We start from the raw sequence: 57,671 nt of genomic DNA on the forward strand, positions 1-57,671 counted from the left end.
GACCGGGGAGGTCGAACGCTTTGTCACCGCGCTGGTGCTCGGCTTCGACGGGGAGGACCGGGTACAGGCCGTCAACTGCGGCCATCTGCCGCCCCGGCTGCTGCACGACGGCGTGGCCTGCCCGGTTCCGCTGCACCGCACATCCGTTCCGCTGGGCATGGCGGAGCTCAGCGCGGAGGCACGGATCGCGGAAGAGCTGGACTTCCCGCCCGGTGCCACGCTCCTGGTCTTCACCGACGGGGTCACCGAGGCCCGCGACGCATCGGGCGACTTCTATCCGCTGGACGCCCGGCTGGGCCACTGGGCCGAGCGGGGGCCGCGCGAGGTTCTGGACGCACTCCATGACGACCTGGAGGCCTTCTCCGAAGGCGTGCGGCGCGACGACATCGCCGCGCTCGCCCTGTGCCGGCCACCGGACGGCAGCCACTCCCGGCCCCTGGTGACCGGCCACGGCGCTCGCCGGGCCGCGGAGACGTTCAGCAACCGGTAGAGCGACTCAGCAACCGGTAGAGCGACAGGGCGGGGACGGACGCGAAGTCGGTCACATCCATGGCGACCGGGGGCGAGCAACAGAACACGAAGAAAGAGTGAGGAGCATCCCATGAAGGCCGTTCAGTACCGCGCCGTCGGCTCAGCACCCGAGGTCGTCACTGTGCCCGATCCGGAGCCCGGCCCCGGCCAAGTGCTGCTGAAGGTCACCGCCGCAGGCGTCTGTCACTCCGACTTCGCCGTGATGAGCCTGCCCGCGGAGCAGACCCCCTTCCCGCTTCCGCTCACCCTCGGCCATGAAGGCGTCGGCACCGTCGCCGCGCTCGGCGACGGAGTGAGCGGCCTTACGGTCGGCGAGTCCGTCGCGGTCTACGGCCCCTGGGGCTGCGGTACGTGCATCAAGTGTGCCGAGGGCAAGGAAAACTACTGCCTGCGCGCCAAGGAGCTCGGCATCGCCCCGCCCGGACTCGGTTCGCCCGGCGCCATGGCCGAGTACATGATCGTCGACGACGCCCGCCATCTGGTGCCGCTCGACGACCTCGACCCGGTCCAGGCCGTACCGCTCACCGACGCCGGCCTGACCCCGTACCACGCGATCAAGCGGTCCCTGCCCAAACTGGTGCCCGGCGCCACCGCTGTCGTCATCGGCACCGGTGGCCTCGGCCACGTCGCGATCCAACTGCTGCGCGCGATGACGGCCGTCCGGGTCATCGCCCTCGACGTCACGGAGGAAAAGCTCGCGCTGGCCCGTGCCGTCGGTGCTCACGAGACCTTGCTCTCCGACGAGCACGCCGCGGCGAAGGTCCGTGAACTGACCGGTGGTGTCGGCGCACAAGTCATCCTCGACTTCGTCGGAGCACCCCCGACCGTCGCCACGGCCGGGGCGGTGGCCGCCATCGATTCCGATGTCACGATCGTCGGCCTCGGCGGCGGTGCGCTGCCGGTCGGCTTCGGCTCCCTGCCGTACAGCACGACGGTGACCTCCCCGTACTGGGGATCGCGCTCCGAACTCATCGAGGTGCTCGACCTCGCCCGCGCCGGATCGGTTGAGGTCCACGTCGAGACCTACACGCTGGACGAGGCGCCGCTGGCATACGAGCGACTCCACTACGGCAAGATCAACGGCCGCGCGGTGATCCTCCCCAACGGCTGACCGGACCAGCCATCCCTCTCAGGACCCTGCGGGCCGTCGTCCAGTGCGACGGTCCGCAGGGTCGAACCCGCGACCGACGCGCACCGCACCGCACACCCATGAGACTGCGCGGATGGAATTCGTCGCACTGATGACGCTGACCGGACTGGTGATCGAGCTGACCGTCGTCGCTTTTCCCGATCAGCCGATGATGCGCGCAGGGCGGGCCGGTCTGCTGCCGTGGCGCGACAGCGCCCGTCAGGGCCAGGTGTCGGCGACCGGGTTCGAGCAGCTGCTCGCGAGCTTTCACCCGGCAAACCGGCGACTGGCTGGAGCTGTACGGCGGCTGCCCGGTCGCATCGGGTGGGAACGGTCCTTCGTGAGCCGGGGCAGGGGTGAAGAGACCCCGCACCGCCGGGGATAAACCGCAGGGCCCGGAGGCCAACCGCACCGCCGGGGACCAGCCGCAGGGCCCGGAGGCCAACCGCACCGCCGGGGACCAGCCGCAAGGCCCGGAGGCCAACCGCACCGCCGCCGAACATCCTGCTCAGGACCCGTCCCCGTCCTGAACGGGCGTCACCCGTCCCTCCCTCACGTGTTCCCGCAGCCGATCGAGGAAGACCCGCTGCCCCGTGACGAGCCGCTCCGCAGCCTCCTGGAGCGCGCACCAGGCGAACCGGTCGACCTCCGGGAACTCCCGCAGCACACCGGACCCTCTCGGCCACTCCATGGTGAACGTCCCGGGAACGGCCGCCGCAGCATCGAGATCCGCCTCCATCGCCCACACCGTCACGATCTTGCCGCCTGCCTGACGGGCCTCACCGAGCGCCACCCAATCACCGTCCGGTGCCGGACGGCCGAACTCCTCCTCGAACTCTCGGCGGGCAGCGGCCGAGGGCTCCTCGTCGGGGCCGTACTCACCCTTGGGGATCGACCACGCCGCGCTCTCGCGGCCCGCCCAGAACGGGCCGCCCATATGCCCGATGAGCACCTCGAAACCGGCGCCGTCGTCCGTGGCCCCGTCGTCCGTGGCCCCGTCGTCCGTGGCCCCGTTCAGCCGACGGAACAGGAGAAGACCCGCACTGCGCGTGGCGCGCTTCTGGGATGACATGCCGTCAAGTCTGTGACCTGGCAGGGCACGCCGCCGCGGACGACACCCCTTCCCGGTGATCATTGCCGTCATCGAGTCGACGCGCCCTGTTTCCCCTGAGGTTCCCGATGCCCCCTGGTGCGCGGATGCGCCTGCGGCCATGCTGTCCGCCGAAAGCGCTTTCTGCCCGAGGGCCGGGCCGCGCAACCATCGGGATTCCAGGAGGATTTGTGGTCCTTGGCATAGTCGGCACAACGAGCGGACCGCGCGGGAGGGCAGGGCGAGGGCGCGGAAGGGTCGCGCGACCGCTCGTGCTGCTCGCGACGGTGACCGCGATGACGGTCGGCGTGATCTCTCCCGCCCTCGCCGATTCGACCCCCGACCCCCGCCCACATACCTCCGCCGAAGTCCTCAGACCGGTCGCCCCACCAGCTGCGAGCAACCCGGCAGGGAAATCACGATCGGTCGCGGACGGCGACGGCATCGAGACCGCACGTACGTCGCGCCCGATCGCCCCGGGAGTACGCCTCAACTCGTACGACCGGCTCGAATCCGACAAGTGGCTGCGGGTCGACTCCCTCTCCGTCGACCTCGCCGACAGCGGCGTACACGCCGACTATCTCTCCTCCGGCAAGGTCTCCGACCGGCGCACGGTCTCCGAACTGGCCGCCGGACACGACGCGGGCCGCGGCCGGCGCACCATCGCCGCGATCAACGGCGGTTTCTTCGACATCAACCAGACCGGTGCGCCCGAGGGAATCGGCATCAAGGACGGCGTCACCGTCCAGTCACCCGCCTCGGGAGCCAGCCGGGCCGTCGGCATCGGTCCCGACAGCGCCGGCCGCATCCTGAACCTGTACTTCGAGGGGACGCTCACGCTGCCCGCCGGGCAGCAGCCGCTCGCCGCGTACAACGCTGCCAATGTGCCGGCCGGGGGAGTGGGCGCGTACACCTCCGCCTGGGGAACCGCCGACCGTGCCCTGACCGTGGACAACGCGAGGCCGGTGACCGAAGCGGTGGTGCGGGACGGCAAGGTCGTCTCCGTCTCGGACACCCCTGGATCGGGGCCCGTCCCCGACGACACCACCGTCCTGGTCGGCCGTGAAGCCGGGGCCGTCGCGCTCGGCGCCCTGAAGCCCGGAGACCCGGTGTCCCTGGCCTACCGGGCGCGCACCGACAGCGGAGCCGTGCCGCGCACCGCCGTCGGAGGACGCGAACTCCTCGTCGTCGACGGAGTCGCGCAGAACCACGAAGGCGAGGGCAACAACACCGCCGCACCCCGCACCGCCGTCGGTTTCTCCAAGGACGGCCGGACCATGCAGATCCTCACCGTCGACGGGCGGCAGGCCGACAGCGGCGGCGTCACCCTCACCGAACTCGGTCTGATGATGCGGCGCGCCGGCTCGTACAGCGCACTCAACCTGGACGGTGGCGGATCGTCGGCCCTGGTGGCGCGCGCGCCCGGCAGCGACGCGCTCCGGGTGGAGAACAGCCCCTCGGACGGCAGCGAACGCACCGTCCCCAATGGCCTCGCCCTCACCGCCCCCGACGGCAGCGGCCGGCTCAAGGGCTTCTGGGTACAGCCCCGTACGCCCGCCGGTTCCGCGCCGGGCGTCGACCCCGTCGAGGGCGGTCACCCCGACCGGGTCTTCCCCGGACTCACCCGACGGCTCACCGCGACGGGATACGACGAGACGTACGGCCCCGCGCACGGCACCCCGCACTGGCGTACCGCACGAGGTTCCGTCGGTACGGTCGACGGCAACGGGCTCTTCACCGCCCGCCGCAGCGGCACCACCGACGTACGCGCCGAACACGGATCCGCGCACGGCAGCACCTCCCTGACCGTGCTCGACAAGCTGGCCCGGATCGAGCCGACCACCCAGCGCGTGGGCCTCGCCGACGCCGAGGCCACCGGCACGTTCGGCATCGTCGGACTCGACGCCCACGGCACCAGCGCCCCCGTCGAACCGCGCGACATCGACCTCGACTACGACCACACACTCTTCGATGTCCGGGACGACGGCCGGGGCTCCTTCACCGTCACCTCACGCACCGGCGCCGGCTCCGGACAGATCGAGGCGACCGTGGCCGGGGCCACCACCGTCCTCGCCGTCAGCGTCGGCCTCACCGAACAGGCCGTCTCCTCCTTCGACGACGCCGCGTCCTGGAAATTCAGCCAGGCCCGGGCGAGCGGTTCGCTCGCTGCCACACCCGACGGCCACACCGGCACCGGACTGAAGCTCACCTACGACTTCACCCAGTCCACCGCCACCCGCGCCGCCTACGCCGCCCCGCCCCAGCCGGTCACCGTGCCCGGCCAGCCCCAGTCGTTCAAGCTGTGGATCAAGGGTGACGGCAAGGGTGCCTGGCCGACCCTGCACCTCAAGGACGCCGCAGGCTCCGACCAGTTGCTGCGAGGACCGTACGTCACCTGGACCGGCTGGCGGCAGGTCACCTTCGCCGTGCCGCCGGGAGCCGCCATGCCGCTCTCCGTGTTCCGCTTCTACCTGGCGGAGACCGCGGCCGCCAAGCAGTACACGGGTGAGATCGCCATCGACGAACTCACCGCCCAGGTGCCGCCCACCGTCGACCTTCCCGAACAGGCCGCGGCCGCTGACCCGTTGATCGACCCGGCGGCCGTGACCGAACGCAGGGACTGGCAGTTCGCGGTGATGTCCGACGCCCAGTTCGTCGCCCGCGACCCGGACAGCGCGATCGTCACCCAGGCACGGCGCACCCTGCGTGAGATCAAGGCGGCCGGCCCGGACTTCCTGGTGATCAACGGCGACCTCGTCGATGAGGGAACACCCGCGGACCTGGCCTTCGCCCGCCGGATCCTCACCGAGGAACTCGGCGACTCGCTGCCCTGGTACTACGTACCGGGCAACCATGAGGTGATGGGCGGCAGGATCGACAATTTCGTCACCGAATTCGGGCCCGCCCAGCGCACGTTCGATCACAAGGGCACCCGCTTCGTCACGCTCGACACATCCAGCCTCAGCCTGCGCGGCGGAGGCTTCGCCCAGATCGAACAGTTCCGCGCCCAGCTGGACGCGGCAGCGAAGGACAAGACCGTCGACTCGGTCATGCTGATCGAGCACGTGCCGCCGCGCGACCCGACCGTACAGAAGGGCAGCCAGCTCGGCGACCGCAAGGAGGCGGCCCTCGTCGAACAGTGGCTCGCCGACTTCCGCCGTGAGACGGGCAAGGGCGCGGCCTTCATCGGCAGCCATGTCGGGGTCTTCCACGCCTCGCACGTCGACGGAGTGCCGTATCTGATCAACGGCAACTCCGGCAAGGCACCGGCCGGGCCGACGGACGAGGGCGGCTTCACCGGCTGGTCGCTTGTCGGCGCCGACCACATCACGTCCGGCGAACAGGCCGCCGCGCGGCAGCGGCCGTGGCAGGGCGGGCCCGACTGGGTCTCCGTACAGACCCGTGCGCATGTCGACGCGCTGGAGATCGAGGCGCCCTCGGTGCTCGGCGCCGGAAGCCGGACGAGGGTCACGGCGACCGTCACTCAGGGCGCCCGCGATGTCCCGGTCGGCTTCCCGCTGGCCGCGGACTGGACCGGGTCCCCGAACGTCCACATCGGCGACCGGGGCGACGCCCGCCACCGCCACACGGCCGTCCTCGACCCGACCACCGGCACCCTCACCGCTCTCCGGCCGGGCACGATCACGCTCGCCGTGACCGTCAACGGCAGTACACAGAAGGTGCAGATCAGGATCAAGGAGGCAGGGGTCGCGTCGGCGGCCTGACGGACCGAGGGCCGGCCCGGAGGATCGACGGCCGGACAGCCCCGAGGCCGCCCCGCACCCATGAACGCCCGGTGCGCGGCGGCCTCACCGACCGCGGAATTCCGCCTGCCTACACCTTGCGGTATCCGTACGCCTCCGACGCCGCAGCATCCACCGCCGCGATGTCGCCGCCCGCCGACGCGGTGACCACGGCGGCCACCGCACCCTCGACGAACGGCGCGTCCACCAGCAGCGAGCCGTCCGGCAGTTCGTCGCCCTCCGCCAGCATCGTCTTGACCGTGAGCACCGCGCTGCCCAGATCGACCAGCAGCGCGACGCCCACACCGCCGTCCACCGACCTGGCGGCCTCGGCGATCAGCTCCGCGCTCGTGCCGAGGCCACCCGCGGGCGTACCACCGGCCGCGGCGACCGGCGCCGTCGCACCACCGGCAGCGAGGCCCCTGGCCAGCTCGGCGACGGACTCGGCCACCGGCCCGCTGTGCGAGACCAGCACGATCCCGACCTGCTTCCCGCCGCTCATGCGTCACCTCCACGCGCACCGTCGGTCTCGGCAAGCGCCGCGATCAGCAGGGCGGAGGACGTCGCCCCCGGATCCTGATGCCCGATGCTGCGCTCACCCAGGTAACTCGCCCTGCCCTTGCGGGCCTGCAGCGGTACCGTCGCCAGCGCCCCCGCCTCCGCCGCGTCCCGGGCCGCCCCGAACGACGTCACGAGCGCCTCGACGGCCGGCAGCAGCGCATCGAGCATCGTCTTGTCCCCGGCTTGTGCCCCGCCCAGCTGGGCCACGGCCGCGACGCCCACCCCGAGCGCCTCCGCCAACTGCTGCGGCGTCACGGTGGGCGCGTCGCCCAGGGCCTTGCCCGTACGCCGCAGCAGTGTCCCGTACAACGGCCCCGAAGCCCCGCCGACCGTCGAGATCAACTGCCGTCCGGCGAGCATCAGCACCGCACCCGGAGTCGGTGGTGCTTCCTTGTCCAGGGTCGCCGTCACCGCGGCGAACCCGCGCTGCATATTGCTGCCGTGATCGGCGTCCCCGATCGCGGAGTCGAGCTCGGTGAGGTGGTCCGCCTCGCGGTTCACGGAAGCCGCGGCTGCGTTCATCCAACGGTGGAAGAAGTCGGTGTCGAGCACATGATCTCCTTGTCGGGAGGGTCAACGGCCCCAGCGCAGCGCAGGCGTCTCCACCGGCGCGTCCCAGAGGCGCAGCAGCTCCTCGTCCACCTGGCAGAGCGTCACCGAACAGCCCGCCATGTCGAGCGAGGTCACATAGTTCCCCACGAGCGTACGAGCCGCAACGACACCCCGCTCGGACAGCACCCGCTGCACCTCGGCATTGAACCCGTACAGCTCCAGCAGTGGCGTCGCACCCATCCCGTTGACCAGCACGATCACCGGTGTGCTCGGCCGCAGGTCCTCCAACACCGCGTCCACCGCGAAGTCCGCGATCTCCCGCGATGTCATCATCGGACGCCGCTCCCGCCCCGGCTCGCCATGAATCCCGATCCCCAGCTCCAGCTCGCCCGGTGGCAGATCGAATGTGGGAGTCCCCTTGGCGGGCGTGGTGACGGCGCTGAGCGCCACCCCGAAACTCCGCGAGGCCTCGTTCACCCGCCGGGCGATGGCCTCCACCCGCTCCAGCGGCGCCCCCTCGTCGGCCGCCGCCCCGGCGATCTTCTCGACGAACAGGGTCGCGCCCGTGCCCCGCCGCCCCGCCGTGAACAGACTGTCGGTCACCGCCACGTCGTCATTGACGAGCACTTGGGTGACCTGCACGCCCTCGTCCTCGGCGAGCTCGGCGGCCATTTCGAAATTCAGCACGTCACCGGTGTAGTTCTTGACGACGAACAACACCCCTGCTCCACTGTCGACCGCGGCGGCGGCCCGGACCATCTGATCCGGCACGGGCGAGGTGAACACCTCCCCCGGACAGGCCGCGGACAGCATCCCGGGCCCGACGAACCCCGCATGCAAGGGTTCGTGCCCTGACCCGCCCCCGGAGACGAGCGCCACCTTCCCGGCCACCGGCGCGTCACGCCGTACAACGACACGATTCTCGACATCCACGGTCAGCTCCGGGTGAGCGGCGGCCATACCGCGCAGTGCGTCCGCGACAACGGTTTCCGGGACATTGATGAGCATCTTCAACGGTATCTCCTACGAGGCGTACGGCCAGGTCCCTCAGCAGGGTTTTGCCTGGTCAGCAGGGCAGGTTCGGAGTTGTGGCCCATGGCGGTGTCCGGCGGGTCCGGTGTCGACTGTTCTGACTGGCCATCAAATGCGCTCCGACCCGGTCGTGGTTGGTGCGATGACGACACCAGTATCGACAGACATGTGTCATCGGGGAAGCGACGCGTCGAACGGAACGAGCAGATCCATCGGCGCTCCACTCCACCTTGTTGTCAGCAAGCAGCTTGCTCGCCCGCTGCCCGCACACGGACCCGTTGCCGGCAGCACCCGCACCCGGGTCGCCGAGCTGCTCGCCCATCACGACGACCGGCTGCGCAAAACCCTTGCCGCACGCGGGGATGGCACGCACGACTCCTTCACAGTGGCGCACCGGCTCTTGCGGGCCCGCCGGGAGGTGTCGTTCGGCGAACTCGGTGCCTTCAGCCAGATGCTCGCGGTCAACGAGACGCCCAAGGTGACCGATGCCGCCCCGACCACCGGTCTGCGGCATTGGTGTCGGCCTTCCTGCGCCCGGTACTGCCCGTCCGCTGCTGCAACGGATGCCGGAAATCCGCTGTCGCGGCCCTGCCGGGACGAGTATCGAGGCGCTTGGTCCTAGGGTGCGAGCCATGGCAGAAAGTGCAGCTCACCGGGATGGTGCGGGGTGGGATGCTCACTCTGCCTCCGGCCACGACACCCCCGACCCGCGCCGATGGCGGGCGCTCGCGGTGTGTCTGATCGCGGGGTTCATGACCCTGCTGGACGTATCCATCGTCAATGTCGCCCTGCCGTCGATCCGGGAAGGACTCCGGACCCCGGAGTCCGACCTGCAATGGGTCCTCTCCGGATACGCGCTGGCCTTCGGTCTGTTCCTGATCCCCGCGGGACGGCTCGGAGACGCGCGGGGACGCCGCGAGGTGTTCATGACCGGACTTGCCCTGTTCACCCTGGCGTCAGCAGCCTGCGGAGCCGCTCAGTCCAGCCTCTGGTTGGTGATCGCCCGCCTGGCCCAGGGCCTCGCCGGAGCCATGATCTCGCCACAGATCTCCGCGTTGATCCAGCAGATGTTCTCCGGCCAGGAGCGCGGCCGGGCCTTCGGCATGTTCGGCACCGTGGTCGCCATCTCCACCGCTGTCGGCCCGCTCTCCGGTGGGCTGCTGATCCAGGCGGCCGGGTCCCAGGAGGGCTGGCGCTGGGTGTTCTACGTCAATCTGCCGCTCGGTGCCGTCTGTCTCCTGCTCGCCCGCCGCCTGCTCCCGGACACTCCCTCGGCCGGTCGGGTGTGCCTGCGCGATCTCGACCCCCTCGGCGTCCTGCTGCTCGGCGCGGGTGTACTGGCTCTGCTGCTGCCCTTCGTCCAGTCGCAGCAGTGGCCCGGCAACCGGAAGTGGCTGCTGCTCGCGGTGGCCGTGGCGCTGCTCGCCGTCTTCGTCGGCTGGGAATCCCGGTGCGGCAGGCGTGGCACGCAACCGGTCGTCGACCTGTCGCTCTTCCGGGTCCGCTCCTACTGGCTGGGCTGTCTGCTGACCTTGCTGTACTTCGCCGGATTCACCTCGATCTTCTTCGTCACCACGCTCTACCTGCAGAGCGGACTGCACTACTCCGCTCTGCAGGCGGGACTCGCCATCACACCCTTCGCGCTGGGCGCGGCCGTCGCGGCAAGCCCCGGTGGCCGAATGGTCGGCCGCTTCGGACGTCCCCTCGTCGTGGCCGGGCTGACCACGGTGGCCGTGGGGCTGGCGGCCACCGCGCTCGCCGTACAACTGGTGCCCGGACGGGGCGCGGGGTGGGCGATGGTGGCACCTCTGCTCCTGGCCGGTCTGGGCAGCGGCCTGGTCATCGCCCCGAATCAGACGTTGACCCTCTCCGAAGTACCGGTCGCCACCGCGGGAAGCGCCGGCGGAACCCTCCAGACCGGCCAGCGTGTCGGGTCGGCGATCGGGATCGCGGCGGTCGGCTCGATGTTCTTCGCCCAATTGGGCGGCGACGGCTGGGCCACCGCGTACGACCACGGTCTCGTCGTCGCGGTCGCCTTCGTCCTGGCCGCTCTGCTCGTCGGGCTGGCGGATGTGCGCGGGGAGCGTCGCAGCAGGAGCCGTGCGCAACGGGCCGTCCGCAGTCCATCCGTAGGGAGAACGTCATGAGGGAGAGTGAGATGAGTGGTGCTGCCGGCACGGAGCCCGACGGCAACGCGGCGTACGGGCACAAGCCCTTCAAACGGTCCAAAAGCCATTTCGTCGATCGCATCACCGCCGACGGCCAGGACGGCTGGCCCGTCGAGGCCGGCCGCTACCGGCTGGTCGTCAGCCGGGCCTGCCCGTGGGCGAGCCGCGCACTCGTGTCCCGGCGGCTCCTCGGGCTGGAGGGAGCCCTCTCGCTGGCCGTCGCCGATCCGATCCAGGACGACCGCAGCTGGCGCTTCACCCTGGACGAAGGCGGACGGGATCCCGTGCTCGGCATCAGATACCTCAGCGAGGCGTACAACGCGAGGGAGCGGGACCACCCCGGCGGGGTCAGCGTGCCCGCGATCGTCGACGTACCCAGCGGCAGGCTCGTCACCAACGACTTCCAGCAGATCACGCTGGACCTCGCGACCGAGTGGACCGCGCTGCACCGGCAGGGCGCCCCCGACCTGTATCCCGAGGCCCTGCGTGCCGAGATCGACGAGGTCATGCAGGGCATCTACCGTGATATCAACAATGGCGTGTACCGCGCGGGCTTCGCGGCGCAGCAGTCCGAATACGAAACCGCCTACCAGGACGTGTTCCGCCGCCTGGACCTGGTGTCCGAGCGTCTCGCGGACCGGCGCTATCTCGTCGGTGAAACCCTCACCGAAGCCGATATCAGGCTGTTCACCACACTGGTGCGCTTCGACGCCGTCTACCACGGACACTTCAAGTGCAACCGCTCGAAGCTGGCCGAGGACCGTGTTCTGTGGGCGTACGCCAGAGACCTGTACCAGACCCCCGGTTTCGGCGACACGGTCGATTTCCGCCACATCAAGCAGCACTACTACCGGGTCCACACCGGCATCAACCCCACTGGCATCGTGCCCGTCGGCCCGGATCTGTCGGGCTGGCTGACCCCGCACCACCGGGAAGAGCTGGACGGACGTCCCTTCGGCGACGGCACCCCGCCGGGGCCGGTGCCGCCCGGGGAGGAAGTCTCCCCGTCGGGGCGTCCTGGAACGCGGCGCCCGTGACGGCTCCTGCCGAAGCAGGGGGCAGGGCCCTGTCGAGTCGGCAACGCTCAGGAGATATCTTGATGTCAAGCAATGTTGCATACGTGGAGCGGAGCACAGGGTGACTGACTCGACCATCATCTATACACACACCGACGAGGCCCCGGCCCTGGCGACGTATTCGTTCTTGCCCGTGGTCCAGGCCTACGCCTCGACGGCCGGGGTCAATGTCGAGAGCCGTGACATCTCTCTGGCCGGGCGGATCATCGCCGGCTTCCCCGAGCGTCTCGAGGAGAGCCAGCGCATCGACGACGCGCTCGCCGAGCTCGGTGCACTCGCCAAGAGGCCCGAGGCCAATATCATCAAGCTGCCGAACATCTCGGCTTCGATCCCGCAGCTGAAGGCTGCCATTGCCGAGCTGCAGGCACAGGGCTACGCGCTGCCGGATTACCCGGACGACCCGCAGACCGATGAGGACAAGGACGTCCGCGCGCGCTACGACAAGGTCAAGGGCAGCGCGGTGAACCCCGTGCTGCGCGAGGGCAACTCCGACCGCCGCGCCCCCGCCTCGGTCAAGAACTACGCCAAGACGCACCCGCACCGCATGGGCGCATGGTCGGCCGATTCGAAGACGAATGTCGCCACCATGGGCGTCGACGACTTCCGCTCCACCGAGAAGTCCACGGTCATCGCCGAGGCCGGATCGCTGCGCATCGAGCTCGCGGGTGACGACGGCAGCACCACCGTTCTGCGTGAGTCGGTGCCGGTGCTCGCGGGCGAGGTTGTCGACGCGGCGGTCATGCGCGTCGCGGCCCTGCGCGAGTTCTTCACCGCGCAGGTCGCCCGGGCCAAGGCCGAGGGCGTGCTGTTCTCCGTCCACCTCAAGGCCACGATGATGAAGGTCTCCGACCCGATCATCTTCGGCCACGTGGTCCGCGCCTTCTTCCCGAACACCTTCGCCAAGTACGGCGACGTGCTCGCCGCGGCCGGTCTCTCCCCGAACGACGGCCTGGGCGCCATCCTCAAGGGCCTGGACTCGGTGCCGCACCTGGGCGCAGAGATCAAGGCGTCCTTCGAGGCCGAGCTCGCCGAAGGTCCCGCGCTGGCCATGGTCGACTCCGACAAGGGCATCACCAACCTGCACGTACCGAGCGATGTCATCGTCGATGCCTCCATGCCGGCCATGATCCGCACCTCCGGTCACATGTGGGGCCCGGACGGCCAGGAGGCCGACACCCTCGCGGTGCTCCCGGACAGCAGCTACGCGGGCGTCTACCAGGTCGTCATCGACGACTGCCGCGCCAACGGAGCCTTCGACCCGTCGACCATGGGCTCGGTGCCGAACGTCGGCCTGATGGCGCAGAAGGCCGAGGAATACGGCAGCCACGACAAGACCTTCGAGATCCCCACCACCGGTACGGTGCGGGTCGTCGACGGCAGTGGCAACGTCGTGCTGGAGCAGGCCGTGGGCGCGGGCGACATCTTCCGCATGTGCCAGGCCAAGGACCTGCCGATCCAGGACTGGGTCAAGCTCGCCGTCACCCGGGCCCGCGCCACCGGTGTCCCGGCCGTGTTCTGGCTCGACGAGGACCGCGCCCACGACGCGCAGCTGATCGCCAAGGTCAAGACGTACCTCGCCGACCACGACACCGACGGCCTGCAGATCGAGATCATGTCGCCGGTGAAGGCGACCGCGTTCTCGCTGGAGCGCATCCGCCGCGGCGAGGACACCATCTCGGTCACGGGCAACGTGCTGCGTGACTACCTGACCGACCTGTTCCCCATCCTCGAGCTGGGCACGAGCGCGAAGATGCTCTCCATCGTCCCGCTCATGAACGGCGGCGGACTGTTCGAGACCGGCGCCGGCGGCTCCGCGCCCAAGCACGTCCAGCAGCTCGTCAAGGAGAACTACCTGCGCTGGGACAGCCTGGGCGAGTTCTTCGCGCTCGCGGCCAGCTTCGAGCACCTGGCGGCGACCACGGGCAACGCGCGTGCCCAGGTCCTTGCTGACACCCTCGACCGCGCGACCGGTACCTTCCTCAACGAGGACAAGTCGCCGAGCCGCAAGCTGGGCGGCATTGACAACCGCGGCAGCCACTTCTACCTGTCCCTCTACTGGGCCCAGGAGCTGGCGCAGCAGACCGACGACGCTCAGCTCGCGCAGGCGTTCGCCGGGCTCGCGAAGACGCTGACGGAGCAGGAGCAGACCATCGTCGACGAGCTCAACGCGGTGCAGGGTTCGCCGGTCGACATCGGCGGCTACTACCAGCCCGACCCGGCCAAGGCCTCGGCCGTCATGCGTCCGTCGGCGACGTTCACGCAGGCCATCGCCGGCATCGGCTGACGAAGGAGTCACGGAAGGAGGGGGCGTCGCATCGAGGCGCCTCCTCGCCCCTCCCGCCCCGGCCGGCACCACGCCCGGCCGGGGCGGTTCCGTGTGCTGGTCCGGCACCCAAGGTGCTCGGTCCACGCCGGAGGTTCTCCGCGCAATCGCGTACACGGAGCCGTCGCGCCGGTAGGTTCGAACGAACCGGATCAACTGTTCCTCGAGGGGGAGAGACCGTGCTGACAGGCAGGAAAGCTGTGGTCACCGGAGGATCGCGGGGCATCGGCCGCGCGATCGTCGAGCGCCTGTGCCGCGACGGGGCACATGTGGTCTTCAACTACGCCACCAGCGACGACGCGGCCGAAGAGGTCGTTCGCACGGTGCAGGACAACGGGGGCAAGGCCTGGGCCGTCCGTCTCGATCTCGCTGACCCGGACGGGCCGGAGTAACTGATGGAAGCCGCCGAGGCGCAGCTGGGCGGTCTGGACATCCTGGTGAACAACGCCGCACTGTGCCCCGCCCCGTCCCTCATCGCGGACATCGACCCGGCGGTGTTCGACAAGGTGATGACGGTCAACACCAGAGCGGTCTTCATGACGATCCGTCATGCGGCCCGGCGGATGAGCGACGGCGGCCGCATCGTGAACATCTCCACGGCGAACACCGTGCGGCCGGGCCCCGGCATCTCTGCGTACGCCGCCGGCAAGGGCGCGGTCGAGCAGCTCACCGCCGTTGCCGCCCACGAACTCGGAGCCCGCGGGATCACGGTGAACACCGTCTCGCCCGGCGCGACCGACACCGAGACGCTGCGCGGAGCCAACAAGCCGGAGGCGCTCGAGGCAGCCGTCGGCATGACCCCCCTGCGCCGACTGGGGGAACCCGCGGATGTGGCCGATGTGGTCGCCTTCCTGGCAGGCCACGACGGCCGGTGGATCACAGGCCAGAATGTGCGTGCGACGGGCGGACTGGCCTGAGGGACGGCCTGGGCGCCCGCGTTCGGTCGCCGACCCGAGCGTACACCGGCATTGTCGGTAACAACGTTGACCGGTGGGGGAGTTCGGGCCGAGCCGGAACGCCATGACGAGTGGATGGCGTGAACCGGTGTGTGGTCACTGCCGATGTAGTACACGCGAATTGCGCTGCCGTACTCCGGACCCTGGCACCGCCCGTCACCGATGCGGAAGTACGCACCGGCATCACCCTTGTGCGAACGGGCAGGGGCCCGTGCCCGAGGACGCCCTGACGAGTGAATGTCACGCGACGGCGGGCGCAGGGCCGCACAGAGTGGCACCGCGGCTGATTTGCTGCACCTGGAATCTGGCGTGACGCGCGCGGGACCGGCCTGTCTGCCGGCCCGGTGGAGGCAGCGCCCCTGCCGGGTGCTCAGTCCACCCGCGAATGACAATCGAAGGAGCGTCCCAGTGACGACGGGCACAGCAGGGGCAGCCGAGGAAGAAGCGGCGTACGCGAACGAGATCCCGGTCCATGCCAAGGAACCGGGAAACGTCGTCGTCAAATGGCTGACGACCACCGACCACAAGACGATCGGCACGCTGTACCTGGTCACATCGTTCGCCTTCTTCATCGTCGGCGGTGTGCTGGCCCTGGTCATGCGCGCCGAGCTGGCCCGTCCCGGAATCCAGATCCTTTCGAGCGAGCAGTTCAACCAGGCGTTCACGATCCACGGCACGATCATGCTGCTGATGTTCGCGACGCCGCTGTTCGCCGGATTCGCGAACTGGATCATGCCGCTGCAGATCGGCGCGCCCGATGTGGCGTTCCCGCGGCTGAACATGTTCGCGTACTGGCTGTACCTCTTCGGCTCGATCATCGTGGTGGCCGGCTTCCTCACCCCGCAGGGCGCGGCCGACTTCGGCTGGTTCGCCTACTCACCGCTGACCGACGCGGTCCGCTCGCCGGGTATCGGCAGCGACATGTGGATCATGGGTCTGGTCTTCTCCGGCTTCGGTACGATCCTCGGTTCGGTCAACTTCATCACCACGATCATCGGCCTGCGCGCCCCCGGCATGACGATGTTCCGCATGCCGATCTTCGTGTGGAACGTGCTGCTGACCGCTGTGCTGGTCCTGCTGGCCTTCCCGGTCCTTGCGGCGGCCCTGCTGGTGCTGGAGGCCGACCGGAAGTTCGGTGCGCACGTCTTCGACGCGGCCAATGGCGGCGCATTGCTCTGGCAGCACCTCTTCTGGTTCTTCGGCCACCCGGAGGTGTACATCATCGCTCTGCCGTTCTTCGGGATCGTCAGTGAAATCATTCCGGTCTTCAGCCGCAAGCCGATCTTCGGCTACATCGGTCTGATCAGCGCGACGATCGCGATCGCGGGTCTCTCGGTGACCGTGTGGGCGCACCACATGTACGTCACCGGCGGTGTGCTGTTGCCGTTCTTCTCGTTCATGACCTTCCTCATCGCGGTGCCGACCGGTGTGAAGTTCTTCAACTGGATCGGCACGATGTGGAAGGGGTCGTTGTCCTTCGAGACACCGATGCTCTGGTCTATCGGCTTCCTGGTCACCTTCCTCTTCGGTGGTCTGACCGGTGTCATCCTGGCGTCGCCCCCGCTTGACTTCCACGTCTCGGACTCGTACTTCGTCGTCGCCCACTTCCACTACGTCGTCTTCGGGACCGTGGTCTTCGCGATGTTCGCCGGATTCCACTTCTGGTGGCCGAAGTTCACCGGCAAGATCTTGGACGAGCGGCTCGGCAAGATCACCTTCTGGACGCTGTTCGTGGGCTTCCACGGCACGTTCCTGGTGCAGCACTGGCTGGGTGCCGAGGGAATGCCGCGTCGATACGCCGACTACCTCGCCGTCGACGGGTTCACCGCGCTGAACACGATCTCGACGATCTCCTCGTTCCTGCTCGGTCTGTCGCTGCTGCCGTTCCTCTACAACGTGTGGAAGACCGCCAAGTACGGCAGGACCGTCGGGGTCGACGACCCGTGGGGCTACGGCCGTTCGCTGGAGTGGGCGACCTCCTGCCCGCCGCCGCGACACAACTTCCTCACCCTGCCGCGGATCCGATCCGAGTCCCCGGCGTTCGACCTGCACCACCCGTCGGTGCGCGCCCTGGACGAAGCCATCAAACGTGCCGACACCGGGACCACGTGGACCCCGGGGGACAAGCAGGCGTGAGCGCGGCGGCCCGGGGAGAGGAGGAGCGTATGGACCCCGACAAGGACAGCGCCCGCGGCCTGGCACAGCTGGAGGGCTACCTCCTGTGGAACGCCGAGGTCGAGGAGGCCCGTCGACAGGCCGGCCGCTTCACCGACGAGCTGCCCTGGCTGACCACGGCACAGCGCGAGGACGTGGCACGGGCCTACACCGCTGACCGGGTCGCCGCGTCGCGGGCCATGCTCCGCCGTATCTCCGCCCGTGCCACCGAGCTGCGCGGCGAATACGACGCCCGCTACCGCAGGCTCAAGGCACGCTGTGTGGCCGCCGGTGTTGTGCTCGTCGGCGCGGTCGGCGGCACCTGCACGGCGGTCACCCTCCTGACCCGTTGACCCGGTGGTGTCGTTTGTCCGCCGTCCCCAGCAGGCGAAGTCGGATGCGGCTCGTAAAAATGAGAGATGACGGGCGCGTACGACGGGGCAGGCGAACGGACGACCGTGCAGGCCCGAGAAGGGACGGACACCGTGGCACGACCCAGGATTCTCGTTGTCGGCGCCGGATTCGCCGGGGTGGAGTGCGTACGCCGTCTGGAACGTGGGCTCATCCCGGGCGAGGCGGAGATCGCGCTGGTCGCCCCGTTCTCGTACCAGCTCTACCTGCCCCTGCTGCCCCAGGTGGCGGCGGGTGTGCTCACCCCCCAGTCGGTCGCGGTGTCACTGCGCCGCAGTCGCAAGCACCGCACCCGGATCATCCCGGGACGGGCTGTCGGAGTGGACCCCAAGGCGAAGATCTGCGTCATTCGCAAGATCACCGACGAGCTCGTCTACGAGCCCTACGACCACATCGTGCTCAGCCCCGGCAGTGTCACCCGTACCTTCGACATCCCCGGCCTGGTCGACAACGCCCGGGGCATGAAGACGCTCGCCGAGGCGGCGTACGTACGTGACCACGTGATCGCTCAGCTCGATCTCGCGGACGCCAGCCACGACGAGAACGAGCGGGCCTCGCGCCTGCAGTTCGTGGTGGTCGGCGGTGGATACGCGGGGACCGAGACGGCTGCCTGTCTGCAGCGCCTCACCACCAACGCGGTCGGGCACTACCCGCGGCTCGACCCGAAGCTGATCAAGTGGCATCTCATCGATATCGCCCCGAAGCTGATGCCTGAACTGGGCGACAAGCTCGGCCGGAGCGCCCTGGAGGTGCTCCGCGCACGCGGCATCGAGGTGTCACTCGGCGTCTCGATCGCCGAAGCCGGCCCGGAGAAGGTCATTTTCACCGACGGCCGGGTGGTGCCCTGCCGCACGCTGATCTGGACGGCGGGAGTCACCGCGAGTCCGCTGGTCTCCACCTTCGACGCGGAGACGGTGCGCGGCCGGCTGGCGGTGACGCCCGAGATGAGCCTGCCGGGCTTCGACGGCATCTTCGCGCTCGGTGACGCCGCGGCCGTACCGGACCTGAGCAAGGGCGACGGGGCGGTCTGCCCGCCCACCGCGCAGCACGCCATGCGCCAGGGTCGCAGGCTCGCCGACAACCTCATCGCCACGCTGCGGCACCAGCCGCTGAGGCCGTACGTCCACAAGGATCTCGGTCTTGTCGTGGACCTCGGAGGCAAGGACGCGGTTTCCAAGCCGATCGGCATCGAAATGCATGGAATCGCCGCACAGGCCGTCGCCCGTGGATACCACTGGTCGGCGCTGCGGACCAATGTGGCCAAGGCGCGCGTCATGACCAACTGGTTGCTCAACGCCATCGCGGGCGACGACTTCGTACGCACCGGCTTCCAGGCCCGGAATCCGGCCAAGCTGCGCGACTTCGAGTACACGAATTCCTATCTCACACCGGCGCAGGTCCGCGAGCACACCGCCTCGCTGCACACCGGCACCTGACTTTGCGGGCGACGACCTGCCACCGGATCGCCCCGGCGCTCAGGGTACGGGGCAGGGGCCGCCGAATCGGCAGACCCTGCCCCACTCCTCCGGACCGGCCGCCTCAGCTCTTGCCCTCGTGTCCGGCCGTCAGCGCGGGATCCCGCTCCACCACCGGGCCCAGGATGTCGTCCATGCCCTTCAGCAACTCCGCGTCGAGCGTCACGCCCGCCGCCCCGACGTTCTCCGTCACCTGCTCGGGCCGGGAGGCGCCGATGATCGCGGCGGAGACATTGGGGTTCTGCAGCACCCAGGCGACCGCGAGCTGGGCAAGACTCAGACCGGCCTGGTCGGCGAGCGGGCGCAGCCGCTGGACACGCTCCAGCACGTCGTCGCGGAGCCAGCCGGCGACCATGCTCGCGCCGCCCTTGTCGTCCGTCGCCCGAGAGCCGGCCGGGAGCGGCGCACCGGGCTTGTACTTGCCCGTGAGGGCGCCCTGGGCGATCGGCGACCAGACGATCTGACCGATGCCCAGCTCCTCGGACGCGGGCACTACTTCGCTTTCGATGACCCGCCACAGCGCCGAGTACTGCGGCTGGTTGGAGATCAACGGCACCTGCAGTTCGCGGGCCAGCCCGTGTGCGGCGCGGAGCTGGTCGGCCGTCCATTCGGAAACGCCGATGTAGAGGGCCTTGCCGGAGCGGACGACGTCGGCGAACGCCTCCATGGTCTCTTCCAGCGGGGTCGAGTGGTCGTAGCGGTGCGCCTGGTACAGGTCCACGTAATCCGTCTGGAGACGGCGCAGCGAGTTGTCGATGGACTCCATGATGTGCTTGCGTCCGAGCCCCTGGTCGTTGTGTCCGGGACCGGTCGGGAAGTAGACCTTGGTGAATACCTCGAGACCTTCGCGGCGCTCGTTCTTGAGCGCACGGCCCAGGACGGCTTCGGCCCGCGTCTCGGCATAGACGTCCGCCGTGTCGAAGGTGGTGATCCCGGCATCGAGGGCGGCGCGGATACAGGCGGTTGCCGTGTCCTCCTCCACCTGGGAGCCGTGGGTGAGCCAATTTCCGTAAGCGATCTCACTGATGGTCAGACCGCTGCGGCCGAGTCGGCGGAATTCCATGTGCCTGCTCTTCCTGTGCTGGTGAGGGACGGATTGTGCAAGGGCGGTCCATGCTATTGCGCTGTCTCGCCCCCCGCTCGGGCAAACTCAGGTATCGGGAACGGTGCAGTGGACCGTACGGGGAAGGCCGTGTTGTCCCGGGTGTGCCGGATCCGGTTCAGCAGCGTTTCGAGTGCGGTCTGCGGGTCCCTGGAGTGCAGTGCGCGCCGCAGTCCGCGTACGGCCTTCAACTCGGCTGCCGAGTCCGCCGGCCCGCCGCGTCACGGACCTCCGCCGCCGACGCCGTGCCCCAAAACGCCCCCAGGATCTGCTCGGCCGCCAGTGTTGCCGTCAACTCGCCGTCCCGTACCCGCTGTTCCAGCCCCGGAGCGAGTGAGCGCACCTCCGGATGGCCGCGCAGACTCTCCAGCAGCTCGTCGCGCACCATCGTCCACGTCCAGTCGACCTGCTGGTCTCGCCGCTTCGCGGCGAGCCGGCCGGTCGATTCGAGTAGCGCACGGTGCTGCTCCAGCCGCTCCCACAGCGTGTCGAGACCGGTCGACTCACGGGCGCTGGTGGTGAGGACCGGAGGCGTCCAGGCCGCGTCGACCGGGTGCATCAGCCGCAGTGCGCCCGCCAGTTCGCGCGCGGCCGCGCGTGCGTCGCGTTCGTGCGGGCCGTCCGCCTTGTTGACCGCGATCGCGTCCGCCAGCTCCAGGACACCCTTCTTGATGCCCTGAAGCTGATCGCCGGTCCGGGCCAGCGTCAGCAGCAGAAACGTGTCGACCATATTGGCCACCGCGGTCTCCGACTGGCCGACGCCGACCGTCTCCACCAGCACCACGTCGTATCCCGCGGCCTCCATCACCACGATGGACTCCCGGGTCGCCTTGGCCACCCCGCCGAGCGTCCCCGCGGTGGGGGAGGGGCGTACGAACGCCGCGGGATCCACCGCCAGACGCTCCATCCTCGTCTTGTCGCCCAGGATGGAGCCCCCCGTCCGGCTGGAGGACGGGTCGACGGCCAGCACCGCGACCCGGTGACCGAGCCCGGAGAGCATCGTGCCGAGGGCATCGATGAAGGTGGACTTTCCGACCCCCGGCACACCGCTGATGCCGATGCGCCGGGCTTTTCCGGAGTGCGGCAGCAGTTCGCGCAGCAACCGCTGGGCGAGCGTGCGGTGATCGGGACGGGTGGACTCGACGAGAGTGATCGCGCGCGCGATGTGCGCCCGCTTCCCGTCGAGCACCCCCTTCACATAGCTGTCGATGTCGATCTTCGCTGGCATCGGTTCAGCGGCTCACAGCTCGTGGCCGAGCGCGGCACCGAGCCGCGTCACCAGGTCGTACGCGGCATCCGGAATCACCGTGCCGGGCGGGAACACCGCCGTCGCACCCGCCTCGTGCAGCGCCTCGACGTCCTGCGGCGGAATCACCCCGCCCACCACGATCATGATGTCGTCGCGGCCCTCGGCGGCCAGCTCCTCGCGGAGCGCCGGTACGAGCGTGAGGTGTCCGGCGGCCAGCGAGGAGACGCCCACGATGTGCACGTCCGCCTCCACCGCCTGCCGTGCCACCTCGGCCGGCGTCTGGAACAGCGGGCCGACGTCGACGTCGAAGCCCAGGTCGGCGAAGGCCGTCGAGATCACCTTCTGGCCGCGGTCGTGGCCGTCCTGCCCCATCTTGGCGACCAGGATGCGCGGACGGCGTCCCTCGGCCTCCTCGAACTGGTCCACCAGCGCCCGGGTCCGGTCCACGGAAGGGGATTCACCTGCCTCATTGCGGTACACACCGGAGATCGTACGGACCTGGCCCGCATGCCTCCCGTACACCTTCTCCAGGGCGTCCGAGATCTCGCCCACGGTTGCCATCGCGCGTGCCGCGTCGACGGCGAGTGCCAGCAGATTTCCTTCGAGGCCGGGGCCGGGGGCCCGCTCGGCCGCCGCCGTCAGCGCCCGCAGAGCGACCCGGCAGGCCGACTCGTCACGCTCCTCGCGCAGCCGGCGCAGCTTCTCGATCTGCTGGGTGCGCACCGAGGAGTTGTCGACCTTGAGCACATCGATCTGCTCGTCGGTCTCCACCCGGTACTTGTTGACGCCGATCACCGGCTGGCGCCCGGAGTCGATCCGCGCCTGGGTACGGGCCGCGGCCTCCTCCACCCGGAGCTTCGGGATGCCCGCGTCGATGGCCTGCGCCATGCCGCCCGCCGCCTCGACCTCCTCGATATGCTGCCAGGCCCGGCGCGCCAGGTCGTACGTCAGCCGCTCCACGTACGCGCTGCCGCCCCACGGGTCGATGACCCGGCCGGTGCCCGACTCCTGCTGGAGCAGCAGCTGGGTGTTCCGGGCGATCCGCGCCGAGAAGTCCGTCGGCAGGGCGAGGGCCTCGTCGAGCGCGTTGGTGTGCAGCGACTGGGTGTGCCCCTGGGTCGCGGCCATCGCCTCCACACAGGTCCGGGTGACGTTGTTGAAGACGTCCTGCGCGGTCAGCGACCACCCCGATGTCTGCGAATGAGTGCGCAGCGACAGCGACTTGGCGTTCTTCGGCTCGAACTCCTTGACCAGCTTCGCCCAGAGCAGCCGGGCCGCCCGCAGCTTCGCGATCTCCATGAAGAAGTTCATGCCGATCGCCCAGAAGAACGACAGCCGCGGCGCGAACGCGTCCACGTCCAGTCCGGCGTCCCGCCCGGCCCGCAGATACTCCACCCCGTCCGCGAGGGTGTACGCCAGCTCCAGATCGGCGGTCGCCCCCGCCTCCTGGATGTGATAGCCGGAGATGGAGATCGAGTTGTAGCGCGGCATCTTCTGCGAGGTGTACGCGAAGATGTCGGAGATGATCCGCATCGAGGGCTTCGGCGGATAGATGTACGTGTTGCGGACCATGAACTCCTTCAGAATGTCGTTCTGAATGGTTCCGGCCAGCTTTTCGGGCCCGACGCCCTGTTCCTCGGCGGCCACGATGTACAGCGCGAGTACGGGGAGCACCGCGCCGTTCATCGTCATCGACACCGACATCCGGTCCAGCGGGATGCCGTCGAAGAGCTGCCGCATGTCGTAGATCGAGTCGATCGCCACGCCCGCCATGCCGACGTCGCCGGTCACCCGCGGGTGGTCGCTGTCGTAGCCGCGGTGGGTCGGCAGGTCGAAGGCGACGGAGAGGCCCTTCTGCCCGGCCGCGAGGTTGCGGCGGTAGAAGGCGTTGGACTCCTCGGCGGTGGAGAACCCGGCGTACTGCCGGATCGTCCAGGGCTGGTTGACGTACATCGTCGGATACGGGCCCCGAAGATACGGGGCCATGCCCGGATACGTACCGAGGAAGTCGAGTCCCTCCAGGTCGCGCCCGGTGTACAGCGGCTTGACCGCGATGCCTTCCGGGGTCTCCCACAGCAGATCGTCGTCGGAACTTCCGGAGGACTCCTTCACCGAGGCGCGCCACTGGTCCTCGGACACCTCGGCAGCGCCGCCCGGTCCGAGCTCGATGTCGGAGAAGTCAGGGATACGCATTACGCCACACCCATACGGTCGAGAAGGGAAGAGAGCACGGTCACCACATCGGAGCCCGCGAAGACGTACTCGTCGACACCGGTGTAATCGCCGGGTCGGCCCGCGAGGAACACCCGCTGGGCACCGGCCGAGCCCAGTACCTCGGCGACCGCCCCGGCCTGCTCGGCATACAGGGTGTCGCTGGAGCAGAGGCACGCCACGGTGGCTCCGCTGGCCCTGAAGGCCTCGGCGGCCGTTGCCGCGTCGACCGTGACCGGGTCGTGGACCGGTTCGATCCCGCCCGCCTGGAACAGGTTCGAGGCGAAGGATGCCCGCGCGGTGTGCGCCGCGGCCGGGCCGAGCGCGGCGAGGAACACCCGTGGACGCTGCCCCGTCGCCGCCAGATGGGCGTCCGACCGGGAGCGCAGCGCCTCGAACGCCTCGTCACGGCGGACCCTGGGCAGACCGCCCGATCCCGTGGCGGACACCTCGGCGGGGGCCGCCTCACGCTCCACCTCGCGCTCCGCCAGCTGCGGGAACTCGCTGACCCCGGTGACCGGCTCCTTGCGCCGCGCCAGATCCCTGCTGCGCGCCGCCCAGGTGGCCGCGACACGCTCGCCGATCATTCCCGAGCGCAGGGCGGCCGCCTGCCCGCCCGACCGCTCGATCTCCTGGAAAAACGCCCAGGCGGCGTCGGCGAGTTCGGCGGTGAGCCGCTCCACGTACCAGGAACCACCCGCCGGGTCGATCACCCGGGCCAGATGCGACTCCTCCAGCAGGATCGTCGACGTATTACGGGCGATGCGCCGGGCGAACGCATCCGGCAGACCCAGGGCGTGATCGAACGGCAGTACGGTGACGGAGTCGGCCCCGCCGACACCCGCGCCCAGACATGCCAGCGTCGTCCGCAGCATGTTCACCCAGGGGTCGCGCCGCGTCATCATCACCGAGGACGTCACCGCGTGCTGGCGCTGCGCCCCGGCGTCGGCGGCCCCGCACACCTCGGCCACCCGGGCCCACAGCCGCCGTGCGGCCCGCAGCTTGGCGATGGTCAGGAACTGATCGGCCGTCGCCGCGTACCGGAACTCCAACTGAGCACAGGCCGCTTCGACGGAGAGCCCGGCCTCCGTCAACGCCCGAAGATAGGCGACGCCGGTCGCCAGCGAGGCGCCCAGCTCCTCGGCGGCCGAACCGCCGGCCTCGTGGTACGGCAGGGCGTCGACCGTCAGCGCCCGCAGTCCGGGATACTCCCGCGCACACCGCTGGGCCCAGCGGACCGCCGCCGTCAGGTCGGGTTTGGCGCCACTGCGGGCAGCCTGTCCGAGCGGGTCACCGCCGAGGTTGCCGCGCGCGGTCTGCGCGCCGACGCCCCGCTCCGCGAAGAGCCGCAGCAACTCCGTCGCCGCGGCGTCGAGTTCGCTGCCCGCGTCGAGCACCACGGGAGCCAGATCGAGATAGACGCCGTCCAGCGCCCCCGCCAGAGCGGATACCGGAACGCCACCGGTACCGCCCACGGTCAGCCACAGCGAGGTGACACCGTTCTCCAGATCGGCGAGTACCGCCTCATTGAGGCGTGCGGGATCCGACAGGGTGTGCCGCTGCCGAACGCCCCAGCCGCCCGACGTGTTGCCCTCGGCCTTGCCGCCGCGGGTGAAGGGGGCGAAGCCCGGATATCCGGCATCGGGCGCGCTGTCGCGCGAGGTATAGAGGGGGCGGGTGATGAGCCCGTCCTCCACTGTGGTGGACAGTGCTTCCTCGGCGGCCGAACCCGCAACATCCTTGCCCGACTTGCGCAGCACGCCTTCGACAAGGCTTTGCCACTGCTCATGGGCGGGGTGAGGGAATTCGGCGGCCAACGAAAGCCCGTCGGCAGGCAGGACCGTCATGCCCAGATGCTAGGTCAGGTCTCAGACGAGCAGCAGGGTCTCCGTCTGTGACCTTGCCCTCTCCGCACGCGCTTGATCCTTCACGCACGGTCGCGTAATCGACGTGGATCCAGGCCTTCGCGCTTCCTCCGGCGCATCTGGCATTTGCTCCATGGATCGCCTGGAAGGTTTGCAGATACTGCGTCGATACGAATATCTTGTCGCACATGCAGTCCTATACCATCGGGCAGGCGGCGCGTCTGCTGGGAGTCAGCCCCGACACGGCACGCCGCTGGGCGGACGCAGGAAGGGTCGCGACCCACCGAGACGAAGGCGGCCGCAGGCTCATCGACGGCCGTGATCTGGCCGCGTTCTCCATCGAGATCGGCCAGGGCGGGGGAGCCGAGGACGAGACCTCGTACACCTCGGCCCGCAACGCCTTCCCGGGCATCGTCACCGGAGTGAAGCTCGGCGATGTCGCCGCCCAGGTCGAGATCCAGGCAGGCCCGCACCGGCTGGTGTCGCTCCTCACCCGGGAAGCCGTGGAAGAACTCGGACTGGAGGTCGGCATGCAGGCCACCGCCCGCGTGAAGTCCACCAACGTGCACATCGACCGCGTCTGATCGCGCATCGTCTACGGCGCGCATCAACTCCAAGGAGCCCCGGCACCATGACGACCACCCTCAGCACACGCCGCGCCGCCGCTGCGATGATGACCGCCGCACTGCTGGTTCTGCTCGCCGCGTGCGGTAGCGGTGACGACAACAAGAAGGACTCCACAGGAAAGCCCGCAGCGTCGTCCGGTGCCCCCGGGGGCCAGCTGACGGTGCTGGCCGCGTCCTCGCTCACCGATGTGTTCAAGACCGCGGGTGCCGCGTACGAGAAGGAACACCCGGGTACGAGGGTGACGTTCTCCTTCGCCGGATCCCAGGAACTCGCCGCCCAGGTGAAGCAGGGCGCACCTGCAGACGTCCTGGTCACCGCAGACACGAAGACCATGGACGGTCTGAAGTCCGACACCGGCACTCCCACCGTCATCGCCAGGAACCGTCTCGTCATCGCCACCGGGGAGGGCAACCCGGAGAAGATCGCGAATTTGAAGGACCTGACCGACCCCGAGCTCAAGGTGGTCCTGGCCGCCCCCGAGGTTCCGGTCGGCCGCTACAGCCAGCAGGTCCTCGACGCCCAGAACCTCGATGTCGAGCCGGTCTCCCAGGAGCCCAACGTCCGCGCCGCGCTCACCAAGGTCGAGCTGGGCGAGGCCGACGCAGGCATCGTCTACAAGACGGACGCAGCCACAGTGACCGACAAGGTCGACGCCGTCGACATCCCCGACGCGCAGAACGCCGTCGCCTCCTACCCGGCGGCTACGCTGCGGCAGTCCGAGAACGCCGAGGCCGCCACGGCGTTCGTGAAGTGGCTGAGCACCCCCGAGGCGCAGAAGGTCTTTCAGGCAGCGGGCTTCCAGCAGCCTTGACCGGCGTGCCGTACGTACCGCACAGGGGCTGCCCGGGCCGGGGGGGGACGGGACAGCCCGCGCGGCTGAGACAGTCCTGCACGTACCGACCCATCCCGGGAACCTCCGATGAGAGCCCTCCGTAGCCGTGTGTCCGGCGCGCGCACCCCCGTAGCCCTGGCGCTCCCCGCGCTGCTCGCCGTCGCGTTCCTGTCGATCCCGCTGATCGGCATCCTGGCCCGTACCTCCTGGGCCGACCTGGGCACCCATCTGACCAGCCCGGGTGTCACAGAGGCGCTCAGGCTGTCCATGGTCGTCTCCTTCTGGGCCCTGGGCCTCTCGCTTCTGCTCGGGGTGCCCCTGGCCTGGCTGCTGGCCCGGGTCGACTTCCCGGGCAAGGTGCTCGTCCGCTCACTGGTCCTCCTGCCGATGGTGCTGCCGCCCACCGTCGGAGGCGTGGCGCTCCTCCTGGGCTACGGCCGCCGGGGGCTGCTCGGCCCCTGGTTGGAGGACACCTTCGGGATCACTCTGCCGTTCCACACCTCGGGCGCGGTGGTCGCGGCGACCTTTGTCGCGATGCCGTTCCTCGTCATCAGTCTCGAAGGAGCACTGACCGGCCTGCGCCCCTCGTACGAGGAGACCGCGGCCTCCCTGGGGGCCTCACCGGCCCGGGTGTTCTTCACAGTCACCCTCCCGATGGTCGCCCCCGGTCTCGCCGCCGGGGCCGCACTGACCTGGGCGCGGGCGCTCGGCGAGTTCGGTGCGACCATCACCTTCGCGGGCAACCTGCCGGGCACCACCCAGACGCTGCCCCTCCAGGTCTACCTGCTCCTCCAGGACTCCCCGGAGGCCGCGACCTCGGTCTCGCTCCTGCTGCTCGCCATCGCCATGGCCGTACTCATCGCTCTGCGCGGGCGCTGGATGGGAGCGCCGCGTGACCGCCCACGCGGACCCGTTCCCGCCGCGGACGGCCCGGACGGTACGGACACGGCAGGCCTTCCGGCCACCCGGCCGGGCCGCGAAACGCCCCCGGCTCCGCAGGAACGCCGCTCGATGTACGCCGAGGTCACCGGCTTCAACCAGCTGACCCTCGACGCGCCGTCCGGCACCACGATCGCCGTCGTCGGACCCAATGGCGCGGGCAAGACGACCCTTCTGCGCGCCCTCCTCGGCCTGACCCCGCGCGCCCGGGCCCGGCTGCGCCTCGGCGACACCGACGTCACCGCATTGCCCCCGCACCGCCGCCAGGTCGCCTGGGTGCCGCAGAACGGTGCGCTCTTCCCGCATCTGAGTGCACTGGCGAACACGGCATACGGGCTCCGCGCCCACGGCGCCACCCGGGCCGAGGCCCGCCGCGAGGCGCAGCAGTGGCTCGACCGGCTGGGCGTCGGCCATCTCGCCCACCGCAGGCCCGCCCAGCTCTCCGGGGGCCAGGCCCAACGGGTGGCCCTGGCCAGGGCGCTCGCCGCCCGCCCCTGGCTGCTATTGCTCGATGAACCGCTCGCCGCCCTCGACCAGACCACCCGCGCCCATGTCCGGCACACCCTGCGCACCCACCTCGCCGGGTTCGGCGGTGTCTGTCTGATCGTTACCCACGACCCCGTCGAAGCGGTTTCACTGGCCGACCGGGTACTCGTACTCGACGAGGGCCGCACCCTCCAGTACGCGGCACCGGCCGAGGTGACCCGGCATCCGCGCTCGCCCTGGGTCGCCCGGATGCTCGGCCGCAACGCCTGGCCCGGCACCGCCGCATCCGACGGCACCCTCACCCTCGCCGACGGCGGCCGGCTGGTCGTCGCGGACTCCCTTGCCGAGGGGGCGGACGCCCTCGCGATCATTGCGCCGGAAGCGGTGTCCGTGCACCACGACAGGCCCGGGGGAAGCCCCCGCAACGTCTGGCCCGGAACCGTCCGCGAACTCACAGCCGTGGGCAGTCGGCTCCGGGTGTTGATCGTCTCCGACGAGGTACCGGACCTTATCGCCGAGATCACCCCCGAAGCGGCGACGGAACTGGGTCTCGTGGAGGGAACGGCCGTGTGGACCAGCGTCAAGGCAACCGAGGTCACCGTCGTATCACTGTGACCGAATCACCTCTGCGTCAATAGATTGCGGATGATTCGCCATAATGCAGCGTCAAATGAGCGAAGTTACGCTGCCGGCCTTCCATTCATAAGGAGAGCACGCCCGTGTGCGCTGAACGGCGGACGCGGCCGCCTCTGCGAAGTTCGCCGAACGCGATGCCCAGAAAGCGGCCGAACAGGAGATGCGGCAGTACGCCGTCCAGCAGCAGGTGCCCGCCGCGCCGCCCGTGGACGATCTCATCAGCGGGCTGGAGCGGCTGGTCGAGCTGAGAAGCAGGGCATCCTGACCGATGCCGAGTTCGAGGCGCGGAAGGCGAAGATCCTGGCGGACTGACCCGGGCCGGACTGCGGCGGGGAATCGTGCGGCCGGAAATTCGACGACCGTCGGCCCCGCCCATGCGCCAACAGCTGTTCCTCTCAAGCGAGATGTCCGGGAAACATGGCACGTTAAATGCGCCGTGCCCCTGACCTGGAGGGAAGCCATCGCGTTTTCACATTTCCTTTATCTCTTTACGGTGTTCTCGATCGGCGCCCCTCCGGCGTTTTACTTTGTCGATCTCCCGACCGCGTGCGACGTTTGATCCGGTCAAGTCGAATCAATTCGGATACGTGTCGGGAAAAGGGGAGTTCATCGTGCAGACCGCCAGGGCCGTCCCGGCATCCACCGTCATCAATCTGCGCGACCTGGGCGGCATCGCTCTGGGACCTGACCGCCGGGTCCGGCCGGGCATCGTGCTGCGCTCCGGTCAGCTCAGTGGGCTGGATGCGGCGCAGGACGTGGCGGTGGCCGCGCTCGGCATCCGTACCGTCGTCGATCTGCGGAACGCCGACGAGCGCGCGGCGGCCCCCGACCGGCTGCCGCCCGGTGCCCGGCTGTTCGTCGCCGATGTGCTCGGCGACAATCCGGGCGTGGCACCCGCCCGGCTGCGCGCGCTGCTCGCCGACCCGGTCGCGGCGGAGCAGCTGTTGGGGAGCGGGAAGGCCGAGGACATGTTCGCCGAGACCTACCGGCAGATGGTGCTCTCGCCGGGTGCCGCCGCCGCATACCGGGCCTTCGTCGAGACGGCTGCCGACGACCGCGCCCGCCCGGTGCTCTTCCACTGCACGGCCGGAAAGGACCGCACCGGCTGGGCCGCCGCGCTGCTCCTGATGCTGGTCGGTGCGTCACGGGATGTGGTGCGGGCGGAGTTCCTCGCGGTGAACCCGGTGGTACGGGTCGCCTACGCCCCGTACGTACAGGGCTTTCTCGACGCGGGCGGTGACCCGGAGATCGCGTCGGCGATCACCGAGGTCCGCCCCCGTTACCTCGACATGGCGCTGGATGCCATGGACGAGAGGTGGGGCGGGCTCGACGGGTATGTGCGCGATGGCCTGAGGATTCCGGAGGCCGCGGTGGAGCGGCTGCGCACCGGGCTCGTGGTGTCCGCCTGAGAGCCTGTCGGGTGAGCTCCGACCGGGCGGCCACGCCGAGGCCGCGCTGAGGGGGAGGAGGGCGGGGTGAAGGCGGCGGCGGACCGTGCGGCCGGTGGGCTGCAGATATCCGACGGCGGCTGCACGCCGGACCTCGAAACACCCACGGTCCGAGCCGGGGCCCGCACCGAGCGTTCACTGTCCGGGTGGCGGCGTCGGAGAAGGGTGCCGACGACCATCAGGAGAGCGGGTCCAGGCCCCCGGCGGGCACGCACACTGAGTCGGGTGCAGGTGGTGGGGTGCGAGCCCGCGGTGCTGCGCCGACGCCCGTTGCGAGGTGGCCGACGCGGGCATGGGGTGCTCCCATGACCCTGGGTATCGTGAAGGGGTCGCACTATAAAACCTCCGAGAGGGGTGTACGTTGACCGAGCGCAAGCCTGCGGGCGTCAGCTTCGAATCATGGGTCGACAAGCAGATCCGCGAGTCCGAGCAGCGCGGCGACTTCTCGCAGTTGCCGGGATTCGGCAAGCCGCTCGACGGTCTGGACGCCCCCTACGACGAGACCTGGTGGATCAAGCAGAAGATGCAGCGGGAGGGGGTGTCGGTGCTCCCGCCGACACTGGCGCTGCGAAAGGAGGCGGAGGACGTCCGCGGCGCCGTGTCCGGGGCGCGGACGGAGGCCGAGGTGCGGCGCATGCTGAGCGAGGTCAACGAGAAGATCCGGGCAGCCATCAGGCGGCCGCCGCCTGGGCCCCTGCTGAATCTCAAGCCGTTCGACATCGACGCCGTGGTCGAGGAGTGGCGCGCGGCGCACCGGCCCTCGTAGCCCTCCGGGGCCATCGGGTTCGCAAGCAGGTGCCCTGCAGCCGGATGCGTAATACTCCCTCTATGGAATCGAGCATTACGCGTCCGGGTAGCGGGGCACGCCGCGAGACGGTACGGATCAGGCGGGCGACGGCACGGGACGCCAAACGGCTCACCCGGTTGGTCAGGACCTCCCGCGCCTATGAGGGGCCCTACGCCGCCATGGTTGCCGGATACCGGGTCGGGCCCGACTACGTCGAGACCCACCAGGTCTTCGCGGCCGTCGAGGCCGACACCGACCGCCTCCTCGGTTTCTACTCGCTGATCCTCGTCCCGTCGGAACTCGACCTCATGTTCGTCGCCGACGATGTGCAGGGACTCGGGATCGGGCGGCTGCTCATCGGGCATCTGCGCGACGAGGCGGAGCGCGCAGGACTTACCGGCGTCCGCATAGTCTCGCATCCACCCGCCGAGGGCTTCTACCGGAGTGTGGGTGCCCGGCGGACCGGCACCCTTGCGGCCAACCCGCCCGCGGTGATGTGGGACCGGCCCGAATTGGAACTGCCGGTCGCCCGACCCTGGTAGGGGGGTCCGGCCGGACCCCGTGCGCGAAACCCGGCCGAACCCCCTTTCACGCACGTCGTATTACGAGGGGTAGCCGCCGTACGGGCGGGGGGGGGTCCGGCCGGACCCCGTGCGCGAAACCCGGCCGAACCCCCCTTTCACGCACGTCGTATTACGAGGGGTAGCCGCCGTACGGGCGCGTGATGATCTCCATGGCGTGACCGGCGGGATCGAGGAAGTAGAGACCCCGGCCGCCGTCGTTGTGGTTGATCTCGCCCGGATGCTTCTGATGCGGATCGGCGTAGTACGTGATCCCGAGCTCCTTGATACGGGCGTACGCCGTGTCGAACTCCGCCTCCGAGACGAGGAAGGCGTAGTGCTGCATGGCGATCGATGCCTCGGGAATGGTCGCGAAGTCCAGCGTGACCCCGTTCGCGGTGGCGACCGCGATGAACGGGCCCCATTCCGCACCGACTTCCAGACCCAGTATGTCCGCCAGGAACTCGGCGGATTCCCGGTTGTCCCGGGCGTGAATGATGGTGTGATTCAACTCGACTGACACTGTGGAATGCCTCCAACGGGCATCTCACGGGCACCTCCACGCCTCACCCGGCCGGTGACCGACGCGCGATGCCGTACTGAAGATCCTAGGCGGGGTCGTGCCGATCGTCGAGAAGGGCTGAGGCTCGACGTGAGGTCTACGGTGGGGAAGGGGGAACAGCGGCGCACTCCGCGTATCCGGACGGAGGCTCACGGTGACCTCGACCTCTCGATTTCCCGGCGGCCGGGGCGGCGGCACGGGCCGGAACGAAACGCCCGAGGAACGGGCGGACCGGCAGTGGGCCGAACTGCTCCAGGAGCTGCGGGTGGCCCAGACGGGCGTCCAGATCCTGTTCGGTTTCCTGCTCGCCGTCGTCTTCCAGCCGCGCTTTGCCGAGCTGTCGGACACCGACCGCACCATCTATGTGGTCACCGTGATGCTGGGCTCCGCCACCGTGGCCGCCCTGATCGGGCCCGTGTCGTACCACCGACTGCTCACCGGGCGACGGCTCAAACCGCAGACGGTCGCCTGGGCGTCACGGCTGACCGTGCTCGGGCTGGTCCTGCTGCTGTGCACCATGTGTTCCGCGCTGCTGCTCATCCTGCGGGTGGCCCTGCACAATTCCCTCGCCCTGTGGCTGGTCGGCGGCATGGCGTTGTGGTTCCTGGTCTGCTGGTTCGTGTTCCCGGCCTGGGCGCTGACCCGCTCCTTGTCCGAAGACGAGAAGTGACCGCCGTACGGGATGGTCGGTTCAGCCGGCATCGCCCGCGGCGGGGCCCCGGACGTTCGTGACCGTGAAGAGCCCGCCGTCCGGGTCCACCAGGGTCGCCTCGCTGCCCTGCCCCAGCTGACGCTGCTCGACCAGGCTGCCGCCGTTCTGCCGTGCCGCCTCGACCGTGGTCGCCACATCGGCGACGGGGAAGTGGACCTGCCAGTGCGGGCGGACCAGGGGATCGGGTGCCGCCTCCACCGCGCCGGAGCTGATCCGGGCGAGCTGACGCCCGTCGCAGTCGACGATGACCTCGTCCTTCTCGTACGACACCTCACAGCTCCCGGGACGCCCACTCGCCCAGTCGAGCACCCCGCCGTAGAAGATCGCGGCATCGAAGGCGTTCCTGGTGTGCAGTCGCAGCCAGGCATGCGAGCGGTTGTCCGGTGCGGGGGGTGAGGTCGCCGGCTCGGTCCGTTCCCAGATACCGAACACCGCACCGTCGAGGTCCGCCGCCAGTGCCCCGCGCCCCTTGCCGAGCGCGAGCGGCCCCACCGCGACCGTTCCGCTGCGCTCACGGATGCGTGAGGCCGCCACGTCGGCGTCGGGGACGGCGAAGTAGGGGGTCCACGCCACGGACACCTGGTAGGCGGTCGCCACCGCGCCGATGCCTGCGACCGGCACATCCCCGCGGCGTGCGACGGAGAACTCCTGCCCCAGCTTGCCCGGCCGGAAGGTCCAGCCCAGAACGGCGGCGTAGAACCCCTGCGCCGATTCCAGGTCGCGGGTCATGAGATTGACCCAGCAGGGCGCTGCGGATCCGGTCAGCGGCGCCGGCATCGACGCCGCCCCAGGATGGCTTCCGGTCATGGTCCTACTGCCTTCATCGGTTCTGCGGCCCGCGTGTGCCGACGGCCCCTCACCAGCCTCACCGCGGGTGGTCGCTCCCGCAACACGCGCCGCCGCCGCGCGCCTCGCCGCGGGGTGCAGCAAGGCAGCAGTCCACCCGCCCCCGAGTAGGTCAGTCGCGCTGCTCGTCGCTGTCACGACGGATGGTTTCGCTCCCGTGGTCACCGAGCTCATAGGGGGACAGGCCCCGGCCATCGGGCGGGAAGCTGTCGTAGCCGTGGACATCGCGCTGCTCGATATGGCTCCGGTGGTCCGGCCGCAGCGGCTGCTCCTCGGGCCGGGGCGGAGGCAGCTCCTGGGCCCGGCGCCGCTGGCCCAGCCAGAAGGCACCGATCAGCACGCCCACCAGCGCCACCCCGACAATGCCCATCACCGCCCCGGTCGCGCCCCGGCCGACGGCGAGGGAGAGGGCCAGTGAACTGAGGTCTCCGTTCGATACGTCCATGCCTCCCAGATACCCCGAGGCGGAGGCATCACTCGGTAATCCACTATGAATTCATGTTTTAAGTGGATATGAACCTAAAAATGTTTCGGTCTCATGGGTTGATCAACGACGTCCTCCGATGCCTGGCCCCATCCACCTGTCGACGGCTTCGTGTCGCCGTCACCCAGCCGCGGGGCGAGCCTGAAGGAGATCCTCGAATCGCTGGAGGAAACCGATGGGAGTGCCGAATCCGCTCAGCCGGTGGCCGGTCCACCGACCGCTGACCGGCGGTGATCCGCTGCGCAGAGGGCGTGCCGCGATATCACCGACGACCGAAGGCCTCAGGCCCCGCACCGCCACGTCCGGCCGGGTCGTACCGTCTGTCTGCGACCCGCAGCCCCTCGACCTGGAGGCCGCCATGGGCATGGCCGCCGACCGGGGCTCGCCGCCTCGGCCTGCACACGCTCGGGATCTTCGAGGCAGGCATCGCCTCTGCCGAGGGCCCGTCCACACCATCGCTCCCCAATACGGGGACGTCACCCACAACGCCGAGCGGAGGGAACCGCGGTGAACAGCATCAAGGAGAAGCGGACGGAGGAGAGCCCGCACGGCCAGGACGTCTCGGTGGTCATCAGCGGCTGCGATACGGCCGACGCGCGGATGGTCTTCGACGCGCTGCGGGCCGCTTTCACCACCGACCGGGCCTCGGTCGACATACCGAAGAAACTCGCCAAGAGGCGCCCCACCGCATGGGTGGCGACCGTCGATGTCACCGAGGAGAGAGTGGTCTCGGGATCGGTCGCACTCGGCGCGCCCGTGTCGATCGATGTGCAGGGCGGTTACTGGGCGGTCGAACGGCTCCGACGGAGCCTGGCGCACGCCTTCGACGTACGGGTCGTCGGGACGGTCTCCGGAGACCAGGAGGAAGAGGTGCGCCTTTGCCTGAAGAGCCGAGGGAGCCGAGAAAGCCGATAGGGCGGGAGAGCCGATAGGCCGGTAGACCGACAGCCCACGGCCCGGCGACGGATCAATGGAGCAGGAAGCGATCGCATATCTGGTAGAAAGCGGACAAAAGTTCACCCCTGAAAGGTGCGAGTGAGTGGACCCCTCTCGCGGGCGGGACGACGCTGTGCGACAGCCGGGAGCAACCGGTGACCGTTCCACCCTGACCCTGCACATCAACGGAGCCGAGCAGACCCTGACGCTCGATCACCGCACCACGGTCCTGGACGCCCTGCGCGAACACCTCGACCTCACCGGCGCGAAGAAGGGCTGCGATCACGGACAGTGCGGGGCCTGCACCGTCATCGTCGACGGGCGGCGCGCCAACAGTTGCCTGCTGCTCGCCGTCGCCCACGACGGTGCCCGCATCACCACCGTCGAGGGCCTCGCCGACGGCGACCGGCTTCACCCCGTCCAGGAAGCCTTCCTGGACCGCGACGCCCTGCAGTGCGGCTACTGCACACCCGGCCAGATCTGCTCGGCCGTCGGCATGCTCGGTGAGGCGGCGGACGGCTTCCCGTCCCATGTCACCGCGCGCACCGCATCCGTATCCACCCCGGCGCCGCTCGACGCCCCCGAGATCCGCGAGCGGATGAGCGGCAACCTGTGCCGCTGCGGCGCCTACCCCCGCATCGTCGAGGCGATCGAGGACGTGGCGCCGTGAAACCCTTCGCCTACCTCCGCGCCCGGTCCACTGCCGAAGCGGTCCGTGAGAGCTCGGCCCACCCCGGCGCCGGATTCCTCGGCGGCGGCACCAACCTCGTCGACCTGATGAAGCTCGGTGTGGAAACCCCCGACCTGCTCATCGACATCAGCCGACTGCCCCTGGACCGGGTGGTCGACACCGACGACGGCGGACTGCGCATCGGCGCGACCGTACGCAACAGCGATCTGGCCGCCCATCCAGCCGTACGCGCCCGCTACCCCGTCCTGTCGCAGGCACTGCTGTCCGGCGCGTCAGGGCAGCTCCGCAACACGGCCACCACCGGCGGCAACCTGCTGCAGCGCACCCGGTGCCCCTACTTCCAGGACACCTCCAAACCCTGCAACAAGCGGGAACCAGGCACCGGCTGCCCCGCCCTCGAGGGCGCTCACCGCGATCTCGCCGTACTCGGTCACTCCGAGCACTGCGTCGCCACCCACCCGTCCGACATGGCCGTCGCCCTGTCCGCCCTCGACGCCACGGTCCAACTGCACGGGCCGGATGGCGAACGGACCGTATCCGCCGCCGAATTCCACCGGCTGCCGGGCGACACCCCCCACCGGGACACCGAGATCCGGCCGGGCGAGCTCATCACCGAGGTGGTGCTGCCGCCGCGCCCGGACGGCACAGGGTCCCTCTACCGCAAGGCGCGCGACCGCGCCTCGTTCGCGTTCGCCCTCGCGTCCGTCGCCGCGGTACTGAGCGTCCGCGACGGACGGATCGAGCACGCGGCGCTGGCCTTCGGCGGGCTCGCCCACCGGCCCTGGCGCGCGCACGCCGCAGAAGACGTGCTCCGGGGCGCACCGGCCACCGACGAGACCTTCGCGCGGGCCGTGGACGCCGAACTCGCCGCGGCCCGGCCGTTGCGCGACAACGCGTTCAAAGTGGGCCTGGCCCGAAATCTGGCTGTCGACGCACTGGCCGAACTCGCCGCCGACAGCTGAGCACGCGCAGAAAACGCCGACCCGCAGACGTGAGGACCCCGTCATGAGCCAGGCCCCTCCACCCCTGGGCACCCCCGTCGTCCGCCGCGAGGGCCGGGACAAGGTCACGGGCACCGCCCGCTACGCCGCCGAGCACACCCCGCCGGGCTGTCTGTACGGCTGGCCCGTCCCCGCCACGATCGCCCGTGGTCGCGTCAGCGCAATCCACGTCGACGAGGCACTGGCCGCGCCGGGCGTGCATGCCGTCCTCAGCCACGACAACGCCCCGCGGCTGAAGCAGACCGACGACCCGATCCTCGCAGTCCTGCAGGACGACCGGGTTCCGCACCGCGGCCGGTACGTCGCGCTCGTGGTGGCCGACACGCTCGACCACGCCCGCGCCGGGGCCGAGGCGCTGCAGATCGCGTACGAAACCGTCGAGCACGATGTCCTCCTGTCCGAGGACCACCCCGGCCTGTACACCCCAAAGACCGTCAACGGCGACTACCCGGCCGTCCGCGAACGAGGCGACGCCGACCGGGCCTTCGCCATGGCGCCCGTACAGGTCGACGCCATCTACACCATCGGCGCCCTGCACAACCACCCCATGGAGCCGCACGCCTCCACCGCACAGTGGACTCAAGACGGGCGACTGACCGTCCACGACTCCAGCCAGGGCTCCACCAAGGTCCGCGAAAGCCTCGCCACCGCCTTCGGACTCCGGCAGCAGCAGGTCACCGTGTTCTCCGAACACGTCGGCGGCGGCTTCGGCTCCAAGGGCACCCCGCGCCCGCAGGCCGTCCTGGCCGCCATGGCCGCGCGCCACACCGGGCACCCCGTCAAGGTCGTCCTGCCCCGACGCCAGCTGGCTGCCGCGGTCGGCCACCGCGCCCCCACCGTGCAGCACCTCCGGCTCGGCGCCGAACTCGACGGCACCCTCACCTCGGTCACCCATGAGGTCATCACCCACACCTCCACCCTCAAGGAGTTCGTGGAGCAGGCAGCCGTAGCGACTCGCATCATGTACGGGTCGGCTCATAGCCGTACCACCCACCGGGTGACCGCCCTGGATGTGCCGAGCCCTTCCTGGATGCGCGCACCGGGCGAGGCCCCGGGCATGTACGCGCTGGAATCCGCCATGGACGAACTTGCCGCGGCACTCGGCATCGATCCCGTCGAACTGCGGCTGCGCAACGATCCGGTGAACGAACCCGACTCGGGCCGTGCGTTCAGCAGCCGAGGCCTCGCCGCCTGTCTGGAGGAGGGCGCCGCACGCTTCGGCTGGTACGACCGCGATCCGCGCCCCGCGATCCGCGAAGAGGGGCCGCTGCTGCTCGGCACGGGCGTCGCCTCCGCCACGTACCCCGTGTACCTCGCCGCCTCCAGCGCCTCGGCGCACGCGGAACCCGACGGCTCGTACCGCATCCAGGTCAACGCCACCGACATCGGCACGGGCGCCCGCACCGTCCTCGCGCAGATCGCGGCCGCCGTACTGGACACCCCGGTGGAGAACGTCCGGATCGACATCGGCAGCAGTGATCTGCCTGCCGCCCCACTGGCCGGCGGATCCTCGGGCACGGCCTCCTGGGGCTGGTCCGTGCACAAGGCGTCCACCGCCCTCCTGCGGCAGTTGCGCGAGCGCACCGGTCCCCTTCCCGCCGAGGGGCTGACGGTCTTCGCGGACACCGAGCAGGAGACCTCCGGGGAGTCTCCGTACGCACGGCATGCGTTCGGTGCGCACTTCGCCGAGGTCGCCGTCCACTCCCGTACCGGAGAAGTGCGGATGCGGCGGATGCTCGGCGTCTTCGCCGCCGGGCACATCCTCAACTCCCGTACCGCCCGTTCCCAGTTCATCGGCGGCATGACCATGGGAATCGGCATGGCCCTGACCGAGGCCAGCACCATGGATCCCGTATACGGCGACTTCACCGAGTGCGATCTCGCCTCCTACCATGTGCCGGTCTGCGCCGACGTGCCGGAGATCGAGGCGCGCTGGATCGACGAGGACGACCCGCATCTCAACCCGATGGGCAGCAAGGGCATCGGTGAGATCGGCATCGTCGGCGCTGCGGCAGCAGTCGGCAACGCCGTCCGGCATGCCACCGGCGTCCGGTTGCGCAGTCTCCCTATCACCCCCGACACGCTGTTGCCATATCTACTCTGACCTGGGCGGACCTTTCCTGTACGGCAAGTCCGCCGGCCCTTGTGTTGCGCAACCGGCTCTGCCGGGTCACCCTGTGGAGTGACCCAGAAGTGACATCTGCTCACTCTTCGTATTCGGGGGTCGTTGGTTCAATGGGGCGAAGGAAGTGGGCCTCGATGTGAGGAGCCTCGACGATGACCGTTCAACTCGACCGGCACTACCTGGTCGAAATCCAGGTTTCGGCAGAGCGTGTTTCCCAACTGCGGCGGATCATCGCCGCGCACCTCCGCCACTGGAGCCTCGAACTTCATATCCGGCCGGTGTGCCAGGGGGTGGAGGAACTGCTGACCAATGTCCACCGGCATGTCGGTGACGACAACAACTGTGTCGTCGAAATCCGCTGGTCCGGGCGGCATCTCACGGTCTCCGTCGCCGACAACGGCTCGGAGATGCCGCGGCTGCTCAGCACCGGCGGCGGTGGTCTCAGCCGTGTCATGGCCCTGAGCGACAGTTGGGGGACCTGCCGTACCGCCGAAGGCAAAGTCGTCTGGTTCACCCGGTACGCGAAGGAGCCGCACACCGTCGACCTGGAGCCGCCGGCGCCGCTGCCCGGTGTGCGGGAATTCCGCCGTATGCCCGCGGCCGTTCCCGTCACGGTCCCCGAAGCCGCGGCGGCATCCGACGCCGAACCCGCTCTCGTCTGAGACGGGTCACCAGGACCGGTACTGCCGACTTCCCTGCCTGCTGAAACGCTCCCGGCGCGGACGGCGTGCACACCGCATGCATGGTCCGCGCCGGTCGGGTATCCGCCCGGCAGGGCCCGCGTTGCGGCACGGCGCACGGCGCGGCACGGTCGAAGTACCGAGGCAAGGAGAGCACAGCCATGCCCATCGCGACGGTCAACCCCGCGAACGGCGAGACCCTCAGAACGTTCGACGCACTGGGAGCGGCGGAGATCGAGCAGCGGCTCGACGCCGCCGACACCGCGTTCCGGCAGTACCGGATCACCGGGTTCGACGAGCGGGCCCGGCTGCTGAACACGGCCGCCGGTCTTCTCGACGAGGACCAGCAGGACATTGCGTACACCATGACCATAGAAATGGGCAAACCCGTCACGGCGGCCCGCGCGGAGGCCGCCAAGTGCGCGAAGGCGATGCGCTGGTACGCGGCCCACGCCGAGGAACTCCTCGCGGACGAGCATCCGCCGACGGCCGATGTGCAGGACTCCGGGGCCTCCCGGGCCTATGTCCGCTACCGCCCGCTGGGCGCCGTCCTCGCCGTGATGCCGTGGAACTTCCCACTCTGGCAGGTCGTACGGTTCGCCGCCCCCGCGCTGATGGCCGGAAACGTCGGCCTGCTCAAGCACGCGTCGAACGTCCCGCAGACCGCGATGTACCTGGAGGGTCTGTTCCGCCGGGCGGGATACCCGGCGGGATGCTTCCAGACCCTGCTCGTGGGATCCGGAGCGGTCGAGTCGATCCTGCGTGACCGCCGGGTCGCCGCCGTCACTCTCACCGGCAGTGAGCCGGCCGGGCGCTCGGTCGCGTCGATCGCGGGCGACGAGGTGAAGCACACCGTCCTGGAACTGGGCGGCAGCGACCCGTATCTCGTCCTGCCGTCGGCGGACGTCGCCAGGGCCGCCCGTACCGCCGTGACCGCCCGGGTGCAGAACAACGGCCAGTCCTGCATCGCCGCCAAACGGTTCATCGTTCACACGGAGGTGTACGAGGAGTTCGCCGAGCGGTTCACCGCGGGCATGCGCGATCTGACGGTCGGCGACCCGCTGCTGGAATCCACCGACGTCGGCCCCCTTTCCAGCGAACAGGGCCGTGCCGACCTGGAGGAACTGGTGGACGACGCGGTACGGCAGGGCGCGGGAGTGCTGTGCGGAGGCGGTCGGCCCGACGGACTGGCCCCGGAGCTGGGGCGGGGCTGGTTCTACGCCCCCACCGTCCTCACCGGGATCACACCCGCCATGCGCATCCACCGCGAGGAGACCTTCGGCCCCGTCGCCACGCTCTACCGCGTCGATGGGCTCGACGAAGCCGTGGCGCTCGCCAACGACAGCCCCTTCGGTCTCAGCTCCAACGTATGGACCCGCGACGCCGACGAGGCCCGTCGCTGTGTACGCGATCTGGAGGCGGGTGGTGTCTTCTTCAACGGCATGACGGCGTCCCATCCGGCGCTGCCCTTCGGCGGCGTGAAGCGCTCCGGCTACGGACGTGAACTCGCCGGGCACGGCATCCGCGAATTCTGCAACGCGACCACGGTCTGGTACGGCCCCTGATGCCCCTCCAGGCAGACCTTGCCCCGTCGTGCCGCCCAGCACGCACGCTCGCGGCGTTGGCCACAAGCCCTGTAGCTCCTTCCCTGAGCTTCGACTTCGTTCGAGCAGGGGAGACCCCATCCAAGGACTTCCGGCCGCCTTGCGCTCGCACGCACTGGACGACGCTCCTTCCGGGCACACACTGCCGGGCACGGCACCAGCCCGTCGGCGCCACGGCCTAGGAGACACACATGACTCACGCCGCCCACCCGGCTGCGACGCCGGGCCCCTCCGACGAAGAGATCGCAGCACTCGACGCGCACTGGCGGGCCGCCAACTATCTGGCGGTCGGCCAGATCTATCTGATGGCCAACCCGCTCCTGACCCAGCCGCTCGCCCGGGAGCACATCAAGCCGCGCCTGCTCGGCCACTGGGGTACTTCACCCGGACTGAACCTGGTCCACACCCATCTCAACCGCGTCATCAAGTCCCGCGGCATCCAGGGCCTGTGCGTCTGGGGCCCCGGCCACGGCGGACCCGCCGTCCTGGCCAACTCCTGGCTGGAGGGCAGCTATTCGGAGACGTACCCGGACGTCAGCCGTGACGCCCGGGGGATGGGGCTGCTGTTCAAACAGTTCTCCTTCCCCGGCGGGGTGCCCAGCCATGTGGCACCGCAGACTCCCGGCTCCATCCACGAGGGCGGTGAACTCGGTTACGCCCTCGCCCACGCCTACGGCGCCGCCCTCGACCACCCGGACCTGCTCGTCACCTGCGTCGTCGGAGACGGCGAGGCCGAGACCGGACCGCTCGCCGCGTCCTGGCATTCCAACAAATTCCTCGACCCGGTGCACGACGGGGCAGTCCTGCCGATCCTCCACCTCAACGGCTACAAGATCGCCAACCCGACAGTGCTCGCCCGTCTCCCCGAACCGGAACTCGACGCCCTGCTGCGCGGCTACGGGCACGACCCCCTGTACGTCGGCGGGGACGCCCCCCTCACCGTCCACCGGGCGATGGCCGCCGCGATGGACCGGGCCGTCGACCGCATCCGGGAACTTCAGGCCGCCGCCCGCACCGGCGGCGACACAGAGCGCCCGCACTGGCCGATGATCGTGCTGCGCACCCCCAAGGGCTGGACCGGTCCGGTCGAGGTCGACGGCGTGCCCGTCGAAGGCACCTGGCGCGCCCACCAGGTCCCGCTGCCCGGCGTCCGGGAAAGCCCCGACCACCTGCGCCTGCTGGAGGCGTGGATGCGCTCCTACCGGCCGGAGGAACTCTTCGATGCCCAGGGGCGCCCCACCGCCCAGGTGCTCGACTGTGTGCCCGAGGGCGCCGCCCGGCTCGGCGCGACCCCGTACGCCAACGGCGGTCTGCTCCTGCGTGATCTGCCGGTCCCTCCGCTGGAGGACCACGCCGTCGAGGTCGACAAGCCCGGCACCGCGCTGCACGAGCCGACCCGGGTGCTCGGCGGGCTGCTCGAGGCCGTCATGGCCGCCTCCGCCGAACGCAGGGACTTCCGGATCGTGGGCCCCGACGAAACCGCGTCGAACCGGCTCGACGCCCTCTACGAATCCACCGGCAAGGCATGGCAGGAGCAGATCCTGCCGACCGACGAGCACCTCGCGCGCGACGGACGCGTCATGGAGGTGCTCTCCGAGCATCTGTGCCAGGGCTGGCTGGAGGGATACCTCCTCACCGGCCGGCACGGTCTCTTCTCCTGCTACGAGGCGTTCGCCCACATCGTCGCCTCGATGGTCAACCAGCACATCAAATGGCTCAGGACCTCCCGCCGGCTGGCCTGGCGCCGCCCCGTCGCCTCGCTCAACTACCTGCTCACCTCGCACGTCTGGCGCCAGGACCACAACGGGTTCTCCCACCAGGACCCCGGCTTCGTCGACCACATCCTCAACAAGAGCCCCGAAGTCGTACGGGTCTATCTCCCGCCGGACGCCAACACCCTGCTCTCCATCGCCGACCACGCGCTGCGCAGCCGCGACTACGTCAACGTGATCGTGGCGGGCAAACAGCCGAGCTTCGACTGGCTCACCCTGGACGAGGCCCGTGCGCACTGCGCCCGCGGAGCCGGTGTCTGGGGGTGGGCGGGCACGGAGGACGGCAGCCGCGAACCCGACGTGGTGCTCGCCTGTGCCGGTGACGTACCCACGCTGGAGACTCTGGCCGCAGCCGATCTGCTGCGCAGACATCTGCCGGATCTGGCGGTACGAGTGGTCAATGTGGTCGACATGACGCGGCTGCTGCCCCACGAGGAGCACCCGCACGGAATGCCGGATTCGGAGTACGACGCGGTGTTCACCAGGAACACCCCGGTGATCTTCGCTTATCACGGATACCCGTGGCTGATCCACCGGCTGGCCTACCGGCGGGTCGGCCACGCTCAGATGCATGTGCGGGGCTACAAGGAGGAGGGCACCACCACCACGCCCTTCGACATGGTGGTCCGCAATGACCTGGACCGCTACCGGCTGGTCATGGATGTCATCGACCGGGTGCCCGGCCTCGGAGTCCGTGCCGTGGCGGTACGCCAGGCGATGGCGGATGTGCGCACCCGCCACCACGCCTGGATCCGTGAACACGGCACGGACCTGCCCGAGGTGGCCGACTGGACCTGGAGCGGCTGACGCCGCCCAGGCCCCTGCGACGTGGACTCAGCGGCCGACCGCTCGCGCCAGCTGGGCCTTCGTCATGTGTGACCGTCCATGGATGTTCTTCTTCTTCGCCTCTTCGTAGAGCTGGTCGCGAGTCGGCCCCTCGGCTCCGCTGCGCGAGCGCAGCCCACCGCGCCGCGAGGACGACATGTCCTCGATGGAGGTACGGCTCGCGGTTCTCGACTCGCCGGCACGGGCCCGCTCCTTGTTGACCGTACGGGCCGCGATCTCCTCGGCCCGGTCCTCGCTGACCCCGCGCTCCTGCGCGCTCTCCTTGATGTGTTCGTACTGTCGTTCCCGTTTGGCGTTGAATCCGCGTGGCATGGCGCGCTCACTCCTCTCCCTGGGACGTGCCCCGACCGGGCCCGGGCACGGTCGGGGCCCTCTCCAGTGTCCCAGCGGCCCCCGGGGCCCGCATGCCTGCCGCGTACCCGATGCGGTGTACGGCGTGTGGTCGGCCCGTTCAGTAGCGCAGGGTCGCCGCGATCCGTCCATGCTCCGCGAGCGAGTCGTCCGTGAGGAAGACGACATCGGTGCCGCTGTCCAGGGCCGCCTCGACGAGCTCGTCGACGATGTCCTCACGGACCGAGCCGTCCGTGAGGTCCGCTGCTTCGCCGCTCACCGGTTCGAGGTGCTCGTCCGTCACCCGTACCGTCTGCTGGAAGTGCTCCTCCACCGCGACCAGTCCGGCGCGGCCCTCCCGTACCGCGGCCCACACCTCGTCGAGACCACCGGCGAAGGCACGGCGTCCGCGTGCTTCGTCCAGCTTCCCGTCGACCTCCGCCGCGAACCGCCGCTGCCGCTCGTCGAGCGCAGGCCGCAGTTCGTTGAGCAGGCTGCTCGGGGTGGTGTCGGCCGGTGCGCCCTTGGCGACCCGGCCCACGGCCGATTTGGCGCTCTCCCCGACCTCGTCCAGCAGGGCGAGCGCGGGGGCGAGGCCGACCAGATACAGCGGACGCGGGTCGGCGGCCAGCACCGCGCGCAGCTTCTCGTCGACCATGCGCAGGAAGTTGCGCGTCTCCTCGTCGCTGAAGGTGCTCGGGGTGTCGCCGATCCGCTCCTCGCGCTGCGGGTTGGGCGCCTCCCGCGGAGCCGTCAGCGGGAACCCGCCGGTCCGCTCCTCGTACAGGACGTCCGCCGTGCCGCTCCACAGGGCGGCGTGCTCGGCCGACACGGTGAGCGCCCAGAACGGCTGGGCCTGGGCCTTCGCGGCGACCAGGTTGCGGGTCAGATAGGTGTCGCTGAGCACCACCCGGTTGGGCGCGGTACGGGGAAGCTGCCAGATCTGGTGCTCGTCGGCGGTGACGAGGACGACCAGGGCGTCCAGGGCCCGGCGGGGGTCCACCTCGGTGACCGCCCGGTCGAGCTGTTCCTTGACGGCGATCCGGGCCTCGCGGCTGACCGCAGGGTCCGCTTCCAGTCGGCTGACGGCCTCGGCCACCAGGTTCCGCAGCCGAACGGCGTCCTGGGCATTGTCCGGAGCGCGGCGGTGCGTCGGCATGGTCAGGGACAGGGCCGGATAGGGCTTGGCCGCCCGCAGTTCCCGCAACAGGCCGGCGGTCAGGGCATCCGTATCCATCGTTCTCTCCCAGGGGCTGCATCCGCTCCCGAGTGAAGCGGGTGAACTCGACGAGTCAATTCATACCGTTTGATCATAATATGGGCGAGTTGTTCGTTATCGGTCTCAGGAACCGGGCGACCCGGCCTTCCTGCACTGGCTCCGCCCCACCCCTCCATTTCCCGTATCTCCCTTACGCCCTTCCGAGCAGACGGAGCGTCCGTGAATCCGACCCGCCCCTTGCGGCACGCCCCCGGCGGCCGCGCAGTCCGTAAGCTGCCCCCCGTCGCGCTGGCCGCGCTGATCATCGCCGGCACCGCCGCCTGCGGCGGCTCCGACACCTCCTCGGAGGGCACGGCCATGAGCATCCGCACGCTGTCCCCGGAACCGGCCATGACCCGGTCCGCGAGCGCCAGTCCGCATACCCAGCAGGAATTCGCGGCCTCGGTCTCCGCCGCTGCCGAGCGCAGCCGCCAACAGGCCGCCCAGCAGCTCGAAGGTGTCCAGGGGCGGGGCGACGCGGTGGGGGACGTCTCGGTGACGGGGCTGCCGGTCGTGAAGTCCGAGCAGTTCCGCAGCGCCCTCGTCCGGGTCACCAACCGCACGGACAAGGCCGCCTTCTATGCCGTCAAGGTGGAGTTCGTCGACTCGGCCGAGAAGGTCCTCGACTCCGTGGTGCTCGGCTTCGCGGACGTCCCGGCCGGCCGGGAGGTCAGCCAGCACGCCAACAGCCGCAAGGCGGCCGGCGTCAAGACGTTTCCCCGGATCGCCCAGGCCGAGCGCACCTGACGGCCGGGCCCGGTGAGCGCCGCCGAAGCCGTCACCGATGCGCTGCGCGAACCGTGCACGCGGTGCGCCGAGCTGAGGGGCGGTCAACTCGCCGACCACATCCCGCAACTGACGCCGGCCGACGCGCTGGGCGAGTCGCGTCCGCGCGAGACGGGGTCCGTTGTGCCGGCCCTGAGGCAGGTGACCGACATCGACACGGTCGCCCGCGCGATGCTGCGCAGTGGAATCGGTCGGCTCGCGGAAAGCGGACTGCGTGCCGCCGTGGCCGACCCGGTGGACCGCCTCGCCCTGCTCCCCGGCATCGGGGAGCAGGGCGAGGCGGCCCTTCGGCCTTCGCCTCCTGTGAGGAGGCCGTGGCCTGGTGCGCGAGCGGTCCGTTCGGCTGAAACGGGGAAGGAGCTTGTTCGGGCCGGTCCGTCTACCAGATGGATTCAACCCATTCCGGGTGGTCGATAAACGGGTTCCGGTTGTGCTGGTACTGGTCGAATATGACGTCGTTGCGCCGCTTCTCGAAGCTGTCCGGCGGGTCCTCCTGGCTCCAGGCCTTCAGTACCGAGAGGCGGCCCATGTACGGTGCGGAGCCGTTGGACACCCTGTCATTGGGTTCGAGGTCGGCGAATGCGTCGTCGCCCTCGTAGCGCACCGCCATGTAGAGGATCATGCGGGCCACATCGCCCTTGACCGCGTCGCGCGGCTCGAAGGAGTTGCTGTCGGTGTAGTTGCCCGGTGCGCCGCTGACCGCGCTGCCGCCGTTGTCGAAGTCCTTGTTGCCGCGGATGGAGTTGACGGTGACATCCTCCGGGCGCAGGTGGTGGATGTCGGTGCCGGGGCCCGTGGCGGTGCCGAAATCGCCGTGGGACTTGGCCCAGACGTGCTCACGGTTCCACTGGCCGACCGAGCCGCCGTTGTCGCTCTTGGGCTCGGAACGCCCGGCGTAGAGGAGGATCACGTTCGAGGGGTTGGCGGGGTCCTCGTCGGTGTTCTTGAGGGCCTCCCAGACCTGGCTGTAGGAGAGCTTGGTCTGGCTGCTGATGATCGTGTGCAGGGCGTTCTTGAGCGAGGTGCCGGTCTTGCCGAGCGCGTCCTCGTAGTACGTGTCGTCGAGAGCCCGGAGCGGTGTCGCGGCGGCCGGCGCGGCCTGGGGTGTGGCGGCCGGTGCGGTGGCCGCGGTGCCGGCGAGCACCGCGAACGCGGCAAGGGTCGCCAGCAGGGGGCGCCGGTAATGAAGGTGACGACGGGACATGTGGGGTGTCCTCTCCGAAAATGCGGGCGCCACGACGCCGTCACATGGTGAGGGTCGGCACCGCGGCGGTTGTGTGGTAAGTGGTCAGCGGGAGCCTTCCACACGCACCGTGACCGTGGTGTGAACGCTGTGTACCTATCATGTGCAGGTCAAGTGAGGGCTCGTCCGTGACCCCCGGAGAGGATCGGGGAGGCATCGGATGCGGCGGGCCGGGCGCGGGGCGAGAATGACCGAAAGGACGAGGAGGCGGCATGAGCGACGAGCCCGAATCCGTACCCGCATCTCGGGGAGTGACTCCCGACAGCCTCTTGCACACCGGCGGCAGCGACAATCCGTCGGCAGAGGACCTGGTGCTCGCCTCCGGGCGGGACCTGACTCCGAAGAATCTTCAGTGGGCGGAGCGCAGGATCGCCCGGGAGGGGCGGTCGGCGATCGACAAGGCGCTGCCGTAGGCCGCGGCCCGGCGGGCCGGGTGGTGCGGGAAGTGTGTGGGCGCTTCCCGCGGCTCGGTTAGCCTGGGTGCACAATGAACCGTTTGACGACGTCAGGGGCCGGGTACGACCTTGCCCGCTTCCCCGAGGACCCGCGCGACCCGTTCCGGGCCTGGGACGCTGCCGATGAGTATCTGCTGCGGCGGCTGGAGGGGACCGAGGAGTCGGAGCCGGTCGACCTGGCGGGCGCCGTGGTCGTGGTGGGCGACCGCTGGGGCGCCCTGAGTACCGTGCTGGCCGGACACCGCCCCGTACAGATCACCGACTCCTACCTGGCGCAGCGCGCGACCCTGGCGAATCTGGAGCGCAACGGCGTGGATGCGGATGCCGTACGCCTCCTGTCGGCCAGGGACGCACCACCGGATCGCGTCGACGTCCTGCTGGTACGTGTTCCGAAGAGCCTCGCGCTCCTGGAGGACCAGCTGCACCGGCTCGCGCCGGCCGTCCACGCGGGCACCGTCGTCATCGGCACCGGCATGGTCAAGGAGATCCACACCTCCACCCTCAAACTCTTCGAGCGGATCATCGGCCCGACCCGCACCTCCCTCGCGGTCAAGAAGGCCCGGCTCATCTTCTGTACTCCGGACCCGGCCCTGGTCCGTACGGCCAGCCCCTGGCCGTACCGCTACAAACTGCCCGAGGGCGTCGGCCCGGCCTCCGGCCGGACGGTCATCAACCACGCCGGGATCTTCTGCGCCGAGCGCCTCGACATCGGCACCCGCTTCTTCCTCGGCCATCTCCCCGTGCGCAGCGGCCCCGACCGGGTCGTCGACCTCGGCTGCGGAAACGGTGTCGTCGGACTGTCGGCGGCGCTCGCCAACCCCGAGGCGGCGGTCACCTTCATCGACGAGTCGTACCAGGCGGTCGCCTCCGCCGAGGAGACCTTCCGGGCCAATACCGGCCCGGACGCCAAGGCCGAGTTCGTGATCGGCGACGGCCTGGCACAGCTGCCGCCCGCCAGTGTGGACCTGGTGCTCAACAACCCGCCGTTCCACTCCCACCAGGCCACCACCGACGCGACGGCCCGCACCATGTTCCACGGGGCGCGCGCCGCACTGCGGCCGGGCGGCGAGCTGTGGGTCGTAGGCAACCGGCACCTCGGCTACCACACCCAGTTGCGCCGGACCTTCGGCAACTGCACCACGGTCGCGGGCGACCCGAAGTTCGTCGTCCTGCGCGCCGTCAAGCGCTGACGCCCGCGGGGACGTCCTGGCCCTTCCAGATTCTTGCAACACGTTCTACTGTGTGCGCCGCCGCACACGGGCGACGCGACCGCGAGACTCCTGGAGGGGCCGTGCACCTCGAATACACGCCTGAACAGCAGCAGTTGCGCGCCGAGCTGCGTACATACTTCGCCGGACTGGTCCCGGACAACGCCTACGCGCGCTATGCCGACCCCGCGGCCCAGAAGAACTTCTACCGTGAGACGATCCGACGCCTGGGCACCGACAGCTGGCTCGGCGTCGGCTGGCCGACGAAGTACGGCGGACGCGGCCTGTCCCCGATGGAACAGTTCATCTTCTTCGACGAGGCTGCCCAGGCAGGCGTACCGCTGCCGCTGATGGCCCTCAACACGGTCGGCCCGACGATCATGCAGTTCGGCACCGAGGAACAGAAGGCCTACTTCCTGCCGAAGATCCTCGCCGGTGAGATCGACTTCGCGATCGGATACAGCGAACCCGATGCGGGCACCGATCTCGCCGCGCTCAAGACCCGCGCCGTGCGCGACGGCGACGACTACATCGTGAACGGGCAGAAGATCTGGACCACCAACGGCGACACCGCCGACTGGGTCTGGCTCGCCGCCCGCACCGACCCGGACGCCCCACCCCACAAGGGCATCACCATGCTCCTCGTCCCGACGAGCGACCCCGGGTACTCCTGCACCGTCATCAACACCCTCGCCTCGCACGACACCACCGCCAGCTACTACGAGAACATCCGCGTCCCCGCCTCCCGCCGCGTCGGTGACGAGAACAAGGGCTGGCGGCTGATCACCAACCAGCTCAATCATGAACGCGTCACCCTCGCCGCCCACGGCACCATGGCCATCCGCGCCCTCCACAACGTCCAGCGCTGGGCGGCGGACACCAGGCTCACCGACGGCCGCCGCGTCATCGACCTCGGCTGGGTCCGCGCACTCCTCGCCCGCACCCACACCAGGCTCGACGCGATGAAGCTCCTCAACTGGCAGATGGTGTCCGCCGTCCAGAACGCAACCCTCACCCCGCAGGACGCCTCCGCGGTCAAGGTCTACGGCTCCGAGGCGCGCCGCGACGCCTACGCCTGGCTGATGGAGGCCGTCGGCTCGGCGGGACCGCTCAAGGAAGGGTCGGCGGGTGCGATACTGCACGGCGAACTCGAACGCGGATACCGGTCCGCCGTCATCTTCACCTTCGGCGGCGGCAACAATGAGATCCAGCGGGAAATCATCTCGTGGATCGGGCTGGGGATGCCGCGCGTACGGCGGTGAACCGGCCTGATTCCAGCCAGTCATCGGTCGTCGTGCAGACAGCGGGAGGTACGAGCGACATGGTGGACGCCGACCCGGGGCTCTTCGGGCCCGAATCCGTCACCTGGCAGATGCATGGCGATCCGATGATGTGGGTCGCCGGAGTGCGTGCGCTCTACCTCCAGGCGCTGCACCCGCGCGCCGTACGCGGCGTCATGCAGAATTCCGACTTCCGCAAGGACGCCTGGGGGCGGCTGATGCGTACGGCCGGCTTCGTCGGAACGATCACCTACGGCACCACCGAAGCGGCCGAGAAGGCGGGCGCCCGGGTCCGTAGGATTCACCGGCTGCTCAAGGTCACAGACCCGGCGACCGGGGAGACGTACGGTGTCGACGAACCCGAGCTGCTGCTGTGGGTGCACTGCGCCGAGGTCGACTCCTACCTCCAGGTCGAACGCCGCTCAGGCTTCCCGCTCACCGACGCCCAGGCCGACCGCTACATCGACGAACACCGCCACAGCGCCCGTCTCGTCGGCCTCGACCCCGCCGATGTACCGGCCACCACGGCCCAGCTCGCCTCCTACTTCGAACGGGTGCGGCCGCAACTCGAAGCCTCCCCGGAGGCGTTGGACGTCTACGACTTCCTGCGCCGTCCCCCCGTGCATCCGCTGCTCGTACCGGCGCGCGCACTGCTGTGGCGGCGCGTTGCGGCACTCGCCTACCAGTCATTGCCCCCGTTCGCCCATGAGCTCTACGACAGACCTGTGCGGCCCGTGCGCACCGTCGACCGCCGCCTGCGCACCGCCGGAGCCGCACTGCGCTGCATTCCCTCCCGGCTCCGCTGGCAACTCCCGCCCGGTCACATTCTGAAAGCGATGGCCCGACTCGGTCCCGGCAGCCGCCCCACCCCGTACAAACTCCGCAGCCAGGCCGCCATACTGGACGGGCCGGGGAGGGCACAGAAGTAGGCGAGCCGACGGGGGCGACAGCAGGCGATGGCGGACACCAGGCTGATTCAGAGCCGGTACCGACTGCTCGATCTGATCGGGCGCGGAGGCATGGGCGAGGTGTGGCGAGCCCGCGACGAGTCGCTCGGCCGCCACGTGGCCGTCAAATGCCTCAAGCCGATGGGGTCCCAGCACGACCAGTCCTTCACCCGCATCCTGCGCGAACGGTTCCGCCGCGAGGCCCGCGTCGCCGCCGCGCTCCAGCACCGAGGCGTCACCGTCGTCCATGACTTCGGCGAGCACGAGGGCGTGCTCTATCTGGTGATGGAGCTCCTCGACGGCCGAAACCTCAGCCAGCTCCTGGAGGACAACAAACAGCATCCGCTGCCGGTGCCCGAGATCGTCGACATCGCCGAACAGGTTGCCGACGCCCTCGGCTACACCCACCAGCAGGGCATTGTGCACCGAGACCTCAAGCCCGCCAACATCATGCGGCTGGCCGACGGAACGGTGAAGATCTGCGATTTCGGCATCGCCCGGCTCGGCCACGACATCGGCTTCACCTCTCGCCTCACCGGTACGGGCATCGCCATGGGCACCCCGCACTACATGTCGCCCGAGCAGATCAGCGGCGGCCATGTCGACCACCGGAGCGACCTCTACTCACTGGGCTGCGTCCTGTACGAGATCGCCACCGGAGCACCGCCGTTCGACCTCGACGACGCCTGGGCCGTCCTCGTCGGACACCGCGACACCCAGCCCGAGCCCTTGCGTACCCACCGGGCCGAACTCCCCGGATTCTTCGACCGCGTCGTTCTGGAACTGCTGGCCAAGACCCCGGAGGAGCGGCCCGTCGATGCAGGCGACCTGCGGCAGCGGATCGCCGTCGGCCGGACCGGTGAGCAGCCGCAGCTCGCCCCGCCCGTACCCGTCGTGCGCCCCGGACAGCAGCTGCCGGCCTGGACGCGCGGCATGACCACCGGACACAAGGCGTCCGGCGCCCACCTCGGGCTCGCCCCGCCCGACTACTCCGCGGGCCTCACCGGCGAGTGGACCACCGGAACCGACATGCGTGGCCTCACCGGAGAGCTGCCACCGCCCAGGGCCGAGCGGCCGACCCCGTCGCCGGAACTGCTGTCCATCCTCGCCAACCGGCACAGCGCAGGACTCAACCTGGGCAGGCTCGGCCACTGGGAGGAGGCCGGCGAAGTACACCGCGCGGTCGCCGCCGAACGCGAGCACGCTCTCGGCCCCGACCACCCGGACACCCTCTCCAGCCGGTACGAGGTGGGCTTCACCCTCAGCCGCACCGGGCGCGCGTCCGACGCCCTGCGGGAGTTCGGCCGCGTCGCCCAAGGCCGTGAGCGCACGCTGGGCCCCGACCATCCGGAGACCCTCGCGGCCCGCCAGGAGATGGCGTACGTCCTGGACGGGCTCGGCCGGCACTTCGAGGCCCATCAGGTGTACGCGGCGGTCCTCGCCTCCCGGGAGCGGGCCATGGGCCCCGACCACCCCGACACCCTGCGCTGCCGCCACAACCTCGCCTTCAACCTCAGCAGGCTCGGCCGCCTGGAGGACTCCTGCCGGATGGCCAGGGAGGTGGCGTCGGCCCGCACCCGCCTGCTCGGCGCCGACCACCCCGACACCCTGGTCACGCTCTACGAAGTGGCGTACACACTCGGCCGACTGGGGCGCTGGACGGAGGCCCTGCAGACCTACCGGGAAGTCGCCCAGGCCCGGTCGAGGTCGCTCGGCGCCGACCACCCCGACACGCTCTCCGCCCGCTACGAGGTCGGTATCAGCCTCGGCCGCCTGGGCCGCAGCGCCGAGGCCCTGGAGCTGTACCGTGCCCTCGTCGACGACCGGACCAGGACAAGCGGCCCCGCCGACCCCGAGACACTCCGCGCCCGCCACGGCCTCGGCGTCAACCTGGGGCGCCTCGCCCGCTGGGAGGAGGCACTCACCGAAGCACGCGACGTGAGCGCGGCCCGCGAACGCGTTCTGGGCCCCGACCACCCCGACACCCTCGTCAGCCACCGTGAGTTCGCCGTCGGCCTCGGCTGGCTCGGCCGCTGGGCCGAGGCCCTCACCGTCTACCGTCACGTCGCCGGGGCCCGCGAGCGCGTACTCGGCGCCGACCACCCCGACACCCTCGCCGCCCGCAACGACGAGGCGCACTGCCTGGAGCAGCTCGGCCGGGGGCAGGAGGCCGTCGAACTGTACCGCAGGGTCGCGGCACTGCGCCGCGAGCGGGACGTGCCACCGTACCGACCGGGCACCACCCCCTCTGGTCAGGGGTGATCGTCGAGCAATTGTCAAAACCTGTGGGTCGAGTCGTTGGCGTTGTGGCTGAGCGTGGTGGTGATGGCGAGGGCCATCGGGCTTGGAAACCAGTTGCGCTGTTACAAGTGACCGGTTGAAGATGGCGGCATGGGTGCGCAGCAGGTGACCTTTCGGAAGATGACGCCGGCGGAGTATCGCGCGGCGACTGAGCATCGTGAAGCCGAGTCGGCTCGTGTGCTCAGCAAGTTCATGTCGGAAGAGCTGGCGCGAGAACGGGTCAGGCACGGCACGGCCAAGTTCCTCCCTGACGGCCCCGACACAGCCGGTCATCAGCTCGTGATGGCGGAGAACGGATCAGGCGAGGTGGTGGGGAACGCGTGGATCGGTCCGGATCCGGGCCAGGCGTCGGGCACCGCTAGCTCCGCGTGGCTGTACGACATCAACGTCTTCGAGCCGTTCCGACGCCGTGGATACGGATCCGCCATCCTCGCGGCCGCCGAGGAGCTCGTCGCTCGCGAGGGCAAGACAGCGCTTGCCTTGAATGTCGTCGGAGGCAACGAGGCGGCCATCGCAATGTATCGCCACAGCGGCTACGAAGTGTCGTCGATGTCCATGCGTAAGAACCTGTAAGGGCAAGAACGGGTGGGCGGCATCCATCAGGCGACCAATCATCTTGCTGATTAGCGGTAGGCCCAGGTGCCGGGACAGGGTGCGGGCCCAGGGTTGTCTTCCGCACGTCGGGCAGCCCGTTAGCCAGAACAGCGAGGGCTCCGGCTATTGCTCGGCCGGGTAGTCGAAGAACTCCAGCAGGACGTCCTGATCGTCGGTGATCTTCTTGACGGCCTTGGGAAACTTCGCGCCGTAGAGCTTGGCGAAGGTCTGAATGGCCCGCTCGGCGTGCTCGCGGTCCTCGGCTAGGACGCCGTGTCGACGGCGTGGCGCGTGTGGTTCTCCTACGCAGGGCCGCAGGACGAGGACCCGTTGGAGGTGCTGGAGCGGAAATGGGATCTGAAATGACCACCAGCACTGAATAGCTGCCCGTGATCGGCGTGGTGGCCCTGCCCAGCTGCGGCAGGTGCCGAAGCCATCTTCGATCAGCGATTGAAGGCCATGGCAGCCCGGGACCTGACCGACTGATCGACCGCGCGCGCGACGGCGCCCGCCCCCAGCTCGGAGGCGGGCGCCGTCGCATGCGGTCAGCGGATTCCGGGGCCTCAATCGAATGCGGCGGCGGTGACCGCTCTCACCTCCGCCGGCTGATCCAAGCGGCGCCTGGCACGCGACGAGAACGGCGAGTCGTGCATCGAGGCGAAGACACCGCTCGACCTCGAACAGGATCTGCGGCTGCCCGGCGGCCGCATCTTCCACCGGGACCTCGCCTTCCCCTACGCCACCGAATCCACCGGCCGGTGGGGTGTGGAGACGGCACGCCAATGTGCTGCTGTGCGGTGCGGGCGCCGTACGCGGCGGTGGGGTCAGCGGGGGCCCGGCCACAACGCCGCGATGGCGGCGCTGGGCCGGTGACCCTCGTGCACTAGCGTCCGAACACGCCGCGCAGCGCGTTGTGTTTGCGCGGCAGGTCGTACTCCGCGCCGCCCTCGTGCCCGTTGTACGTGAACACCTCGATCTCGGCCGGACCCGCATAGCGGTGGTACGCGGCGAACACCGTGGACGACGGGCAGATCTTGTCCATCAGACCGACCGAGAACCACGCCGGGGCGGTCGCCCGCGCCGCGAAGTTGACTCCGTCGAAGTAGGACAGGGTCTCCATCGCCTCGTCGATCCGGAAGCGGTGCCCGGACAGCCAGCGGGCGATCTCCGCGTACGGTCCGGCGTCCGTGATCTGCGAGGCACGGCGGTAGTGGCAGAGGAACGGCACATCGGCGACGGCCGCCGCGATGTCGTCCCGCAGCCCGGCGACGGCCACGGCGAGCCCGCCGCCCTGGCTGCCCCCGAGCACCGCCACCCGCGCAGCGTCCACCGCCGCATGGGCCTTCGCCGCGTCCACCGCCCGCACCGCGTCCGTGATCAGCCGCCGGTAGTAGTGGCGGTACGGGTCCTCGATGCCGCGGGTCAGGAACCCCGGGGAGGACGAGCCGTGTCCGTCCGGGCCGATGTCCGGGGTGTCCGCGGTGTTCTTGCCGCCGCCGCCCTGGCCCCGGTTGTCCATGATCAGATGCGCGTACCCGAGTGCGCTCCAGGTCAGCCAGGAGTACGGAATGCCCCGGCCGCCGTTGTAGCCGATGTACTGCACCACGGCGGGCAACGGGCCCGAGCGCACCTTCGGCAGCAGCAGCCACGCCTTGACCGGCTGCCCGCCCCAGCCCCGGAACGTCACGTCGAACACATCGACCGTCGCGAAACCGGCGTCGTACGGGACGAAGTCGGCGTCCAGGGGGTGGCGGGCCGTCTCGGAGAGCGTCTTCTCCCAGAAGGCGTCGAAGTCGGCCGGCTCCTCCGGCTCCGGCCGGTAGTCGCGCAGCCGGTCCAGGGACATGTCGAACAGCAAGGGTCTAGCTCCTCTTCAGGGTGAGGTTGAGGGTTGCACCGTGGCGTCCAGTGGTGTCGGCGGTGATCCGGATGCCCTTGCCAGTGGGTGCGGCGCCGACACCCGGATCGGCGGAGACGACGCGCAGACCGCGCTGCGCCAGGTCAAGGACGACCGAGGTCCGCAGCTGTGTCGGGTCGGAAAGCGACACCTTCACTGTCCTTCCCTCCGGTCGTACGAGCACCGAGGCGGGACCGTCCGAGGTCAGGTCCTGTGCGGTGCCCGCGGTCCAGAAGTTCGCGGCGACCAGACCATCTGCGCAGCGGCGTACCGCATGCACAGCGCTGGAGCGGGCGATCGGCTTCACCGGAGGCGCGGCCGACCAGCGCTTCGTACGCTCGGCGGAGGCGGCCGGGGCCTGCAGCCAGAAGTAGCCGGCCCCGCTCGGCGCCGTGCCATGGTCCTGCCACAGCGTCAGATACGGGCGGGTGACCGGGGTGTCCGTGCCGTATTTGAGGTTGATCTCGCGCCAGGTCGCAGTGCGGTCCTCGCGCAGACCGTGGAGCGTGGCGGGCTCGGGGAAGATGTAGCCGCCGGTACCGGCGATATGCAGCCACCGCACCCGGTCGAGCTGTGCCGACCAGCCTGCGTCCGTGGGCGCGGCCATGCCGTTGACGAGCAGGGCCGCCTTCGGGTCGCGGAGCTTCCGGTTCTCCACGACCGTCTCCGCCGTGCCCGCCTCGGAGGTGATGCCCGAGCCGACGCAGGCGATCACATCGTCCAGGCAGAACCAGCTCTTCAGCCCGTGCAGCGAACTTCCGTACGCGCGCAACTCCATGCCGTACGCCCCGAGCGTCGTCCCCGGCAGTGCGGTGCCGCCCGCCCAGTCGGCCGTGCTGGTGGTGCGCTGCCCCGCCGCGTTCGCCTGGCGGCCGGCGATGACGGTCGTGCCCGGAAGGCGGGTCGGGTCGACGGTCGGCCAGTAATCCTCGCTGTAGTGCCCGAGGTCGTCGGTGTAGAGCAGGACCATGCCGTCGGAGAGGTGCCAGGCGTGCAGGTTCTCGTTCTGGATCGACTCGTAGTTGTAGATCCGGGACGAGTACGCGGAGATGCCGAGCGCGAAGGACGGCCGGTGGTGGGCCGCCTTGTCCATCCGGGGGTGCTGCTTGTGTGCGACCAGCGGGCCGCGCGCGGGCACCGGGGATGCGATGACCTGCCGGGCGGCGACGA

General features: G+C 69.8%; 48 protein-coding genes and 3 pseudogenes (2 of these 51 cut by a window edge). 34 read left to right on the plus strand and 17 right to left on the minus strand.

All coding sequences use genetic code 11. The features are described 5' to 3' along the window. The 3 genes from ACZ3IC_RS23685 to ACZ3IC_RS23695 all read left to right on the plus strand — a co-directional run. A protein-coding gene (locus tag ACZ3IC_RS23685) for a PP2C family protein-serine/threonine phosphatase (RefSeq protein WP_467418889.1) crosses the window boundary here: on the plus strand, positions 1–490 show its final stretch. The gene continues 725 nt to the left of window position 1, outside the view; only the last 490 of its 1,215 coding nucleotides appear in the window; its start codon lies off the left edge, out of view; it ends in the stop codon at positions 488–490. A 111-nt stretch (positions 491–601) separates the two neighbouring features. Further along, positions 602–1,642 (plus strand): NAD(P)-dependent alcohol dehydrogenase, encoded by a 1,041-nt coding sequence (locus ACZ3IC_RS23690; protein ID WP_467418891.1) that lies wholly within the window; start codon positions 602–604, stop codon positions 1,640–1,642. A 112-nt stretch (positions 1,643–1,754) separates the two neighbouring features. After that, positions 1,755–2,045, plus strand: a complete 291-nt coding sequence (locus tag ACZ3IC_RS23695; RefSeq protein WP_467418892.1) for a hypothetical protein — start codon at positions 1,755–1,757, stop codon at positions 2,043–2,045. Positions 2,046–2,168: 123 nt separating this feature from the next. Here the strand turns inward: ACZ3IC_RS23695 and ACZ3IC_RS23700 are convergent, their stop codons facing one another. Next, positions 2,169–2,732: an NUDIX hydrolase gene (locus ACZ3IC_RS23700; protein ID WP_467418893.1), complete on the minus strand. Its 564-nt coding sequence runs from the start codon at positions 2,730–2,732 to the stop codon at positions 2,169–2,171. A 314-nt stretch (positions 2,733–3,046) separates the two neighbouring features. Here ACZ3IC_RS23700 and ACZ3IC_RS23705 point away from each other — a divergent pair, with 314 nt between their 5' ends. Further along, positions 3,047–6,475, plus strand: coding sequence for a phosphodiester glycosidase family protein (locus ACZ3IC_RS23705; RefSeq protein WP_467418895.1), 3,429 nt, complete (start codon positions 3,047–3,049; stop codon positions 6,473–6,475). A 109-nt stretch (positions 6,476–6,584) separates the two neighbouring features. On the opposite strand, the gene ACZ3IC_RS23710 is transcribed toward ACZ3IC_RS23705, so the two are convergent. From ACZ3IC_RS23710 to dhaK, 3 genes are read right to left on the minus strand one after another with little or no spacing between them, the layout of a single operon-like run. Then, on the minus strand, positions 6,585–6,995 hold the full coding sequence (locus ACZ3IC_RS23710; RefSeq protein ID WP_467418896.1) for a PTS-dependent dihydroxyacetone kinase phosphotransferase subunit DhaM: 411 nt from the start codon (positions 6,993–6,995) through the stop codon (positions 6,585–6,587). Then, a complete protein-coding gene (dhaL, locus tag ACZ3IC_RS23715) occupies positions 6,992–7,606 on the minus strand; it encodes a dihydroxyacetone kinase subunit DhaL (protein ID WP_467418898.1) in 615 nt (204 codons plus the stop codon). The genes ACZ3IC_RS23710 and dhaL overlap by 4 nt, the downstream gene beginning before the upstream one ends. A 21-nt stretch (positions 7,607–7,627) precedes the next feature. After that, positions 7,628–8,614 (minus strand): dihydroxyacetone kinase subunit DhaK, encoded by a 987-nt coding sequence (dhaK, locus tag ACZ3IC_RS23720; protein ID WP_467419020.1) that lies wholly within the window; start codon positions 8,612–8,614, stop codon positions 7,628–7,630. Between the two features lie 109 nt (positions 8,615–8,723). Here dhaK and ACZ3IC_RS23725 point away from each other — a divergent pair, with 109 nt between their 5' ends. From ACZ3IC_RS23725 to ACZ3IC_RS23760, 8 genes and pseudogenes are all read left to right on the plus strand, one after another. After that, a complete protein-coding gene (locus ACZ3IC_RS23725) occupies positions 8,724–9,260 on the plus strand; it encodes a hypothetical protein (RefSeq protein ID WP_467418899.1) in 537 nt (178 codons plus the stop codon). Between the two features lie 10 nt (positions 9,261–9,270). Beyond that, on the plus strand, positions 9,271–10,785 hold the full coding sequence (locus ACZ3IC_RS23730) for an MFS transporter (protein WP_467418902.1): 1,515 nt from the start codon (positions 9,271–9,273) through the stop codon (positions 10,783–10,785). An 11-nt stretch (positions 10,786–10,796) separates the two neighbouring features. Beyond that, positions 10,797–11,843, plus strand: a complete 1,047-nt coding sequence (locus ACZ3IC_RS23735) for a glutathione S-transferase family protein (RefSeq protein ID WP_467419021.1) — start codon at positions 10,797–10,799, stop codon at positions 11,841–11,843. Positions 11,844–11,943: 100 nt separating this feature from the next. Then, complete coding sequence (locus tag ACZ3IC_RS23740; protein ID WP_467418904.1) at positions 11,944–14,166, plus strand: NADP-dependent isocitrate dehydrogenase; 2,223 nt, start codon at positions 11,944–11,946, stop codon at positions 14,164–14,166. 218 nt (positions 14,167–14,384) lie between these two features. Then, positions 14,385–15,122 (plus strand): annotated as a pseudogene (locus ACZ3IC_RS23745) (SDR family oxidoreductase). 447 nt (positions 15,123–15,569) lie between these two features. Continuing rightward, entirely contained in the window at positions 15,570–17,297 is a 1,728-nt protein-coding gene (ctaD, locus tag ACZ3IC_RS23750; RefSeq protein WP_467418906.1) for an aa3-type cytochrome oxidase subunit I, read from the plus strand. 29 nt (positions 17,298–17,326) lie between these two features. Then, on the plus strand, positions 17,327–17,668 hold the full coding sequence (locus ACZ3IC_RS23755) for a hypothetical protein (RefSeq protein ID WP_467418909.1): 342 nt from the start codon (positions 17,327–17,329) through the stop codon (positions 17,666–17,668). Positions 17,669–17,800: 132 nt separating this feature from the next. Further along, complete coding sequence (locus ACZ3IC_RS23760; RefSeq protein WP_467418911.1) at positions 17,801–19,162, plus strand: NAD(P)/FAD-dependent oxidoreductase; 1,362 nt, start codon at positions 17,801–17,803, stop codon at positions 19,160–19,162. 103 nt (positions 19,163–19,265) lie between these two features. Here ACZ3IC_RS23760 and ACZ3IC_RS23765 read toward each other — a convergent pair whose 3' ends face one another. The 4 genes from ACZ3IC_RS23765 to mutA all read right to left on the minus strand — a co-directional run bounded on the left by ACZ3IC_RS23765 (position 19,266) and on the right by mutA (position 25,610). Continuing rightward, positions 19,266–20,264: an aldo/keto reductase family protein gene (locus ACZ3IC_RS23765; protein WP_467418914.1), complete on the minus strand. Its 999-nt coding sequence runs from the start codon at positions 20,262–20,264 to the stop codon at positions 19,266–19,268. A 226-nt stretch (positions 20,265–20,490) separates the two neighbouring features. Next, on the minus strand, positions 20,491–21,531 hold the full coding sequence (gene meaB / locus ACZ3IC_RS23770) for a methylmalonyl Co-A mutase-associated GTPase MeaB (protein WP_467418915.1): 1,041 nt from the start codon (positions 21,529–21,531) through the stop codon (positions 20,491–20,493). Between the two features lie 12 nt (positions 21,532–21,543). Next, positions 21,544–23,745: a methylmalonyl-CoA mutase gene (gene scpA, locus ACZ3IC_RS23775; RefSeq protein ID WP_467418916.1), complete on the minus strand. Its 2,202-nt coding sequence runs from the start codon at positions 23,743–23,745 to the stop codon at positions 21,544–21,546. Further along, positions 23,745–25,610 carry a methylmalonyl-CoA mutase small subunit gene (mutA, locus tag ACZ3IC_RS23780; protein ID WP_467418918.1) on the minus strand — a complete coding sequence of 622 codons (1,866 nt, stop codon included), beginning with the start codon at positions 25,608–25,610 and terminating at the stop codon, positions 23,745–23,747. The genes scpA and mutA overlap by 1 nt, the downstream gene beginning before the upstream one ends. 206 nt (positions 25,611–25,816) lie before the next feature. Between mutA and ACZ3IC_RS23785 the strand changes: the two genes are divergently transcribed. The 6 genes from ACZ3IC_RS23785 (at position 25,817) to ACZ3IC_RS23810 (ending at position 31,925) form a co-directional block, all read left to right on the plus strand. Next, complete coding sequence (locus ACZ3IC_RS23785; RefSeq protein WP_467418919.1) at positions 25,817–26,212, plus strand: TOBE domain-containing protein; 396 nt, start codon at positions 25,817–25,819, stop codon at positions 26,210–26,212. 47 nt (positions 26,213–26,259) lie between these two features. Then, on the plus strand, positions 26,260–27,066 hold the full coding sequence (modA, locus tag ACZ3IC_RS23790) for a molybdate ABC transporter substrate-binding protein (protein ID WP_467418920.1): 807 nt from the start codon (positions 26,260–26,262) through the stop codon (positions 27,064–27,066). Positions 27,067–27,174: 108 nt separating this feature from the next. Continuing rightward, a complete protein-coding gene (locus tag ACZ3IC_RS23795) occupies positions 27,175–29,127 on the plus strand; it encodes an ABC transporter permease (RefSeq protein ID WP_467418922.1) in 1,953 nt (650 codons plus the stop codon). Positions 29,128–29,759: 632 nt separating this feature from the next. Continuing rightward, entirely contained in the window at positions 29,760–30,557 is a 798-nt protein-coding gene (locus tag ACZ3IC_RS23800) for a tyrosine-protein phosphatase (RefSeq protein WP_467418923.1), read from the plus strand. A 400-nt stretch (positions 30,558–30,957) separates the two neighbouring features. Beyond that, the gene (locus ACZ3IC_RS23805) at positions 30,958–31,362 is read left to right on the plus strand and encodes a DnaJ family domain-containing protein (RefSeq protein WP_467418926.1); all 405 of its coding nucleotides are present in this window, start codon (positions 30,958–30,960) and stop codon (positions 31,360–31,362) included. A gap of 62 nt (positions 31,363–31,424) precedes the next feature. Beyond that, positions 31,425–31,925, plus strand: coding sequence for a GNAT family N-acetyltransferase (locus ACZ3IC_RS23810; RefSeq protein ID WP_467418927.1), 501 nt, complete (start codon positions 31,425–31,427; stop codon positions 31,923–31,925). 151 nt (positions 31,926–32,076) lie between these two features. On the opposite strand, the gene ACZ3IC_RS23815 is transcribed toward ACZ3IC_RS23810, so the two are convergent. Further along, entirely contained in the window at positions 32,077–32,466 is a 390-nt protein-coding gene (locus ACZ3IC_RS23815; RefSeq protein ID WP_467418929.1) for a VOC family protein, read from the minus strand. 193 nt (positions 32,467–32,659) lie between these two features. Between ACZ3IC_RS23815 and ACZ3IC_RS23820 the strand changes: the two genes are divergently transcribed. Beyond that, a complete protein-coding gene (locus tag ACZ3IC_RS23820; protein WP_467418932.1) occupies positions 32,660–33,175 on the plus strand; it encodes a DUF6328 family protein in 516 nt (171 codons plus the stop codon). Between the two features lie 21 nt (positions 33,176–33,196). Here the strand turns inward: ACZ3IC_RS23820 and ACZ3IC_RS23825 are convergent, their stop codons facing one another. Both ACZ3IC_RS23825 and ACZ3IC_RS23830 read right to left on the minus strand, forming a co-directional pair. After that, positions 33,197–34,024, minus strand: coding sequence for a VOC family protein (locus ACZ3IC_RS23825; protein ID WP_467418934.1), 828 nt, complete (start codon positions 34,022–34,024; stop codon positions 33,197–33,199). A 151-nt stretch (positions 34,025–34,175) separates the two neighbouring features. After that, complete coding sequence (locus ACZ3IC_RS23830) at positions 34,176–34,508, minus strand: DUF6479 family protein (protein ID WP_467418936.1); 333 nt, start codon at positions 34,506–34,508, stop codon at positions 34,176–34,178. 546 nt (positions 34,509–35,054) lie between these two features. Between ACZ3IC_RS23830 and ACZ3IC_RS23835 the strand changes: the two genes are divergently transcribed. The 7 genes from ACZ3IC_RS23835 to ACZ3IC_RS23865 all read left to right on the plus strand — a co-directional run bounded on the left by ACZ3IC_RS23835 (position 35,055) and on the right by ACZ3IC_RS23865 (position 44,163). After that, entirely contained in the window at positions 35,055–35,462 is a 408-nt protein-coding gene (locus ACZ3IC_RS23835) for a hypothetical protein (RefSeq protein WP_467418939.1), read from the plus strand. 124 nt (positions 35,463–35,586) lie between these two features. Continuing rightward, on the plus strand, positions 35,587–36,153 hold the full coding sequence (locus ACZ3IC_RS23840; RefSeq protein WP_467418941.1) for a 2Fe-2S iron-sulfur cluster-binding protein: 567 nt from the start codon (positions 35,587–35,589) through the stop codon (positions 36,151–36,153). Next, entirely contained in the window at positions 36,150–37,136 is a 987-nt protein-coding gene (locus ACZ3IC_RS23845) for an FAD binding domain-containing protein (RefSeq protein WP_467418943.1), read from the plus strand. The genes ACZ3IC_RS23840 and ACZ3IC_RS23845 overlap by 4 nt, the downstream gene beginning before the upstream one ends. A gap of 43 nt (positions 37,137–37,179) precedes the next feature. Then, positions 37,180–39,279 carry a xanthine dehydrogenase family protein molybdopterin-binding subunit gene (locus tag ACZ3IC_RS23850; protein ID WP_467418945.1) on the plus strand — a complete coding sequence of 700 codons (2,100 nt, stop codon included), beginning with the start codon at positions 37,180–37,182 and terminating at the stop codon, positions 39,277–39,279. A gap of 173 nt (positions 39,280–39,452) precedes the next feature. Further along, positions 39,453–39,962, plus strand: coding sequence for an ATP-binding protein (locus ACZ3IC_RS23855; RefSeq protein WP_467418947.1), 510 nt, complete (start codon positions 39,453–39,455; stop codon positions 39,960–39,962). 179 nt (positions 39,963–40,141) lie between these two features. Beyond that, positions 40,142–41,545, plus strand: a complete 1,404-nt coding sequence (locus tag ACZ3IC_RS23860) for an NADP-dependent succinic semialdehyde dehydrogenase (protein ID WP_467418949.1) — start codon at positions 40,142–40,144, stop codon at positions 41,543–41,545. A gap of 230 nt (positions 41,546–41,775) precedes the next feature. Beyond that, a complete protein-coding gene (locus ACZ3IC_RS23865) occupies positions 41,776–44,163 on the plus strand; it encodes a phosphoketolase family protein (RefSeq protein ID WP_467418951.1) in 2,388 nt (795 codons plus the stop codon). 27 nt (positions 44,164–44,190) lie between these two features. Here ACZ3IC_RS23865 and ACZ3IC_RS23870 read toward each other — a convergent pair whose 3' ends face one another. After that, positions 44,191–44,514, minus strand: coding sequence for a plasmid stabilization protein (locus tag ACZ3IC_RS23870; protein WP_467418953.1), 324 nt, complete (start codon positions 44,512–44,514; stop codon positions 44,191–44,193). A gap of 139 nt (positions 44,515–44,653) precedes the next feature. Then, positions 44,654–45,769, minus strand: coding sequence for a baeRF3 domain-containing protein (locus tag ACZ3IC_RS23875; RefSeq protein WP_467418956.1), 1,116 nt, complete (start codon positions 45,767–45,769; stop codon positions 44,654–44,656). Between the two features lie 201 nt (positions 45,770–45,970). Here ACZ3IC_RS23875 and ACZ3IC_RS23880 point away from each other — a divergent pair, with 201 nt between their 5' ends. Then, positions 45,971–46,537, plus strand: a complete 567-nt coding sequence (locus tag ACZ3IC_RS23880; RefSeq protein ID WP_467418958.1) for a hypothetical protein — start codon at positions 45,971–45,973, stop codon at positions 46,535–46,537. Between the two features lie 418 nt (positions 46,538–46,955). On the opposite strand, the gene ACZ3IC_RS23885 is transcribed toward ACZ3IC_RS23880, so the two are convergent. Next, positions 46,956–47,780, minus strand: a complete 825-nt coding sequence (locus tag ACZ3IC_RS23885) for an endonuclease I family protein (RefSeq protein WP_467418961.1) — start codon at positions 47,778–47,780, stop codon at positions 46,956–46,958. Positions 47,781–48,031: 251 nt separating this feature from the next. Between ACZ3IC_RS23885 and ACZ3IC_RS23890 the strand changes: the two genes are divergently transcribed. The 6 genes from ACZ3IC_RS23890 (at position 48,032) to ACZ3IC_RS23915 (ending at position 54,583) form a co-directional block, all read left to right on the plus strand. Next, positions 48,032–48,232, plus strand: a complete 201-nt coding sequence (locus ACZ3IC_RS23890) for a hypothetical protein (RefSeq protein WP_467418963.1) — start codon at positions 48,032–48,034, stop codon at positions 48,230–48,232. Between the two features lie 74 nt (positions 48,233–48,306). Then, positions 48,307–49,464: a methyltransferase gene (locus ACZ3IC_RS23895; RefSeq protein WP_467418964.1), complete on the plus strand. Its 1,158-nt coding sequence runs from the start codon at positions 48,307–48,309 to the stop codon at positions 49,462–49,464. A 101-nt stretch (positions 49,465–49,565) separates the two neighbouring features. Beyond that, complete coding sequence (locus tag ACZ3IC_RS23900; RefSeq protein ID WP_467418967.1) at positions 49,566–50,744, plus strand: acyl-CoA dehydrogenase family protein; 1,179 nt, start codon at positions 49,566–49,568, stop codon at positions 50,742–50,744. A gap of 59 nt (positions 50,745–50,803) precedes the next feature. Next, positions 50,804–51,691 (plus strand): oxygenase MpaB family protein, encoded by an 888-nt coding sequence (locus ACZ3IC_RS23905; protein ID WP_467418970.1) that lies wholly within the window; start codon positions 50,804–50,806, stop codon positions 51,689–51,691. Between the two features lie 27 nt (positions 51,692–51,718). After that, entirely contained in the window at positions 51,719–53,971 is a 2,253-nt protein-coding gene (locus tag ACZ3IC_RS23910; protein WP_467418972.1) for a serine/threonine-protein kinase, read from the plus strand. Positions 53,972–54,100: 129 nt separating this feature from the next. After that, a complete protein-coding gene (locus ACZ3IC_RS23915) occupies positions 54,101–54,583 on the plus strand; it encodes a GNAT family N-acetyltransferase (RefSeq protein WP_467418974.1) in 483 nt (160 codons plus the stop codon). 150 nt (positions 54,584–54,733) lie between these two features. Here the strand turns inward: ACZ3IC_RS23915 and ACZ3IC_RS23920 are convergent. Beyond that, positions 54,734–54,868 (minus strand): annotated as a pseudogene (locus ACZ3IC_RS23920) (IS256 family transposase); the annotation flags it as partial. A 357-nt stretch (positions 54,869–55,225) separates the two neighbouring features. Between ACZ3IC_RS23920 and ACZ3IC_RS23925 the strand changes: the two are divergent. Continuing rightward, positions 55,226–55,477: pseudogene (locus tag ACZ3IC_RS23925) on the plus strand (FAD-dependent oxidoreductase); the annotation flags it as partial. A 10-nt stretch (positions 55,478–55,487) separates the two neighbouring features. On the opposite strand, the gene ACZ3IC_RS23930 reads toward ACZ3IC_RS23925, so the two are convergent. Together ACZ3IC_RS23930 and ACZ3IC_RS23935 are read right to left on the minus strand one after the other, a co-directional pair. After that, complete coding sequence (locus ACZ3IC_RS23930; RefSeq protein ID WP_467418976.1) at positions 55,488–56,462, minus strand: acetylxylan esterase; 975 nt, start codon at positions 56,460–56,462, stop codon at positions 55,488–55,490. Positions 56,463–56,466: 4 nt separating this feature from the next. After that, positions 56,467–57,671: the 3' end of a polysaccharide lyase 8 family protein gene (locus ACZ3IC_RS23935; RefSeq protein ID WP_467418978.1), read on the minus strand. The gene runs 1,258 nt beyond the window's last position; the window shows 1,205 of its 2,463 coding nt (coding positions 1,259–2,463); its start codon lies beyond the right edge, outside the window — the gene reads right to left on this strand; its stop codon occupies positions 56,467–56,469.

The organism is Streptomyces sp. NPDC002958, assembly GCF_055563255.1.

Coding starts and splice junctions, on each gene's coding strand:
- ACZ3IC_RS23690 (WP_467418891.1), top strand. CDS start 602: ATGAAGGCCGTTCAGTACCGCGCCGTCGGCTCAGCACCCGAGGTCGTC.
- ACZ3IC_RS23695 (WP_467418892.1), top strand. CDS start 1,755: ATGGAATTCGTCGCACTGATGACGCTGACCGGACTGGTGATCGAGCTG.
- ACZ3IC_RS23700 (WP_467418893.1), bottom strand. CDS start 2,732: ATGTCATCCCAGAAGCGCGCCACGCGCAGTGCGGGTCTTCTCCTGTTC.
- ACZ3IC_RS23705 (WP_467418895.1), top strand. CDS start 3,047: ATGACGGTCGGCGTGATCTCTCCCGCCCTCGCCGATTCGACCCCCGAC.
- ACZ3IC_RS23710 (WP_467418896.1), bottom strand. CDS start 6,995: ATGAGCGGCGGGAAGCAGGTCGGGATCGTGCTGGTCTCGCACAGCGGG.
- dhaK (WP_467419020.1), bottom strand. CDS start 8,614: ATGCTCATCAATGTCCCGGAAACCGTTGTCGCGGACGCACTGCGCGGT.
- ACZ3IC_RS23730 (WP_467418902.1), top strand. CDS start 9,271: ATGGCAGAAAGTGCAGCTCACCGGGATGGTGCGGGGTGGGATGCTCAC.
- ACZ3IC_RS23735 (WP_467419021.1), top strand. CDS start 10,797: ATGAGTGGTGCTGCCGGCACGGAGCCCGACGGCAACGCGGCGTACGGG.
- ACZ3IC_RS23755 (WP_467418909.1), top strand. CDS start 17,327: ATGGACCCCGACAAGGACAGCGCCCGCGGCCTGGCACAGCTGGAGGGC.
- ACZ3IC_RS23765 (WP_467418914.1), bottom strand. CDS start 20,264: ATGGAATTCCGCCGACTCGGCCGCAGCGGTCTGACCATCAGTGAGATC.
- meaB (WP_467418915.1), bottom strand. CDS start 21,531: ATGCCAGCGAAGATCGACATCGACAGCTATGTGAAGGGGGTGCTCGAC.
- scpA (WP_467418916.1), bottom strand. CDS start 23,745: ATGCGTATCCCTGACTTCTCCGACATCGAGCTCGGACCGGGCGGCGCT.
- mutA (WP_467418918.1), bottom strand. CDS start 25,610: ATGACGGTCCTGCCTGCCGACGGGCTTTCGTTGGCCGCCGAATTCCCT.
- ACZ3IC_RS23785 (WP_467418919.1), top strand. CDS start 25,817: ATGCAGTCCTATACCATCGGGCAGGCGGCGCGTCTGCTGGGAGTCAGC.
- modA (WP_467418920.1), top strand. CDS start 26,260: ATGACGACCACCCTCAGCACACGCCGCGCCGCCGCTGCGATGATGACC.
- ACZ3IC_RS23795 (WP_467418922.1), top strand. CDS start 27,175: ATGAGAGCCCTCCGTAGCCGTGTGTCCGGCGCGCGCACCCCCGTAGCC.
- ACZ3IC_RS23810 (WP_467418927.1), top strand. CDS start 31,425: ATGGAATCGAGCATTACGCGTCCGGGTAGCGGGGCACGCCGCGAGACG.
- ACZ3IC_RS23825 (WP_467418934.1), bottom strand. CDS start 34,024: ATGACCGGAAGCCATCCTGGGGCGGCGTCGATGCCGGCGCCGCTGACC.
- ACZ3IC_RS23830 (WP_467418936.1), bottom strand. CDS start 34,508: ATGGACGTATCGAACGGAGACCTCAGTTCACTGGCCCTCTCCCTCGCC.
- ACZ3IC_RS23850 (WP_467418945.1), top strand. CDS start 37,180: ATGAGCCAGGCCCCTCCACCCCTGGGCACCCCCGTCGTCCGCCGCGAG.
- ACZ3IC_RS23855 (WP_467418947.1), top strand. CDS start 39,453: ATGACCGTTCAACTCGACCGGCACTACCTGGTCGAAATCCAGGTTTCG.
- ACZ3IC_RS23860 (WP_467418949.1), top strand. CDS start 40,142: ATGCCCATCGCGACGGTCAACCCCGCGAACGGCGAGACCCTCAGAACG.
- ACZ3IC_RS23865 (WP_467418951.1), top strand. CDS start 41,776: ATGACTCACGCCGCCCACCCGGCTGCGACGCCGGGCCCCTCCGACGAA.
- ACZ3IC_RS23870 (WP_467418953.1), bottom strand. CDS start 44,514: ATGCCACGCGGATTCAACGCCAAACGGGAACGACAGTACGAACACATC.
- ACZ3IC_RS23875 (WP_467418956.1), bottom strand. CDS start 45,769: ATGGATACGGATGCCCTGACCGCCGGCCTGTTGCGGGAACTGCGGGCG.
- ACZ3IC_RS23885 (WP_467418961.1), bottom strand. CDS start 47,780: ATGTCCCGTCGTCACCTTCATTACCGGCGCCCCCTGCTGGCGACCCTT.
- ACZ3IC_RS23890 (WP_467418963.1), top strand. CDS start 48,032: ATGAGCGACGAGCCCGAATCCGTACCCGCATCTCGGGGAGTGACTCCC.
- ACZ3IC_RS23895 (WP_467418964.1), top strand. CDS start 48,307: ATGAACCGTTTGACGACGTCAGGGGCCGGGTACGACCTTGCCCGCTTC.
- ACZ3IC_RS23905 (WP_467418970.1), top strand. CDS start 50,804: ATGGTGGACGCCGACCCGGGGCTCTTCGGGCCCGAATCCGTCACCTGG.
- ACZ3IC_RS23910 (WP_467418972.1), top strand. CDS start 51,719: ATGGCGGACACCAGGCTGATTCAGAGCCGGTACCGACTGCTCGATCTG.
- ACZ3IC_RS23915 (WP_467418974.1), top strand. CDS start 54,101: ATGGGTGCGCAGCAGGTGACCTTTCGGAAGATGACGCCGGCGGAGTAT.